We start from the raw sequence: 57,671 nt of genomic DNA on the forward strand, positions 1-57,671 counted from the left end.
GTTTTTTCTATCACCATCGCAGAAAGAATAATCTCTTTGAGACGTTTGAGGGCATCTTCTTTATTCAGTTCTTGGGTGCGGTGAGATTGCGCTTTGAGGACAATAACGCCCTCTTTGGTCATTCTGGAATCTGGTCTTTCGAGTAATTTTTGTTTGTAGATGTCCGGCAATGTTGAGCGCCTGATATCAAAACGTAAGTGAATAGCACTGGAAACTTTATTGACGTTTTGCCCGCCATTACCGGCCGCACGAATCGCAGTCAGTTCGATTTCCCAGTCTGCCAGTTCAATAGTGTTAGATAGTTTGAGCATACAACCAAAGTAAAAATGTGTTCAATCCGCATTCTAGTGGAGGTAGCTCAGGTTATCTACCGCAGATTGTGGCTAGATTGGGGAAAGCGATACAGAATGACGCATTGCGAAATAGCAGCGAAAACTTGCTTGATACGAGCAAGTTTCTACCCGGATGAGCAAGTTCTTGCTCGAAAATTAAGAGGCTTTATCTAATTTATTGAAATATAACTATTTTTGTTTTGGCACTTCATTTGCTATGAGAAAGATACATAACGCGATGCAATTTCCATCGCTTTTTCTTACTAAATAAGGATTAAGTCATGCCAACTCCATGTTATATCTCTATCGAAGGCGAAACTCAGGGTCTGATTACTGCAGGCGCTCTTTCTACTGACTCTATCGGCGATGCGTTCGTTGAAGGTCATGAAGATCAAATGTTGGTTCAAATGTTTGACCACGTTGTGACTGTACCGACTGACCCACAATCTGGTCAGCCTTCTGGTCAACGTGTTCACAAACCATTCAAATTCACCGTCGCGCTCAACAAAGCGGTTCCTCTGCTTTATAACGCGTTGGCGTCTGGCGAGAAGATGAAATCGGTTGAGCTAAAATGGTACCGTACCTCTATCGAAGGTAAGCAAGAGAACTTCTTCACGACCAAACTCGAAAGCGCGTCTATCGTGGACATTCATTGCGAAATGCCACACTGCCAAGATCCAAAAAACGGCGACTTCACACAAAACGTTACGGTTTCTATGTCTTACCGTAAAATCCTGTGGGATCACGTGAACGCGGGTACTTCAGGCTCAGATGACTGGCGCAAACCAGTAGAAGCGTAAGCTTTGATTTGGGTGGCTGGCTGATGTTGCGTAAGCAAAGCCAATCCGGCCAGCCACCTTTTTTAGCCTTAAGCAAAGTACATTCAATGAGTGTGACTTGCTTAAGGCTTTGCTGTTTCTAATGTAAAGAGGATGGAAGATGGCCACGCTGAATTTTACGTTAAAGGTTGACGGGCTCGCCGACGATGCATTTGTGGTGCGAGAATACCAAGGACAAGAATCCTTATCGGAGAGTGCGCTGGCCAATGGCGAGCCTTGTTATGGGTTTCGTTACCACATTGAGCTCGCAAGCCGTCAATCTATTTTGAGTGCAGCCGAGGTCGTCGACAAAACAGCTCAGCTAACGGTTTTCCGGAATGGTAGCGTGGTGCAGCGCGTGCATGGCATCGTGCGCCAGTTCAGTAAAGGCGATATTGGTCATCATCACACCTTCTACTCACTCACTTTGGTGCCTGCATTAGAGCGCTTGTCGCTGCGCCAAAATAGCCGCATCTTCCAGCTTAAAACCGTACCTGAAATTCTTTCCATTGTGCTGCAAGAGATGGGCATTGACGACTATGCCTTCTCGCTCAAACGAGAATCTGTTCAGCGCGAATTCTGCGTACAGTACCGTGAAACCGATATCCACTTTTTACACCGCTTAGCCGCCGAAGAGGGCTTGGTCTATCACCTTATTCATGAAGAAGGTAAACACACTCTCTTTTTCAGTGACGACAGCCAAAGCTTAACGAAGCTTGATACGCCAATCCCTTACAATGTGCTGTCCGGTGGTATCGCTGACACGCCTTACATTTCCAACTTAATCAGCCACACGCAATCGCAAGTGGCGGAAAGCCAATTGGCGGATTACAGCTTTAAAAAACCGACTTACGGTTTTAAGCAAAGTGCACTCGGCACCGCGATGGATTACCAGCAGACCCACTATGAACATTTTGATTTCCCGGGTCGATTTAAAGACGATGAGAGCGGTAAAGCGTTTAACCAAATTCGTTTAGAGTACCTAAGAAGGCAGGCGCGTACTGCACAAGGTCAAAGCAATGAAGCGCGTTTGCAAGCCGGAACCCTGTTTGATTTGGTCGAGCATTTAGATGATAGCGCGAACCGAGATTGGGTTGTGGTGCAAGTAAACCATCAAGGCCGGCAGCCGCAAGCATTAGAAGAGTCTGGTGGTAGTGGTGCAACGACCTACAGTAACCAATTTACCTTGATCCCGGCCGATGTAACGTGGCGCGCAACACCACACACCAAGCCACAAGTGGATGGCCCATGCATCGCCCATGTGGTTGGCCCCGATGGCGAAGAGATCTTCTGCGACGAGTATGGCCGCGTTAAACTGCATTTCCCATGGGACAGATATTCTAACGGCAATGAACACAGTTCATGTTGGGTGAGGGTGTCGCAAGGTTGGGCTGGCAGCCAATACGGTATGATGGCTATCCCAAGAATTGGCCATGAAGTGATTGTCGATTTTTTAAATGGCGATCCGGATCAACCTATCGTCACAGGCCGCGCTTATCACGCCACCAATAAAGCGCCCTACACACTGCCAGATAACAAAACCAAAACCGTACTGCGCAGTGAAACCCATCAAGGTGAAGGCTTTAATGAGCTGAGTTTTGAAGACCAAGCAGGGCAAGAGAAAATCTACCTGCATGCGCAAAAAGACTATGAAGCGCTAGTGCTAAATGATGCCACCACCCACATCAAACACGATAAACACCTGACAGTGGATAACGACCAGTTCAGCCACATTAAAAATAACCAACACCTAACGGTGGAGGGTGAAAGCCGTCAGAAAATAGCGTTAGATCATAGCTTTGAAGTGGGTGGTTCACTGCACCAAAAAATCGGTGAAAAAACGGTTTTTGATTCAGGAAATGAAGTGCACCTTAAAGCAGGCAATAAGTTGGTGTTAGATGCGGGTAATGAGATCACCATTAAAGCTGCGGGCAGTTTTATCAAAGTGGATGGCGGCGGCGTGCACCTAGTCGGGCCTGCGATCAACCTTAACTCCGGCGGCAGCGCAGGCAGCGGCTCGGGTTATGGCGGTGTTGTAGCGGCGTTGCCACAAGGGGTTGATGAAGCCAAAACGCCGCAAGAGATTGAGCTAGCAGCAGTAACTCCCACTCAGCAATCCATGTCACCTTTACTTAAGGCGCGACAAATTGAAGCACTCAAAGGTCCTGCACCTGTGTGTGAAGTGTGTGAAGAGGCAAAGGGAAATTAATGCGTTCAACAAATTCCTTTGTCGTGCATAACTGGGTGAGCTCGGTTCCAGAGATGGAAATGGATACACAAGAAAGGCTTTACCTTTTGGTTGATGGTGCTCAAATCAGCCATCTAGCACAAGCCTTGTACCGTCTATCGGGTGAATTGGTTTTGGAGCCTTTGTACCTTTTTCCGCCTTTTGAGCAGCTTAAAGAGGTGTCTCCTTATCTCGTTTTGGCAACGGATGCAGTTAAAACCTGGTTTCTTGAGCAGAATCAGGGGTTAGCTGGGTTCTTTTTTGCTTCTTTAGACTCCATCGAAGACATTGCTGAACAACTGCGTCGTTTGATCCAAGTGGAATCCCCTTATGGTTCAACGGTGTTTCTTAAAATGGCGAACAGTGAATGCGCGTATGTACTTTTGAGTACCCAATGCCAACCACTGTGGAAAGTGATCAATCGAGCTTGGTTGCCGACACGTCAAGGTTGGCAATATGTGCAACGACCAGAACTGACGGCGACTCAGGACACTCCTGTGCGATTCAAGTTAACCGATGAACAGTGGCAACGGCTTGGCAACATCACATGGATCAATACCTTAGAAACGGTCGAGCGGCATGTGCAGCAGTGGTTTCCGGATTTAGCGCAGCAGTGGCAGTCTGACCCTGAATTATTTCATCGTCATGCTCAATGGGCTTACCAGCAGGGCTTTAGCAGTGAGCGAGATTTAATGCTGTTTTTTAATGTGTTGGGGTTTTTAGGTGTTGATGCTCTTGAAAAAGGGAAGTATCCCGAGATTGATCCTTTGTTGTATCAGGCTTTAAGTCGTACACCTTCGCAACGCATTGAAGCGGCCGCAGAGCTGGCTTATCACTATTCACAATCATCACAGGAGGTTCAAGGATGAGTAATCCCAATCAAGCTGCGAAAACAGGGCAGACCAATGATGCGCAAAATCCAGCCAGTGCATGTCCTTTTAAACAGCCGTTAATAGGGATAATTCCTGTTCGTTACGCCTTTGATGTTTATGATGATCAAGGTCAAGCATTACACCCTTTACCCAAAGCGGATCGACAGTGGAAAGGTCAATTCTCTACCAAGCAGCGTAGCTACACCTTAAGGCAACTGCGTGATGGCTGGCTCTATGTCTATGATGAAACAGCAAAAACACTGCACGAATATGAAGTGGTTGGCTGCAAGTTGACCAAAATTGAGTGGTCTGACGATGAGGCAAGCAAACCCACTCACGAGCGCGGCTCGAAAGGTGAAAGCAAAAGCTGTTTACTCTATCCCGCCCAGCACACTCTCTCTATCGGTTATGCGCATCAACGATGGACGTGGCGAGTGTGTGAGCATATGCGTTCCAATACTAGCAGCCGTCATGCTGTGATGCGAAAAGTGAGCCTTAAACAGTTTGAGTCCAATGGTACTCACCCTCATGCGCATTTTGCTCAGTATCTTGAAGACTATGTGGCGGACATCGGGACGCCAGCTGAGCAGGATATTTTTAAAGCTACGTGCACCCCTTTCTTACCGGTAGAGAAAAGTGAAGAAGCGGTGAAAGGTGCGGAATTCAAATTCGTTGCCGACAAAGCGGTGGTGAGCAGCAGTGGTTATTTGCAAGATTTGCCAGAGCAAAACTGCGGTTTATTTGTGGCGCTGAATGACCCTTTAGCGGACGTGTCAGATTTATTTGTTACTTTTACTACCCAAGTGGAAAAGCGAACTAAAGCGGTTGGTGATGAAACGCAACAGCATAAAATGCAGATGGCAGAGCTGACACGCACATTAGGCCGAATTCGTCTTGAAGAAAAAGAAATTCCCGATTTTGTAAAACAAGATCCGATCCGTATTTTAGAGTTAGAAAGAGCCATTACTGAATATTGGGCTACGGCTGAATTAGCCGAAATGGAATTTAGCCAATTAGCCAGTGAAGGGATCACGCCATCAAAGGCGCTTTCCCCCATGCAGCAGCAAGCGGATCAGCAATTGGCGGAATTGAAAACACTCTATCGTTTTGAACCCACCAGTGCTCAGATGCGCAAGTGGCGCAAAAAAGACAACGGTTTTAACGATGAAGTGCGCTGGGCGGATTTAGATAACTTTTTGGTGGAGCATTACACCCAACTCAAAGGATTGGATGAACAGATTAAACAGCACTATGCGCAGTTTATGTCTGCCTTCAACCAGCTTGGCCTTGACCCGATTCTACTTGGTATAGATAACCAAGATGAGATCCAGCAAGCGTATTTGTTAGCGTTAATTAGCCAATTTCTAGTGGCGGTTACGCAAGTCAATCATGATGAAAAAGCGCTTGAGACCCTCAAAAAAGAGCTCAGTTTTGATTCACCGAAAAACCTCATGGCGCTCGCGTCAACCGGCTTTTCTCTGCAGGCGAATCAAGCCATTAACAGCCACATCCAAGGTTTTAGCACCTCCTTTCTCTCTACAGGTAATCCTAGTGATATGGTGGCGTTTTCGGCCGCGATCGCAAACTGGGATACGTTCACGGGGGATGGCCGCATTCGGGAAAAAGCATGGTTTAAGACATGGATTGAACCCGTTCAATCGAGTTTTGGTGCACTGCAAAAAGCGGTAGCCAATCAAGCGAAAGAGAGTTGGCAAGCGGTGATGGAGTTGCTGTTTCCTTATCAGACTCAGCCCAAAGGAGGAACGCCCAGTTTGCTGGCTAACCTTCGCTTATTATTAGTGGAAAGCCTAGTACGAGAAGAGGCGGTGTTGCAACATAACCCCAAGTATGCGGCTGAGCTTAAGCAATTTGAGACTAAGTTGAATGTCATCTTGCAAGAGATGAATGATGCTCTGGAACTCAAGCCCGGTAATGTGAGCCCCAAAAACCATCAAATTGCGACCGCGCAATCCGCACAACGTAAGCTAGGGCAATTACTCAGTAGTGAACTGCCGATGATGTTCACGCTCAAAAACCAAGCGGCGATGAACACTTTTCAGCAATCGGTAAATGAGAAACTGAGTGCGCTATCGAAAAACGTCAAAACCAGTAGCGCGTCGGTGAGTCAGAAACTGGGTGGATTAGGGGGCTTGCTGTTTGCGCTGAACCTATGGAATACCATGGCGGTTTTGGAGAATATCCGCTATAAGGTCGCACAATACCCCAGTTGGGATCCTTCGAAGAATCCGGCGTTGGGCGAAGCCATTTATGCCACTGGCTATACCATTGTGGCCGCCGGTGCCATCAGTGCTGGGCGCGCTTGGGGGACGATTGTTAAATATGAGCTTTTGGATAAATCTCTAAAAGAAGCATTAGGTGAGGCATCAAGTCTTAAAGCCAAAGATGCCCTAAAAACTTTTTCTAAATCCATCGCCTTGGTGGCTACCGTTGGCATGATTGCCAGCGGGTTAGAGGCATGGGAAAGCTGGGGCAAGTTTAACGACAACAGTAAAACCGATCTTGAGCGCTTAGGCTATTTATTAAAAGGTGGAGCAACTGGAGCACAAATGCTAATTTTTGTTGCTCAAACAATGAGGTTGATACAGAACATCTTAGGTTTCTCATCAATTGCTGCCATTAATGCTGGTTGGATGCTCACCGGTTTTGCTGTGATTGGTATTGTCTATTTGATCGGGGTTATTTTGACCAATGTGTTTAAACGCTCAGAGTTAGAAATCTGGTTATCAAAATCGACGTGGGGGAAAGAGAGTGCTCATTGGTCGGTGGGCCAAGAATTGACCGAGTTAGAGCGCCTTCTCCATCGTCCGAGTCTTCGGTTGAGTAAAGTTACGCAACGTAAACCAGCACAATGGATGGATGCAGGCTCTTTACAATGGCAGTTAGAGCTCACTTTACCAGATTATCTTAAGGGGCAGACTATAGGCTTACAAATCACCCGTTTGCCAGCGCAGCCGGCATATTATCAACGGCAAAGGGAGGCGGTAACGCCAATACTAGTCAATGAACAGCAGGGCAAATGGAGTATTGAAGATCATCAGTCAGTGTATCGTATTACACTGGGTGGAAGTGATAAGGATACCGTTGGGGTTTGCGTTTCACTGCCACTGCGTTGGGTCAACGAACAGAGTTTCAAATTCTGCGCCAGTGGGACTCGCGCGGGTAAATTGGATTTGCAATCTGCAGAGGCGAATGATATTGCCACAAGAAATCTCGTAGTAGGAAAGGGTTAAATGTTAATTGATAAACAAGAGTTAGAGCTGTTTAAGCAAAATTTGCACAGTAGTGAGGTGATCCATCAGTGGGAATGTACAACAGGAGACATCAGTAATATGGCTCTCTGGTTTTGCGCTATCTTTGCTGGTTTTTTGCTTCCTTCACTATTTCTTTTGTTCGGGGATATTGCTTTTAACAGTGCAGAGTTTTGGGGCTTTATCAGCTTTGGTACGGCGGGCATGGCCGCGGTGAGGTATCTTTTGATGCCCGACCACCGCTATTGCTATAGTTTAACGCAAGCGGGGGTTCATTATACCGACCAAGAAGTGATTCCGGATGCGGCCTACACTTTTGTACGTGGTTTTGCTTGGGTGGGGATTGCGGTCTGTTTGCTAGCCTTAGCCGTTGTTGGCCCGTTAGCGTTTGTTGGTGCAGGCGGTTTTGCCCTGCTGGCCTTTGGTTTGACCAACTTCCATCCCACCGTACATCAGAAAGAGGTTTACTTTGCTGACCAATTGATTGTTTTTGACCCGATCAAAGAAAAGATGGTGAAATTGAATTCCGAAAGCAGAAGACATCCTCGATTTAGTAGAACACTTTTTTTTAGTTCCTTTGATGAAAAAACACGTTTTATTGAGCTCGTGAAGAGTGTTCATAATAATGTCGACTATCTTCCGTTACAGCGAGTTAACGATCAGTACAAGCATCCTATCTTTAATCAAGAATTAAAAGAGGAATAGCTTAAAGGTTTTTCACACCAGCGGCACTTTGGTACTCTAATTGTGTCTCCGGCGTACAGCTCACTTTTGGCTGTTTAGCGGTATTGATGGTGTATCACTAGCCGATAAAATCCTAAGCCCTTAGGGTAAACAACATCGCAACAAGCTTAATCAACGAATCTGATAAGGAGCAAATCAATGGCAAATGGTGCATTAGTAGGAGATATCGGATCCGATCATGATGGTTTTCCTCCGACGCCGATCACCGCTGGGTCACCGACGGTAAAAATTGATGGTAAAGCGGTGGCAAGGCAGGGCGACCCGCTAGAGCCTCATGACAAACCGAAAAACCCAAGCCATCCACGTGCAATTAAAGGCGGCTCGGGCAGCGTTATGATTGATGGCAAGCCCGCCGCGCGAGTAGGCGATGCCGTTGACTGTGGTGGCGTAATTATTGGTGGTTCATCGGTCAATATTGGTTAGGGTTGTAGCCCATTTAATCAATAAAGCGGCGCTTCAAATCTTGAGTGCCGCTTTATTGTTTTAAGCACAGCAGCTTTAGCACCAGTGAGCCAGCGTTATCCCTCTTTATGAAAAGAAATTCTACGGCCAGAAACGGAGCGAACAATGATCCGCCATATCTTATTAATCAAATTCAAACCACAAACTCAGCCTGCCGACATCCAACAGCTCAAGTCGCTGTTTGAAGCCATGCCAGAGAAAATTGAGGGGGTCTCCGCTGTTGAGTGGGGCGTGAACGACAGCCCAGAAGGTAAAAACCAAGGTTATACCCACAGCGTTTTAATGACATTTACCGATGAGCAAGGACGCCAAAATTACCTACCTCATCCAGAGCATAACGCGCTAAAAGATGTCTTTCGTCCTTTGCTTGAAGAGATCATCGTTTTCGATTATTCGATTTAGTTACAAGCCAGTAAAATCTAGACGGTGTTTATCTCTACTCCATCGCTAGGATTCAAGCCTGAAAGTTGAGATGCCGTCTATCGAATCTTACTTGTTAATGATCGTCCTTATGTCGTTAAAGTATAGATTTATCAATATCTTGTGAGTTTATATTCACCATTGTATCAATGGTGCTTAGATCAAATTTTCAGCACAAAGCATTCACAATAGTGAGATGGATGTATGGTTTTATTGTTGTTGTGAATGATTTTCATTGTATTGCGTTTTATCTTTTTGGTCGCTTTCTAAGCGCATTAAATAGGATGTAATAAAATGAATAAAGGATACAAATATTCTGCTCTTGCTGCAGCAATACTCGTTTCAGCATCGGTTTCGGCAAACGTCAGTGTGGAACCCACCCCAATGAATTCGCCTTTTATTAAAGACATAAAAGGCAACATCATTGAAGATCATCGTCCAAGGCCCGTCATTCCTCATTGGTTTATGATGCGTACCATGGGTAGCTCCGCAGAACGGCGAGGTGATTGGTTTAATCTCTCGGCTAACTATTCCTCTATCCAAGGGGTTGGATCGGATTATGTGTATGAATCCTTAATGCCCCCTCTTAAACCTCAGCCTGTTATCGTGGCGGTGTTAGATTCGGGCGTGGACATTGAACACGAAGATCTAAAGAACAAGTTATGGGTTAATGCGGGAGAAATCCCAAACAATGGCATTGATGATGATGGTAATGGCTATATTGATGATGTGTATGGTTGGAATTTCTTAGGCAACTCGCTTGGTATCAATGTGGATTACGATACATTAGAGCTGACGCGTGAGTACAAAAAATACCTGGATTTATTAGAAGGCAATGATTGGATACCTGAGCAAAAACGTGCTTACTACCAAGCAATAGAAACGGAATATCTAGCCGAGGTTCAGAGTAACCAAACCCTGCTCGCGCAGGTCACTGATGCTATTGAGCAAGCGAATCAATATAAATCGCAAATCTCAGCCCTGACTCAGCATAAAGATTTTACGGCCGAAGGTTTGCTCATTTTACTGTCACATCCGAACCCTGAAGTTGTCTCCGCTGCTCAAGCGTTGTTGACACTATTCGACGACTGGTATTCGTTTGACTACCTTGCATCCAGACATAGCCGATACAAAAATGCGTTAGATTACTACTACAACCTTGAGTTTGATCCTCGTGCTGATATCGTTTTAGATGACATCAGCAATCCTTGGGAAAAGGGCTATGGAAATAATGATGTAAAAGGGCCTGATGCATCACACGGTACGCATGTGGCGGGAATTATTGCGGCAGAGCGTCGCAATGGTATCGGTATTGACGGCTTATCTGAAGATGTGAAAATCATGTCGTTGCGTATGGTGCCCAATGGTGATGAGCGCGATAAAGACATTGCTAATGCTGTGCGTTATGCGGTGGATAATGGCGCAAAAATCATCAACATGAGTTTTGGTAAAAGCTATTCACCACGTAAATTTGTAGTTGATCACGCGTTTCGTTATGCGGCCAGCAAAGGTGTGTTAATCATCCATTCTGCAGGCAATAGCCAAAGTGATAATGATAGTAAACCAAGCTTCCCTAATCGTTTTGCCGATACTTACGAATCGTCACCTATTTCAACTTGGATAGACGTAGGTGCATCAGCGAAATACGCGAATGAAGATTTTGTCGCCAGTTTTAGTAATTATGGCCAAAAATCGGTTGATATCTTTGCACCCGGTTATCGCATTCTCTCTTCTACGCCAGGCAATAACTACGCATCCTATAGTGGTACGAGTATGGCTGCACCTGTAGTATCAGGCGTTGCCGCTATGGTGTGGTCACGCTATCCAGAGATCTCCGCAGTAGAACTCAAAGCTCTATTACTTGATAGCGCCCGTCGTTATCCTGAGCTGTTAGTGAAAAAACCATCATCACCTGAAACGCTTGTTCCATTCAGTGCGCTATCGATCTCGGGTGGAATGGTTGATGCTGAAGCCGCTTTTGAAACAATCGCGAGTAAGTAGTGTCGCAGTTGGTAATGGATCAACTTTGGCTTGTTGTGCAAGCACAGGCCTATTTACCGATGGCTTAATTTAATAACAGTGAGCGTAATAAAAGGCGTAGCTGATATTATCCAGCTGCGCCTTTTTGTATTCAGAGAAGAGTGCGTGATCGGGGCTTACCTGACCCATTACCTGACCCAAAGTCGTCAGGTACAAAAAAAGGTTAGTAAACACTACGCTTACTAACCTTCTAGAATTTGGTGGCCCCTCCCAGACTTGAACTGGCAGAGAAAAGACATTGAGCGCTGGATAGAAGAACAGAAATAGATGCAACTTGTTACTGCGAGAACAGTGTTCTCGCTTAACCTTCGTAAATATAAAGTAAGTCATTGTTTACATGATTAATAACACGAATAAAAAATGCTCTTGCTAGAACAATGTGCTAGCTGTTTGTTCTCCCACTAAATACATGATTTAACTCTATGTATTAGGTCTGGTAATTGTGCTTTAATGCATTTTGATGCTTATTGGGAGGAGTTATGGCTCGGAAAAATGATGGAATTATTTGGCATTTGATGGATGCGCCGTGGTGGGTGAGTATCTTGTTCTCAGCAGGCATTTATGTTGGTCTATCTTTCCTATTGCCAGGTTTAGCGGCTCGCAGTGATAACTTCATCTTCAATGCCATTGGGCCGAATCTTCCGCAAATGGCACCGTATTTTGCTTTTTTGTTTTTAATTCCAGCTCCAATTGCGTTCTTTAAGCAGTATCAGCGAAAGCATAATTATCTTGCGACGACGTCTCAAATCAGAGCAAACAAAAACACGACTCCGCTTAATTCCCTCAGCTGGATTGAATTTGAAAGCTACATTGGCGAGTACTTTAAGCAGCAAGGCTACGACGTTAAACAATCTTTCTCAAAGCAGGCCGATGGTGGGGTAGATATTTGGTTAACTAAAAACGGTGAGTTGAGTCTTGTACAATGTAAGCACTGGAAAGCTAGAAAAGTCGGAGTTCAAGTCTTAAGAGAAATGTATGGTGTGATGATCGACAATCGTGCTAGCAAAATGATCATCGTAACATCGGGAGATTTTACTTCTGAAGCCATCGCCTTTGCTCAAGAGAAGCGCCTGTGGTTGGTTAATGGTAGCGAGCTAGTCCACATGATTGAAGATGGTCGTAGCTTTATGAATAAGCCAGTCATTGATGAGCCTACACTCGATCCTCATTCCAAGGTTTGCCCAAACTGCCAGTCTAGCCTTGTGATTCGTGTTGCTAGAAAAGGCCGTAATGCGGGTAAAAGTTTCTATGGTTGCTCTGCGTATCCTAAATGTCGCTACACTTGCGACTGTTGAATGTGAGTGAGGATTCAAGCAGTCTAACTGTATAGAAGGGTGTTCTCAGAACATAAAAGTTAACCTTTTGAGCCTAATTTCCAACTTAAAATGCTTTTGCGAGAACAGTGTTCTCGCTCAAATCATTAAAAACTAAAGTTTGCTCATTTAATTAATAGATAAAAAAGCCCTCTTAGTAAGCGCATCATAAACCCCACATTCTAATCAACCTCAGTCCGCCATAAGATCAAATCTCCAACCTCAAGGAGATCTGAAATGGCAAAACGACGCACCAACCAAGAATGGCAAACCTTGTTCGAGCAATACCAATCCAGCCATCTATCCCAGCGTGTCTTCTGTGAGCGTAACGGGTTAAGTCTTTCTACTTTTTATGCCAAGCGCCAGCAGTTACAAACTACGGAGTCAGCCAATATCAGTGGCTTTGTTAAAGCTGAAGTCGTTGAAAAAACGACTCGCTACCAAGTAACTCAAACACCCGTCGCCAACATGACATTATTTATTAATGACGCTGAACTCAGCATTCCACAGGGTACACCTGCCTCGTATCTGGCAGAGTTAATCGGAGCACTGTCATGAAACGAATGTTGAGCGCCCCGAATGTTTACCTGTATCGAGAGTTCGTGGACTTTAGAAAATCCATCAATGGCCTAGCGGCGATTATCGAGTCCGAAACCGATTTGCCGCTCGGCACGGGCGCACTTTTCCTGTTTACCAATAAACAACGCGACAAAGTCAAAGTGTTGTACTGGGATAAAACGGGCTTCGCCCTGTGGTACAAACGGCTCGAAAAAGCCAAATTCAAATGGCCCACTCAAGAGAAAAAACAGGTGTACACTCTGACTCAATTTGACTTAGATAGACTGTTATCTGGCTTCACGATAATCGGCCATAAACCGATAAAAATAGACAATTTTACAATGAGTTAATCTCGATAAAAGTCAGTTATACCAAGCCTTGGCGTGGTGTTTTTAGTATAATCAATGCCATGAAAAAGACGCCCGATATTAACCCAGAAAGCCAAGACATCGCCGAGCTTCAAGCTATGGTGAAAGCGTTGATGTCGGAGAAAAAAGAGTGGCAACAAGAGCGCCAATCCTTAATTGAACAGTTTAAACTGGCCCTTGACCGTCAATTCGCCAAACGCTCGGAAGCGTTAAAGCCTTATAATGAAGCGCAAGGTGACCTCTTTAATGAGGCGGAATGTGAAGCAGCGAAAGTGGAAGATGAGGTTATCACCACCACAACGACGACCATTAAACGTCGTGGTAAACGTCAACCGCTGCCTAAAGACTTACCGCGTGAAACACTCGTACTTGACCTAGATGAGCACGACAAGCAGTGCTCATGCTGCCAACACGCTCTGCATAAAATCGGCGAAGACCGCAGTGAAAAGCTCGAGTTCACGCCCGCCGTCCTAAAAGTATTGGAAGTCGTTCGCCCGAAATACGCCTGTCGTCAGTGTGAACAACAGGCTGAAAAAAGCCACATTCACCAACAACCCGCACCGATAAGTATCATCCCCAAAAGCTTCGCTACCGAAAGTCTGCTTGCCAACATTATTTTAGGTAAATATCAGTATGCGCTTCCGCTGTATCGTCAGGAAACCTTGTTCACCCAATCAGGTATCGAGTTATCGAGAACGACCATGGCCAGGTGGGTAATCCAGGTGAGTGAAAAGTTCAAACCGCTTTATCAGGCACTGAAGGCTCACTTACTCGAACAAGTGGTGGTTCAGGCCGATGAAACGCCGCTCAATGTGCTCAAGGAAGACAAGCAATGTTACATGTGGTTGTACTGCTCGGGAGCCGACTCCCCTGAAGCTAAACTCCCTGACATGAAAAATATCGTCTTGTTCGACTATCAAAACAGTCGCGCGAGAGTGTGCCCCGTGAACTTCTTGGGTGATTACTCAGGCTATCTGCAAAGTGATGGTTACGCGGCTTATGATGGATTAACCAACGTCACCAATGTCGGTTGCTTCGCTCATGCACGTCGTAAGTTCATGGAAGCGAAGAAGCTTCAGGGCAAGGGTAAAACAGGTAAAGCGGATGTGGCGTTAGCCAAAATCCAAAAGTTGTACGCACTTGAATCTCGATTAAAACTGGCTTCGGTCGAAGAGCGTTGGGCAGAAAGACAAGCGCAGGCTAAACCGATGTTGGATGACTTCTATGACTGGTTAACCACGCAGAAAGTCATCGAATCGAGTCCTCTTGGTAAAGCCATCAAGTACACCTTGGGTCAGTGGCCTAAGCTGATACGCTATGTTGAAGATGGGCATTTATCTATCGACAACAACCGAGCGGAACGCGCAATCAAATCGCTGGTCATTGGCAGAAAAAATTGGTTATTCTCGACGAATCCGCTTGGTGCTGATGCGAGTGCTTTGCTGTATAGCATCATCGAGACGGCGAAAGCGAACGGACTGATACTCTACGATTACATGGTCAAATGTATGAAAGAACTGGCAAAGCCAGAGCCTGATATCAACTCACTGCTTCCTTGGAACTTCTCACACTAAAACGCCCCGTGGGATCATGGGGCGCATACACTGTTCTCGCTAAAATCATCAAAAACTAAAGTTTGCTCATTTAATTGATAGATAAAAAAGATCTCTCAGCGCAGAACTCTGTGGTGGAAAATGTGTTACCCATTATCTTTCATAAGTGGGTTTGTCAGAACCAATGGGGTAATGAACGTAAGCTCTGAAACACTTTTGCACATTCTTCTTTAAAGTAGAAAATGGTTCATATCTTGCTCATCTTTTTTGCCATACCGAAAGCTATCTGAGATGAGCTTTGGAAGACTAATGTTGAGTCTTGTTTCTGGGGTAAGCTAATTAACCCAGAAAAGCGCCTCTTACGAGGCTATTTTTAACTTTGTTACACATATCGAATTGGTTTGCTTATCCGAAGTACTCACCAAAGAGAGTATGTTCAGGTTTATCATCGAATAGTTCTAGCACGGTTCCATCTAGTAGGGCTTGCTTATCTTCAATAGTAAGAACGTCATCCTCTTGGGCTGTAGAGATAAGTTTTTCATAGACGTCTTTGTTGATATTCACAAAATACTGAAGCCCATGCTTTTCACACATTTCCAGCGCAATCTTAAACATCATCTTAGTTTGACGTAAGTCTACCCCACCAAATAGTGCGCTATCATGAGCCATGAACCCTAATAATTTTTTGTTTAGTTCAAATAACAGCATGTCATAACAGAATATTTTTACTTCACCTACACCTTGAGATGAATCTTTTTGAATATATGGTTCTATGTCAAAGAGGTACTTTGCATCACCGCTGTTCTTCTGAATTCGTATCGCGCCACCATGATCATCATAGAATCGTCGAACCAATGTACGGAACTTTTTCTCTATCCCTTGAATATGAGCGCTTTGAGCATCAATGTACTCTATAGCTTTGAGGTTTAAAGCCGCTTTTTTACTTTCTAATGCGAGTTTTTGTTTCTCAACCCCAGCAAAAGTATTCTGGTAACTTGATAGCTCTGCGATTTTATTTTCTGTCGTACGGATATGCTCAACGATTGAGTTAAACTCTTCAAGTGCACCTTTCGAATCCAAGTCTTTAAGAATGCTATCTCGGCGCTCTTCTTTTTCTGTTAACAAAGCCTCTAGATGCTCACGCTTATCATTGAGCATTTTTACCTGAGATATCAAGCGTTCTCGACGAGCGCTATGAATACGTACGTGAAAATCTTGTGCTTGCTGAAGCTGTACCTGAACTGAATTTGGGAAGTGGAAAGCAGCTTCAGTGAAAATCTGTTCCACTCTATCTAGATCTACTGATTTTACTTCTTGGCTTTCATCGAGCGCCCGCTCTTTGTTCCTAACGTCACGTTCAATTTTAAATACTTCATTTCGAAACTTATTCATTTCATCGGTCAGTAAATCAGCATCACGCTTCAACTCATTGTAATTTGGGGCAATATCAAAGTTAGCTTTACTTTTAAGTAAACGCTCTAGTTTATCTTCTAGGTCTCGCAGCTCACTTTCATTAGCTGTTAAGTTTGCTTTCTGAAGCGAATCTTTTATTTTCTTGATTTCATCCAACTCTTCACGAACACTTTTAAACTGTTTAGCTAGAGAAACATCTAACCCAAGAAGCGATAGGTTTGTAATTCGTTGGTAAAAGTCTTCAGTAGGCCTTCCTTGCTGCATCAATGCATCAGAGTAATAGTTACGACCAGGGAGGTATCTTCTAGCAAAACAATTTAATGCTTGTTTAAAAGACACATCACTGATTGCTCCCATTAATATTTTCTCAGAGAGCTTGCTCGAAAACGTCTTACACTTTCCAATTTTTTCATCATTTAAATAGTAGATACCACTCTTAAAGTTGACGGTGGAGGTGTAAGGTACTGAGCCAACTTTAAAGTCCAATGAAAATGTGCCGTATTCAGACAAATAGCTCTGTAGCGTTCTATCACTTGGGTATTTTGAATCTAATTGCCCACCAAGTAACAAGTGGACTAATTGAAGAGAAGTACTCTTCCCGATTCCATTACAGGTACGAGTTGACAGTGAGCTAGTTTGTAGACCTGCGACAATATTCATCCCTTCATTAAAATTGATGGTTTTAAAGTTAGGATTACTTGAATACAGCTTTAAGAGTTTCATTTTCTAGCTCCAGCTTTCCCAAAATGAATAGGAAGTCTAAACAATATTGTAGTTTTTCAATGGAAATTTCGATTGGATACGCATGGTTTAGCTCATCCAAGAGGACATCAAAATCAACTCCATCTGTCCCCTGTAAAATCTCGACCACATAGGCTGAGATACAATACAAAGAGTCAACTGGTTTTAAGACTTTGGTTGGCAAAATCATTGTTTCATTCCAATATCACATTCTTCAAAAAAGTAAGCGATGATAACCCAAGCCATGGACGTTTCTTGGTAGCTAACCTTGTACGTTTTATCTTCAATCTTGTGGCAAAGTTCTCCAAGTATCGTAGAAAAGTCTAACTTATAATCTTTACTCGCTAGGTGGTGAAGCTCGTCGGTTTTCTTTTTAGCTAACTCTCTAGGAGCTGCACCAGCATTAGAAAGATATTGTTTAATAATACTAGTGTATAAACCGTCAACAATCAGTACTCGCAACTCCGTTAAGACTGCACCTTCAATGTGTTCATATATAGGCAGAGAAGCCTCACTGCCTATAAATAACTGATTAGAAACTCGGCGATTTAAATTGTTTATCCCAATTTTCTTTTCTAGGCCTACATTGTTGAAGTCAACAGAGTAATCCACGTTCTTAGAGTTACTGTCCTTAACTAGTAGGTCGAATACGATTTGCAACGTCATTTCATCAGTGTACTTTTCACTGATGTCCTTGAAGAACTCTTCATAGATGACTCGTAACCTATCATCTTTTAAGTTCTTAATATCATTGAGCAAATCTGTATGATCTTTCAGATGTTCTCTAATGTCTTCAATACCATACTTGTTCTTGTATGACTCAATTGTTGCTTTCTGGAGGTTTTTAGGCTTGTCCAGTAAGAAAAAGATATCAAACTCATACTGCTTGTAATGTGAGTTATGTGACTCCAATATCTTGAGGCTGTTATCTATTTTTTCTTTACCCGTTGATGTCGTCACTTGAATCATGTGTTTCGATTTGTGATCAACAAGGTCTATGTATGCCTCGTTTGAACTAGCCGAATTCGCATTATTGAAGTTTTTACCTAGGTAAAGAAAGTTGAACACATTACAGTAAAAATCTTCCGCATGAATGTTTAATGCATAGATGTTCATTGACTGCTGCAACTTCATGTCACACATCAATATTGATAGTGTTCGGGATATCTTATTGATAATTTCAATGCGCTCGTCTTGAGTCATAACCTGCTACTTAACCAACATATAATTTATATGAGCTTTGCCATATTCTTTCACTCCATTCTATGAAAACCAACGATTTGGCACAACATAGTGAGAGGATTATTGAGAGAAGTATTCTGTTCTGAATCACTCAGACTGGATGCTTAGCAAAGCGACTTTCCATGCCTGACTTGATTTAGAGGTTGCTAAATTAGCAATGTAGCTAGCATGGTTTAGCCCAAAAATAATTTATAAATTGTTTGCTATAGCCCCTGTATTAGCCATTAAAGAAGCCCACTCATTTCTGGCACACTGTCGGCTTGCGCTAGCAAGTATTCACATTCTGTTTGTATGAGTGACACACATAGCTCTATGTGTTCACGTTCCCCATCCTCGATTCCTTGAGCTTCGGTAAGGTCAATCGCTTCCTTCAGGGCATTTTTTATAGCACCAACGGTTTCTGCCATTATGGAAGCCATTTTGGTGCCTGAATAACCCAGCAGAGCGCCGAATTCAGCTAAATCATAGCTGGTGATAGGGCGTTTGAAGTTACCTTTCGGCGGATTTTGAAAGTCTTCACTTTCCCAATCTCCAATCGACATTGCAAAATATTGAGGGATACTGGCGGCACGCCTCTCATCAGCAGACAACTTACCGCTTCGTGAGTTGCGTTTTGTTCCCTCTTGAGCGATGGCTTCTATGTTGACTAAATCATAAAAAGGGGTTAGTTCCAGCCCTTTAGGGGTGACGAAGAAGCTAATATTTTTACCATGGGCATCGTAGTTTAGCGTTGCTAGATTAAAGAGCATCCATTGGGTGAGCTTTAGGTTAGTGATGACCGTGTCTATGGTTTTGACGCTCAGTAGGCGTGGGAAAGAAGCGCCATCACGCATATATACGCCATCGCCTTCATCCCCATTCTGACGCTCGTATTTGTAACCTGGAGGTAAGTCAGTCGCCTGACAGCCATCAATCACATGTTTTCGTTGAACGACATCACGAGCCTCGATATAGGCACGATCGAACCGCTCTATGATCAGTGTCCTAGTCTTCCCAATGCGAGTTAACTCAACATTAGCGACGTCCAAACCCGCTAGCTTGGCTAATGTCATGCAAAAGAACTCATTAACAGCAATACACGGTGCTTTACCGCTTTCAAACTTCAGAATGTAGTTCGAACTTAATTTGCCTTCACCAAACCCCCATTCATCATCGCGCTTAAGTAAGTTTAACTTATTTTGAACACCAGCAACCGAAAGGCGAACCTTACCGTCCCAATACACTAATGGCGCTAGATTTCGCTCTAGTCGTTCTATTAGTTCATCATCAGGTACAGATCTAAAGCTGGTTTCCCCAGGTTCTGAGTCTGGAACTTGAAAAGACAATGCGCCAGATGTTTCCGCACCAAGCTTACGAATCAGCCCGAACGTGTTGCTTTTGGAGATAGTGGTGTTTTGTATCATTTCCTCAAAGGCTTCTCCTTCAGGAAGGAGATTTCTGAGGTAGTTCTCAATACTACGTGGCGAAGCCTGATCATCGAAAGGGATGTGTGGCGAAATCGGGAAACCAGTGTGTTTCCATTCTTCTTCATAGATGAATGAGAACTCTGTTTCTGTTCCGACAGGAAGAATCAAACGACCAATTTTGGTATTCGTACCGATAAACACGTCTAACTGTTGTAACTTACTCATACCAACCGTCCCCATTGCTTCTCACGCTGTTTTCAGCTTGGGAGGTTATTTGGCTATGTGGACGAACAAATAGGTTTAAGTCGATAAGGCGTAACGACAGCCCTAAGATATCCATGAGGACGAGTACATTGGCAAAGGTGACACTGGTATCGCCTTTTTCAATCTTCATGATTGTCCTACGAGATAAATTGGCTTTTGAAGCGAGATCATCAATACGCCAGCCTCTATCGGTGCGCTTTGAACGAATGGCACTCCCCAGAGTTTCCATACTGAACTCGGTATTCAAATCAGGCATAGGTTGTGCCTTTACCATCTTACCTTTCTTCATAAGTGCCTTTTAATGTACTTTTGTCACTATTGGGTTCGTATTGATATATAGGTTCACTATAACTCACTTTTGTCGTGACTGTATAAGAAATTATCTATAAGTGCAATTTAAGCTACTTATGTCTGGTTTGCGAATTCAATCTCTCTTTGCTCTCTATGAGAGAGTTTTATCAGCCAGAGCGACACATTTAGCAATAGCGTAGTATTCAGATTCGTATTGGAAGAAGACAGAGAAGAGTGCGTGATCGGGGCTTACCTGACCCATTACCTGAACCAAAATCGTCAGGTACAAAAAAAGGTTAGTAAACACTACGCTTACTAACCTTCTAGAATTTGGTGGCCCCTCCCAGACTTGAACTGGGGACCAATCGATTATGAGTCGACTGCTCTAACCACTGAGCTAAGGGGCCAAATTAGGTGTGTGATTATAGGGGATGGAGTTATGAGTGTCTACCCGCAAAATAGGGTAAATGCGCTTAGTTTTTATCCACTTAAACTATGAGATACAAAAAAGGTGAGCTTGTGCTCACCTTTTAGATTGGATAGGTTGCGATTACTCGTCTAGGAAGCTGCGCAATGTTTCAGAGCGGCTTGGGTGACGCAGTTTACGCAGTGCTTTCGCTTCAATTTGGCGGATACGCTCACGCGTTACGTCAAACTGCTTACCAACTTCTTCTAGCGTGTGGTCGGTATTCATGTCAATACCGAAACGCATACGCAGTACTTTCGCTTCGCGAGGAGTTAGGCCAGCAAGAACGTCACGAGTCGCTGCTCTTAGGCTGGTGGCCGTAGCAGAATCAAGTGGTAGTTCAAGGGTTGTATCCTCGATAAAGTCACCAAGATGCGAATCTTCGTCGTCACCGATAGGTGTCTCCATAGAGATTGGCTCTTTAGCAATTTTCAGTACTTTACGAATTTTATCTTCTGGCATTTGCATGCGTTCTGCCAATTCTTCTGGCAGAGGCTCGCGGCCCATCTCTTGCAGCATCTGACGTGAGATTCGATTCAGTTTGTTGATCGTTTCGATCATGTGCACTGGAATACGAATCGTACGTGCTTGGTCTGCAATTGAACGTGTGATAGCTTGGCGAATCCACCAAGTGGCGTAAGTTGAGAACTTATAACCACGGCGGTATTCAAACTTATCTACCGCTTTCATCAGGCCGATATTACCTTCTTGGATAAGATCCAAGAACTGCAGGCCACGGTTGGTGTATTTCTTCGCGATAGAAATAACCAGACGCAAGTTTGCTTCAACCATCTCTTTTTTCGCTCGACGAGCTTTCGCTTCACCGATAGACATGCGACGGCTGATGTCTTTAATGTTTTGTACATTCAAAGACGTTTCTTCTTCGATCATTTTCAATTTATGAATTGAACGACGAATGTCTTCTTCTTGCTGTCTGATTTTTTCTGCATAAGGCTTTTCTGAAGCGAGTACTTCATCTAACCATGCATCGCTTGATTCATTGCCAGTGAATAGGGCAATGAATGACTTTTTAGGCATTTTACCGTATTCGACCGCAGCTCTCATGATCAGACGTTCTTGAGTACGAACGCGATCCATTGAGGTGCGAAGCTTGTTGACTAGGTAGTCAAATTGCTTTGGCGTGAGTCGGAATTCACGGAAAATATCCAACATCAACTCGGTGGCTTGGGCGGCTTTATTACTGTCATAGCCATGCTCATTTTTCGCGAGTTGAAGATTTTGATACTTGTTGCGTAGTTCGGTGAATTTTTCTAGCGCAAGCTCAGGGTCGATTCCTGCATCTTCTTCAGAGTCAGTATCTTCGCTATCGCCATCTTCATCATCATCGAGATCGTCTTCATCAGCAAGGTCAGCGCTAGCAAGTTCTGAACCGATATGGGTTGCTGTTGGAGCGTTCGTTGCATCTGAGTCAGGATCAACAAAACCTGAGATCAGGTCTGTTAAACGAAGTTCTTCAGCAAGAACTTTGTCAAATTGCTCTAAGATGTATGGAATGGTGCCTGGATATTCAGCCACTGCGCGTTGAACTTGGTTAATACCATCTTCAATACGCTTAGCGATATCAATTTCACCTTCGCGAGTCAGCAGTTCTACGGTACCCATTTCGCGCATATACATACGCACAGGGTCGGTAGTACGACCAATTTCGCTTTCTACACTGGATAATGCAGCGGCTGCGGCTTCAGCAGCATCCTCATCGGTGATTGCGTTATCATCATTTAGAGCAAGATCATCGGCATCAGGGGCAGTTTCTACCACCTTAATACCCATGTCATTGATCATCTGAATGATATCTTCTACCTGCTCGGAATCTACGATTTCGGCTGGTAGGTGGTCATTTACTTCGGCGTAGGTCAGATAGCCTTGCTCTTTGCCTTTAATGACAAGTAGTTTTAGCTGTGACTGCGGATTTTGATCCATAGACGGTATCCAACTTCATATCTGGTGAAGGAATTAGTATGCGAAATGCAAACCACATATACTAACAAATTTATTCATTGCTGACTATTTAAACTAGGTTACGCTTTCAAGTCTTTCATTAAGTCTTGAAGCTCCCGTCTCTCTTCGGCTGATAAACCGACGCTTCTTTCTTTTGCCTGCAGGTTTTCAATTTGCTTTTCGATGCATTGAGCCAATATTTTGTCCAATGAATCTAAAAATAGTTCTTCTTGATTGTCTTCAACAAGTGGAATCTCCCAACTTGCGAGACGAGACAGAAGGGGCTCGTTTTTATTACCGCGCCAGTGTTCAAGTAATTGGCCTGTAGTAATATTGGGGTACGCTTGACAATTCTCAAGTACCTCAATTAATAAACTTAAACCGGGTATGGGCAAGGATTGAACGCTGGAAATATCAGGCACCATTTCAGCATAGCTTGGATTTTGAATAAGCAAAGCGATCACTTCACGCATCGGTGTGCGTTTGAGCTCTTTGTGTGGCTGTGAGCGGTGTTTGTCTGATTCTGGCAGTGATGGCTTTTTATAAATCCCAGTTTTTTGCCCTAATATTTTGAGCAATTGTGCTTGTAGAGATGTGTCTGGCACTTTATTAATCAGTGGTAATGCCAGCGCCTCAAGCGCCGCTTTCCCTTCGTTATTACCGACATCAACTTGTGACAGTAGGTTGGTAAATAGGTATTTGGATAAGGGTTCAGCATCTTGCACTAACTGTTCAAAGGCTGCTTTTCCATGGGTTCTGATGTAGCTATCAGGGTCTTCACCGTCAGGTAAAAACAGGAATTTAAGAATATTGCCACTTTTGAGATAACTCAACGCATTTTCCAGTGCGCGCCACGCCGCTTCTCGCCCTGCTCGGTCACCATCATAGCAGCAGACCACCGTATTGGTTTGGCGAAAAAGCAGTTGTAGGTGATCGCCAGTGGTTGAGGTTCCTAGCGAAGCAACCGAGTAGTCCACCCCATATTGCGCCAGTGCAACCACATCCATATAACCTTCAACCACCAATACTTGTGGGGGTTCACGATAGGCTTGCATGACATCGTATAGGCCATACAGCTCTTTACCTTTATGGAAAATGGGGGTTTCTGGTGAGTTTAGGTATTTTGGCGTTCCATCACCGGTAACGCGTCCACCAAAGCCGATCACTCGTCCGCGACGGTCGCGGATGGGAAACATAATACGCCCACGAAAACGATCGTAGCGATTGCCTTTGTCATTTTCGATCAACATGCCGCCGGTGACGAGCATCTCTTGGCTTTCTTGTTGCTGGCCGAAGTTTTTGCGCACTAAATCCCATTCGTCAGCAATATAGCCAATACCAAATTTCTGCACGATTTCGCCAGAAAGACCGCGATCTTTTAGGTACTCGATGGCATGACGATTACCCGGAACTTTGAGTTGGTTACGGTAAAACTGCGCAATGCTGCCCATTAAGTCATAAAGGGTGCGTTTTTCTTCACTATTGGCTTTAGGGGCTGATGAGAAATGGCCACTAGAGCGTTGCTCTCGGGGAACTTCTAGCCCAACAAAAGAAGCCAATTCTTCGATAGCTTCTACGAATTCAAGGCGTTCATATTCCATCATGAAGTCGATGGCGTTGCCATGCACGCCACAACCAAAGCAGTGATAGAACTGTTTTTCTTGGCTTACACTAAATGAGGGCGTTTTTTCATTATGGAATGGGCAGCAAGCACCGTAGTTCTTACCTTTTTTCTTAAGTTTCACACGTGCGTCTATGATGTCGACAATATCAAGTCGAGCAAGGAGATCATCAATAAAACTGCGAGGGATGTGTCCTGCCATAAAACCTAAAAGAAAAGACCAAAACGAATGATTAGATACAAACAAGCCGTGCGCTCCAGAGGATAGCACGGCTTGATGCAATTTGATGCGGGCATTTAAGCGAGTTTAGTTCGAACTAATCCGCTGACTTTACCCATATCTGCACGCCCTTGAATTTGCGGTTTCAAGACAGCCATCACTTTCCCCATGTCTTGCATGCCAGCAGCAGCGGACTGTGTGATTGCATCATCAATTAATGCGCTCACTTCATCATCGCTCAACGGCTGAGGCATAAATGCCTCAAGGATAGTGATTTCTGCTTGCTCTGCATCTGCGAGATCTTGACGATTGGCAGCTTCATATTGAGCGACAGAGTCGCGACGTTGTTTAACCATTTTTACCATCACAGCAAGAATATCGTCGTCGTTCAGAGTGATCTGCTCGTCGACTTCTCGTTGTTTTATCGCGGATAAGGCTAAACGAATAGTGCCAAGGCGTACTTTATCCTTGGCTTTCATCGCTAATTTTTGCTCTTCTTTGAGGATATCAATTAGAGCCATAACGCTCGTTCCTTAATGGAAAAAGGTTATTAGTACAGGCGAACGCGACGTGCGTTTTCGCGAGCTAGCTTCTTAGCGTGACGCTTTTGAGCCGCTGCTTTAGCGCGTTTGCGAACGGTAGTTGGTTTTTCATAGTGCTCACGACGACGCACTTCAGAAAGGATACCTGCTTTTTCGCAAGAGCGCTTGAAACGACGTAATGCAACATCGAACGGTTCGTTTTCACGTACTTTAACTATTGGCATATGCCTTTCACCTCAGGGGTTATTCGTTAACGCTGATATTTTGAGGCTTAAACCACAAGATTTCTTGTCTGTTTGCTCGGTTATCAGCTTGATCAAAAATGGTGCGGAATTTTAATCCGATCGCAATAGCTTTGTAAAGCACTTTGTCGATTATAGTCTGTACAAAATTTGTTTACGGAGCCAAGGCGGGGTAACATGGCGGCCATTTCCAATTGTTGATGAAAGCGTGCTGAGAAAATTATGCGCATTATTGGTATTGAAACCTCGTGTGACGAGACTGGCATCGCCATTTATGACGAAGAGAAAGGCTTACTTTCTCATCAATTGTACAGCCAAGTAAAACTGCACGCCGATTACGGCGGTGTGGTGCCGGAGCTTGCTTCTAGAGACCATGTTAAAAAGACCATTCCACTGATAAAAGCAGCGATGGCTGAAGCGAATTTGACGCCTGCGGATATTGATGGCGTGGCTTACACCGCAGGTCCTGGTTTAGTGGGTGCGCTGCTTGTTGGCGCGACGATTGGCCGTAGTTTGGCTTATGCGTGGAATGTGCCAGCGGTGCCTGTTCACCATATGGAAGGGCACCTTTTAGCTCCGATGCTTGAAGATAATCCGCCTCCGTTTCCGTTTGTGGCCGTACTGGTTTCCGGTGGTCATTCCATGATGGTAGAGGTGAAAGGGATTGGTGAATATAAGATCCTCGGAGAGTCTATTGATGACGCGGCCGGTGAGGCGTTTGATAAAACCGCGAAGCTGATGGGGCTTGATTATCCTGGGGGTCCATTGTTGGCTCGTTTGGCTGAAAAAGGAACGCCAGGGCGTTTTAAGTTTCCGCGTCCGATGACGGATCGACCAGGGTTAGACATGAGTTTCTCTGGTTTAAAAACATTTACAGCCAATACGATTGCGGCCAATGATAATGATGAGCAAACCCGAGCGGATATTGCGTACGCCTTTCAAGAGGCGGTGTGTGGCACTTTAGTGATTAAGTGCAAACGCGCCCTTCAGCAAACTGGCATGAAACGCATTGTTATTGCCGGTGGCGTGAGTGCCAATAAACAGTTACGCGCTGAGCTTGGCGCACTGGCGAAAAAAATTGGTGGTGAAGTGTATTACCCGCGTACTGAGTTTTGTACCGACAACGGTGCAATGATTGCTTATGCGGGTATGCAGCGTTTAAAAAATGGTGAAACAGTCGATTTAGCGGTGCAGGCAACACCTCGCTGGCCGATTGATCAACTTAAACCCATTATTTAGCGGGTGTCGCAACGGTCTCTTTTTAGAGGCCGTTTTGTTCTTTGGTACTTCCGTTTCTGTGGCGTTCTGTATTGATTTTAATTAGCCATTGCTTACATTCTGCTCTGAGCTGTTATCGCTCATATCAATGCTACAATGCCAACCTACTTTACTAATATTGGATTCACAATGAAGACATTTGTTATTGATGATTGCCAGATGCGTTATTTGGATCAAGGGCAAGGTGAAGTGCTTGTTTTCGGTCACAGCTATCTGTGGGATAGCGCAATGTGGGCACCTCAGGTGGAAGCGTTGAGTCAACACTACCGCTGTATCGTGCCTGATTTATGGGCGCATGGTCAGTCAGATTTCGCACCGTCATCCATGAACACACTAAAAGATTATGCTCAGCATATTTTGGCTTTGATGGACCACTTATCGATTGAGCAGTTTTCTATCATTGGTCTTTCTGTAGGTGGAATGTGGGGGGCTGAGTTAGCCGTTCTTGCGCCTGCGCGCGTGAAATCATTAGTGATGATGGATACCTTTGTTGGTCTAGAGCCTGAAGTCAGCCATGCAAAATATTTTGCCATGCTCGATGCGATTGCGGCGATGCAGCAAGTGCCATCACCGATTGTTGATGCAGTTGTACCGATGTTTTTTGCAAAAGATGGCGAGCAGAAATCTCCGGCATTAGTGGCTGGATTCAAGCAACATTTATCGGCGCTTACTGGTCAACAAGCGGTGGAAGTGGCTCGGTTGGGGAAAATGATCTTCGGTCGTCGTGACATGATTGAAGAGGTGGAGCAATTGAGGTTGCCAGTGTTGATTGCAGCTGGCGCTGAAGATATGCCTCGTCCGCCTCTTGAGGCTTACTTAATGAATGATGCCATTCACGGCAGTGAGTTAGAGGTTATTGCTAATGCTGGACATATCAGTAACTTAGAGCAACCTGAATACGTTACCGCCATGTTGACCCGTTTCTTGAAAAAAGCGCTTAGCTAGTCTTCCCTTATTAGCGGGTCATGCTTAATCAAAAAAGGCTTCGTAAGAGGCCTTTTACTTATTCGTCATTGACGTTATTTGCAAGCGGGTTTATCCATCATCCAAGCTAGCTCAAGAACCAAGCGTTTTTTTCTCACCCACTTTCGGCTCTGTGCCAGCCAATAACCGTTTAATATTTTGGTGATGACGAAACACGATAAGGCAGCACAGCATTGCTACCGGTAAGGTATATTGCGGTTTGATCAACCAAGTGTAGAACGGAGCGAGCAGCACGGTAACCAAAGCCGCTAAGGATGAATAGCGAAATAAAAATGCAACGCTGACCCAAGTCAATATGATAAGTGCGGTGAGATCTAAACCGATCGGTGCGATTGCTCCCAGTGCTGTTGCAACACCTTTTCCGCCTTTAAAATGAAAGAAAATAGGGTACATATGGCCAAGGCAAGCGGCGATGGCGACTAGGCCCAATAGAATGGGATCAATCCCCAAATAGTAGCCGCCCCATACTGGAATGGTGCCTTTGAGCATGTCACACAGCAGTACCACGATGGCGGCTTTTTTTCCGCCAATGCGTAATACGTTAGTTGCACCGGGGTTATTTGAGCCCATATCGCGAGGATCGGGCAGGCGTAATAAACGGCAGATCAACACCGCACTTGAGATCGAACCCAGTAAATAGGCAGAAATGATCATTATCAGTGCGAGTGGTGTCATAAGTACCTCTGCAGTGGAAATGCCCTAAAGCAAGTTCACAAGCCATTGTTAACCATGATGAAAAGCAAAAAAATGTTTTGGATTTCGCATCTCGACTCAGTTTGGGTATATGATATCGCGATTAGGCAAAATAGTACGATTTTTTACGCAATTAGGGTATCCGACCTCTAGAGGAAGAGACGCAAAAATGGATAAAGTCTTTATTGAACAGCTGACGGTGATCACCACCATTGGCGTGTATGATTGGGAACAAGAGATCAAGCAGAAATTAGTGCTCGACATCGAAATGGCGCACGACAATCAACCCGCAGCTAAAAGTGATGATGTAAGTGATGCGTTAGACTACGCACAAGTGAGTCAAGCGGTGATCGCACATATTGAAAATGGTCGCTTTTTATTGGTAGAGCGTGTTGCAGAAGAAGTAGCAGAGCTTATCATGCAGCGCTTTTCTGTTCCTTGGGTCAAAATTCGTTTAGCCAAGCCTGGCGCGGTTGCACAGGCATCCAGTGTTGGCGTTATCATTGAACGAGGCCATGCATGACGACGGTCTATGTTGGCGTCGGTTCTAATATTGAAAGACGCAAACATATCGAAGCAGCTATCGAGGAATTGTCGACCATCGGAAATCAACTACAGATCTCGACCATTTACGAATGTGCATCGGTTGGGTTCAATAGTGCAGCCTTTTATAATTTAGTCGTTGCGCTGGAAACAAGGCTTTCGTTGAGTGATTTCGCGGCGCAACTTCGAGCGATTGAATCTCGATGGGGGCGCGACCCGCAGGCGAAAAAATTTCAAGATCGCACCTTAGATCTCGATATCATTTTGTTTGGAGAGCTTGTTTCCGCGCAAGATCCTGAATTGCCACGCAGTGATATCTTTAAATATCCATTTGTCATACAACCACTTTACGATTTGTCACCGGAACGGATCGTTCCCAATGATGGTCGTAGTGTGCGTCAAATATGGCAACAGGCGATCAACTTAGAATCGCTCAACCCTGTCAAACCTTGGTTCGACATTAATTAAGAGTTAATAATGAGTTATTTAGAAGCGTTTTTTTTGGCTTTGATTCAAGGCTTAACCGAATTTTTACCTATCTCCAGCTCCGCCCATTTGATTTTGCCTTCAGCCATTTTAGGCTGGGAAGATCAAGGTCTTGCCTTTGATGTGGCGGTGCATGTCGGCACATTAGCCGCTGTGGTTATCTATTTTAGGCAAGAAGTGGTGACTTTACTGCGCGCTTTTTTTGCCTCGATTTTTAAAGGCGAGCGCAGTAAAGAATCGAAACTGGCATGGATGATCGTACTAGCAACCATTCCTGCCTGTATTTTCGGCTTTTTTATGAAAGATATTGTTGAACTCTACCTACGCAGTGCTTGGGTGATAGCAACCACCACTATTATTTTTGGCCTATTACTGTGGTATGTCGATAAAAACGCGCCATTAGCGGATGATGAATATCAAGCTGATTGGAAAAAGTCGTTGATGATCGGTTTGGCACAAGCGGTTGCGGTGATCCCCGGTACCTCTCGCTCAGGAGCGACCATTACAGCGGCGTTGTACCTTGGTTTTACTCGTGAAGCGGCCGCGCGTTTTTCTTTCTTGATGTCGATTCCTATCATTGTTTTGGCGGGGGGCTATTTAGGGTTAAAGCTGGTGACCAGTGGCGAACCTGTGCATTTCGGTTTCTTAATGACGGGTATCCTGACCTCCTTTATCAGTGCTTATATTTGTATCCATTTCTTCTTAAAACTGATTTCTAAAATGGGTATGACTCCGTTTGTCATTTATCGTTTAATTCTGGGTGGCGGCTTATTTGCGTTCCTAATGATGAGTTAAATAAAGGCTTGTGATATAAATAGCCATCATTTTCGTGCTGTGTTAAAGCGTCACTTTTTTTAAACAGCACGCTTTGTTTATCGTTTACGTTCTCTTTCATAGTGAGCGTTTTGAATGGTTATAGATGTGATGCGACTTTTTGCGGTGACATTGGCGTTATTATTCGGTTTATTACAGTACGATTTGTGGCTCGGTAAAAATGGCATTGCTGATTATCGAACCATTGTCGATGAAATTGACCTGCAGCAACAAGTAAACGAAAACCTAACGCTACGAAATTCGGAAATGTTCGTCGAAATTGATGATTTACGACAAGGACTGGACGCGATTGAAGAGCGAGCGCGTCATGAATTAGGAATGATAAAAGAAGGTGAAACTTTCTATCGATTGGTCGGTGAGGATAGTCAATAAATGCCGCACAGTACGCTTTCTCTTACCGCGATTGTACCGGCTGCTGGTGTTGGCAGCCGAATGCAAGCGGATCGTCCGAAACAGTATTTAACCATACACAACAAAACCGTTCTCGAACACACAATAGCGACGCTGCTCGCGCACCCTAATATTGATCGCGTTGTTGTCGCCGTCAGTGACGATGATCCTTACTATTTTGCTCTGCCATTAGCCACTAATCCCAATGTTATTCGCGTCAGCGGTGGTCAAGAGCGAGCCGACTCGGTGCTCTCGGCGCTGCAATATGTTTTAGCTAATTCCCTAGGTGAATGGGTTCTCGTGCATGATGCAGCGCGGCCTTGTCTTACTTTTGCAGATATTGACCGATTGATTACGACGGCTAAAGAGCATCCGGTAGGTGCGATTTTAGCTGCACCTGTTCGAGACACAATGAAGCGTGCTGATGGCGAAAACAACATTGATCATACCGTTGATCGCGTCGCATTATGGCATGCACTCACCCCCCAGATGTTTAGAGCCAAGCCGCTTTTTGAGGCTTTGTCGGACGCGTTAGATCAGCAAGTCATCATCACCGATGAAGCATCCGCAATGGAGTGGCAAGGGTTACATCCAGCGTTGGTCGCTGGGCGAGCGGATAATCTCAAAATTACGCAACCCGAAGATCTCGCTTTAGCTGAGTTTTATTTAGGTCGTACTTCCTCACTAGCCGCAATAGGAAATAACCATGATTAGAATTGGCCACGGTTTTGATGTTCATAAATTTGGCGGTGAAGGCCCAGTCATCATTGGGGGAATTGCCGTTCCTTATGAGCAAGGCTTAATTGCTCATTCCGATGGTGATGTCGCCTTGCATGCTTTAAGTGATGCGCTGCTTGGCGCGATTGCCGCAGGTGATATTGGCCGCCATTTCCCCGATACCGATGATAAATGGAAAGGGGCAGATAGCCGTGAATTATTGAAAGATGTCTATCGCCGTGTGAAAGCGCAAGGCTACCGTTTAGGCAATGCCGACGTCACCATTATCGCGCAAGCGCCGAAGATGGCGCCGTATATTGAAGCGATGTGCGCTGCCATTGCGCAAGATCTTGAAACGACGCTAGATAATATTAACGTCAAAGCAACCACAACCGAGCGCCTTGGTTTCACTGGGCGCAAAGAAGGTATTGCTTGCGAAGCGGTTGTCTTATTGATCAAATGCACTACAGATTAAATGTACTACAGATTAAATGCACGGTTGATCAAAGCATAATATTGCCTTAATAAAACGACCCAGCAAATTGAAGAGGTAATGGCAATTCACTTGCCTCTCCTTCTATGTAAAAACACGTTATTGATGGACTTCCGCCAACGAATGGCACGCTCAGTAACGCGCAATAGCGGCTCATGCGTCGCTGTTTTTATTATTACCGCCAACTCGCGTCAGCGACGGATGAAAACATGTCAGATATATTATCTTCATTGGCTTACCTTTGTGGTAAACCAGCCGCTAAAGCCAAAATAAAAGCCAAGCCAGAGCACTTTAAAGTGATTGAAGACTTAGGATTCGAACTGGCAGGAAGTGGTGAACACTTAATGGTTCATATTCGTAAAACTGGTGAAAATACCAGTTTTGTGGTCAATGAATTGGCTAAAGCATGTGGTGTGAAATCAAAAGATGTGAGTTGGGCTGGTCTGAAAGATCGTCATGCGGTTACGCAGCAGTGGCTTAGTGTACATTTACCAAAAGGTGAGACGCCAGATTTCACCGAGTTTTTGGCTCAATATCCGAGCATCGAAATTCTGGAAACTACGCGTCACAATAAAAAGTTGCGCCCCGGAGATTTAGTCGGCAATCATTTTGAAATCACGCTTTCTGAAGTCACCGACACCGCCGAAGTCGTGACGCGATTAGAGCACATCGCCACGCACGGTGTGCCTAATTATTTTGGTAGCCAACGTTTTGGCAATCACGGCAATAACCTCAGTGAAGCGCGTCGCTGGGGAAAAGAGAACGTGCGTTCACGTAACCAAAATCAGCGCAGTTTGTATCTCTCGGCGGCCCGTTCGTGGATTTTCAACCAAATTGTCTCTGCCCGTATCGAGCAAGATAAGTTACACCAATTTATCGAAGGAGATATCGCACTTGAGGGAGAGAAAACGACCTTAGTCACCTTGGCGAATCTTACCGATCTCAATAACAAACTGGCATTGAATGAAGTGCAAATAAGTGCTGCTTTGGCGGGCGATAATGCACTACCGACGCAAGGCGAGGCTTTAGATTTAGAACAAGTTCACCTTGATGCTGAACCTGACTTGATGGCACTGATCCGCAGTAATCGTATGCGTCATGAGCGCCGGGCGCTGATGCTTAAGCCGCAGAATCTTTCTTGGACAGTTGAGCAAGACAATGTGACGTTACGTTTTGATTTAGATGCAGGAAGTTTTGCTACCTCAGTCATTCGTGAATTGGTTGAAGAGATAGCGGTTGAACGCGAGTTCTAAGGAAAAAACTCGATGAAGATTTTATTAAGCAATGATGATGGTGTATACGCGCAAGGTTTAAATACCCTAGCACGCGCGCTGGCTGATCTCGCCGAGATCGTGATTGTCGCGCCGGATCGTAATCGGTCAGGAGCCTCCAATTCGCTGACATTAGAGCAGCCGCTTCGTGTGGATCTCATTGCACCCAATACCTATTCAGTGCAAGGCACACCAACCGATTGTGTGCATTTTGCACTCAATGAACTGCTCAAAGATGATCTGCCTGATTTGGTGCTGACAGGCATCAATCATGGTGCGAATTTGGGCGATGACGTGCTCTATTCGGGCACGGTTGCGGCGGCGATGGAAGGGCATTTTCTTGGGGTGCAAGCGATCGCGTTTTCACTGGTCGGGACGGCTAATTTTACTACGGCAGCGCAGATAGCGCGCCAGTTGGTCGAACAGCATCTCAATGCCCCAATCCCAACCAATCGATTATTGAATGTGAACGTACCAGATCGTCCGTTTGAGGAGTTAGCGGGTATTCAAGTGACGCGTTTAGGTGCTCGCCATCACGCAGAAAGTATGATTAAGCAGAAAGATCCTCGTGGGCATGATATTTATTGGTTAGGTCCTCCGGGTAAAGAGCAAGATGCAGGGCAAGGGACTGATTTCTATGCGATTGAGCATGGCTATGTCTCCTTGACGCCGTTGCAGGTTGATCTCACGGCTCATGAGTCACTGCCAAGTATGGATAACTGGTTGAAGGAAAAAGGGTAATGGCCAATCCACATGCCGACAGATTAATTGAATTTCTGATCGCGAATGGTATCCAAGCTCAAACCGTTTTGGATGCCATTCATTGTTTGCCAAGAGAAAGCTTTGTTTCTCAGGCGATGATGCATCAAGCCTATGACAACAATGCCTTGCCGATAGGCCAAGGACAAACGATTTCACAACCTTACATTGTGGCAAAAATGACGCAGCTTTTAGAACTTGAGCCGCAGAGTAAGGTCTTAGAAATTGGCACTGGCTCGGGTTATCAAACCGCTGTGCTTGCCCAGTTGGTTGAGCACGTGTATTCGATTGAACGGATCAAGTCATTGCAGTGGGACGCGAAGCGTCGTTTAAAGCAACTTGATATTTATAACGTCTCGACTAAGCATGGTGATGGCTGGTTGGGCTGGGATGCTAAAGCCCCTTTTGATGCGATCATTGTTACGGCGGCGGCCGAATTTGTCCCAAATGCTCTGCTTGATCAGCTTGCGGAAGGTGGCCGCTTAGTGATCCCGGTTGGCAGTAGTGATCAGCAGTTATTGAAAATAGTTCGCCAAGGCGATGATTTTATTTCCCACATCATTGAGATGGTGCGTTTTGTCCCTTTAGTTGCCGGTGATTTAGCTTAGTGATGATGAGTAACCTAAGAAATAGAGTAATAATGGTGCTAATTAGTAGCGTCCTTATCGGATGTGCTGCTCATACTCCTGCACCCGTTTCTGGGCTCAATAAAGACTATAATGCCATTCCTCGTGGTAGTTATCGCGGCAGTTTTTACGAAGTGCAAAAAGGCGATACGCTCTATTTTATATCTTATGTCACAGATAAAAATGTAAACGACTTGATTCGTTTCAATAATTTAAAAAAACCTTACACCATTCATCCTGGTCAAAAACTCAAATTATGGATCCCCAATTACACGCCTCCTGCTTACGGTGGTACTGGTGTAACAGAAGTCATTGCGGCCGCAACCCCTGCTAGCACAATGGCTGGTCTAGTTCCTCCACCAATGGTTGTAAGCGGAGTGAGTAAAAACTCTAATCAAAATGGTGGATCCAATGCCGCAAGTTCCTCGACCAAAGTTGCAAAAAAAGATCCTCCTAAGGTAGTTGAACAATCGAAACCAAAAGAGTATGTTGATTCAAAAGGTAAACAAAATGTTAATGCTAATGTAACCTTTGCTAAACCAAAAGATGATAAAGTTTCAAAATGGTTATGGCCGACACAAGGGAGAATAATTAAAAATTTTTCAGCAGGCGATCAAGGAAATAAAGGGATCGACATCGCAGGACAGCGTGGTCAATCCATTTTATCAACTGCTGCAGGAACCGTTGTCTATTCGGGAAATGCATTAAGAGGTTATGGCAATCTTGTGATTGTAAAACATAATGATAACTACCTCAGTGCTTATGCTCATAACGATCGGTTACTGGTAAAAGAAGGACAAAGTGTTAAGGCTGGCCAAAAAATAGCAACCATGGGCAGCTCAGGAACCAGCAGTGTTCGTTTACACTTTGAAATTCGTTATCAAGGTAAGTCGGTGAATCCAAAACGCTACTTACCGTAAACATACTTGAAAGAGTCATGTAGCGACATTAGAAAGTAGTAATGTCTTGCTAGCTCGCCAGGGGGAGGCGCTATGAGTATCAGCAATGCAGTAACGAAAGTCGAAGAGTTTGAAGACCAAGAGATCATGGATTCGATTGAGGTTGATGAAGAACTCACCACCACTAAAAGCCAAAGCGATGACGATGTTCAAATCGAAGATGCCAAAGAAGGGTTTGATGCGTCAACAAAAAGCTTAGATGCAACACAGATGTATCTTAGCGAGATTGGTTTTTCTCCATTATTAACAGCTCAAGAAGAAGTACTTTATGCTCGTCGTTCACTGAGAGGCGATGAAGCTGCTCGTAAACGCATGATCGAAAGTAACTTACGTTTGGTCGTTAAAATTTCTCGCCGTTATGGTAATCGTGGCTTGGCTTTACTCGATCTAATTGAAGAGGGTAATTTAGGCTTGATCCGTGCGGTAGAAAAATTTGATCCAGAACGTGGCTTTAGATTCTCAACTTATGCTACTTGGTGGATCCGTCAAACCATTGAACGTGCATTAATGAACCAAACGCGCACTATCCGTTTGCCAATTCACGTCGTTAAAGAGTTGAATATCTACCTTCGCACGGCTCGCGAGCTATCGCAGAAGTTAGATCACGAACCTACCGCAGAAGAAATTGCGTTCCAACTGGATAAGCCAGTCGAAGATGTCAGTAAAATGCTGCGTCTGAACGAGCGTATCAGTTCTGTCGATACGCCGATTGGCGGCGATGGTGACAAAGCGCTACTCGATATCATCCCAGATGCGAACAACTCTGATCCTGAAATTTCTACGCAAGATGATGATATCCGCGAATCACTACTGAATTGGTTAGATGAACTGAACCCAAAACAAAAAGAGGTACTTGCACGCCGTTTTGGACTATTAGGTTATGAGCCGTCCACCTTAGAAGAAGTAGGGCGCGAAATTAACTTAACCCGTGAACGAGTTCGTCAAATTCAAGTGGAAGGCCTACGTCGTTTGAGAGAGATCTTGGTTAAACAAGGCTTGAACATGGAAGCGCTGTTTAATGTTGAATACGACTAAAGGTTGGTTCAACAAGAGCTTGATTGATAACGTTATTGATTAATAAGTCATTGATTTATAAACTATTTCATAAAAGCATAAAAGCATAAAAGCATAAAAGCATAAAAGCATAAAAGCATAAAAGCATAAAAGCATAAAAGCATAAAAGCATAAAAGCATAAAAGGCACCGACTTAAAATCGATGCCTTTTTTATTTTTAATATCAGATTGTTACATTAGCTTCTTCAAGCGATAAAGCGCTTCTAATGCTTGGCGAGGCGTTAGATCGTCAGGGTCAATAGCTGCTAATGCCTGTTCGACTTCGCTTGGGTCTGGGATCAAACTGAGTTGATTAGCAATATCTACGGTTGAGCTTTTGCTGTTATTTGGTTGTTGTTGGCTCAATAACTCGAGCTGCGACAGTTTAGCGCGCGCGTTTTTGATCACCGCTTTAGGCACGCCAGCAAGACCTGCCACTGCTAGGCCGTAAGATTTACTTGCCGCACCTTCTTGAACCGCATGCATAAAGGCAATGCTATCGCCATGTTCCACGGCGTCTAAATGCACGTTGGCTAAGTGAGGTAGCTGGTTTGGCAGCTCGGTCAGCTCAAAATAATGAGTGGCAAATAGCGTTAGCGCGCCAATTTGGCTTGCGAGCCATTGTGCACTTGCCCAAGCCAGTGATAACCCATCATAGGTACTGGTGCCGCGGCCAATTTCATCCATCAATACCAAGCTATTTTGTGTCGCATTATGCAAAATGTTGGCAGTTTCGGTCATTTCAACCATGAAAGTAGAGCGACCAGAGGCGAGATCGTCCGATGCACCAATACGGGTGAAGATGCGGTCAATCGAACCGATGCGTGCCGCTTCCGCTGGCACATAGCAACCGATATGCGCTAATAAAGTAATCAATGCGGTTTGGCGCATGTAGGTCGATTTACCGCCCATGTTAGGCCCGGTAATGATCAACATTTTTCGTTGCGGGTTGAGCTCAATTGGGTTGGCAATGAAGGGTTCACTCATCACCTGCTCAACAACAGGGTGACGACCAGCTTGGATATGGATAGCCGGATCTTTACTCAAGGTCGGGCGACAGTAGTCTAAGCTTTCAGCGCGCTCGGCAAGGTTTTGTAACACATCGAGCTGCGATAGCGAAGATGCAAGGTTTTGCATCTGCTCTAAATGAGGCAACAATAAGTCAAATAACTCTTCCCAAAGCTGCTTTTCCACTGCCAGTGCTTTTGATTTCGAGTTGAGCACTTTATCTTCATGCGCTTTTAGCTCGGCAATAATATAACGCTCGGCATTTTTCAGCGTTTGGCGGCGCACATAGTGGGGAGGAACGAGGTGACTTTGGCCACGGCTGACTTGAATGTAGAAACCGTGAATCGCGTTGTAGCCGACTTTTAGCGTATCAATGCCGTGACGTTCGCGCTCTTCAGCTTCTAATTTATTCAAGTATTCGGTTGCGCCGTTGGCTAAATCACGCCATTCATCCAGTTCGGCGCTGTAGCCATCGGCAATCACACCGCCATCACGAATCACAACTGGTGGGTTGTCTTTGATCGCTCGCTCAAGCCGTGTGCACAACTCATCCAATGGCTGTACATGATGAGTTAACTGAACTAAGTGGGGTTGCGACAAGGGTTGCAGTATTTCACTGAGCTGCGGCAATTGCTGCATCGCATGTCGCAGGCGCGCTAAGTCTCTTGGGCGAGCAGAACGCAATGCCAAACGTGCAAGAATACGTTCAATATCGCCAATCTGTTTCAGCACAGGTTGTAATTCACTAAACAAAGTAAGTTGTTTCAACTCGCCGATCGCATCAAGGCGTTGATTCAGTGTATCGATACAGCGCATCGGTTGGTGTAACCAGCGTTTGAGCATACGGCTGCCCATAGGAGTGGCGCAGTGATCGAGCACTTCCGCTAAGGTGTTATCAAAGCCACCGGACAAGTTCTGCGTGATCTCTAAATTACGGCGCGTGGCGGCATCTAAGATCACCGAGTGATCTTGGCGATCAAACGTCAGTGAACGAATATGAGGCAGTGCAGTGCGCTGCGTATCTTTCACGTATTGAATCAAGCAACCAGCGGCGCATAAACCCAGTTTGGCCTGTTCTACGCCAAAACCGACTAAATCACGCGTACCAAATTGTTGGTTCAACTGCTGTTTTGCTGTCTCTAATTCAAATTCCCAAATAGGGCGGCGACGGTTGCCTTTGCGATTGCCCATTAAAGTGACAGGTGTGAAATCTTCAGGAAAGAGCAGTTCGCGCGGTGCGGTGCGTTGCAGTTCGGCGGCCATCGCCTCTTCGGTTTCAGGCTCACTCAGTTGGAAACGCCCTGAAGTGATGTCTAAGGTCGCGTAGCCAAAGCGACCATCGTGGTGGTAGATGGCGGCAATTAAATTATCGACTCGCTCAGAGAGCAAGGCTTCATCCGTGACCGTGCCGGGCGTGACAATCCGCACCACTTTACGCTCAACGGGGCCTTTGCTGGTGGCAGGATCGCCAATTTGTTCACAAATCGCGACGGATTCGCCCTGCTGTACCAATTTCGCTAAGTAACCTTCCACTGCGTGATAGGGAACGCCCGCCATTGGAATAGGCTCACCCGCAGAAGCACCGCGTTTGGTGAGTGATATTTCCAGTAATTGCGATGCGCGTTTCGCGTCATCGTAAAACAGCTCGTAGAAATCGCCCATCCGATAAAAGAGCAGAATATCGGGGTTTTCAGCTTTCAATTGCAGATATTGCCGCATCATCGGGGTGTGCTGTGGTGAAGACTCGGCGGAAGATGCGCTGGATTTGCTCATGTTATTCGTCACTCGATTATCAATGGCTGACTGTGAAAATGACCACCGTACAGGAATGGCAGCGGTCTTAGCTCTGACATGAGTTAGAAAGAATCGTCAGAACATGCATTTAAAGAGTTGGAGGATAACAAACTTCGCTATTGCTGAGCAATCAAGGGATGCTGATGTGGAAGCAAAGCCAAGGGCTAAAAAGTGATGAGCGCGTTCAGCACTGATTAGCCCATTGGGTTGGAGATTTGATCTAAGAAAAAAGACCGGATGAGAGATAACGATCGCCTCGATCGCAAATGATGGCGACAACCACCGCTCCGGGATTTTGTTGCGCGATTTGTAACGCAGCGAAAACCGCGCCTCCAGAGCTGACGCCAGCGCAAATGCCTTCTTGGGTTGCCAAAGCACGAGCTGTATTGATGGCATCTTGCTCTTCGATATCGAGTACCACATCAACACGTGATGATTCAAAAATGCCGGGTAAATAAGCTTGAGGCCAGCGGCGAATGCCCGGAATTGCACTGCCTTCTGCTGGTTGTAAACCGACAATACTTATCTCTGGATTTTGCGTTTTTAGATAGCGAGAAGTGCCCATGATGGTGCCCGTTGTGCCCATACTTGAGACAAAGTGGGTAATTTCCCCGTGGCTTTGTTGCCAAATTTCTGGGCCAGTTGAATCAAAATGAGCTTGCGGGTTGTCGGGGTTATTGAATTGATCGAGTACTTTTCCTTTGCCTTCACTTTGCATTTTTAATGCTAAATCGCGCGCTCCTTCCATGCCTTGCTCTTTGCTGACTAAAATGAGCTCACAACCATACGCTTTCATCGCGTCTTTACGCTCTTGGGTGGCATTATCCGGCATGATTAAAATCATTTTGTAGCCTTTGATGGCGGCCGCCATTGCCAGCGCAATACCCGTGTTGCCGCTGGTCGCTTCAATGATGGTATCGCCCGGTTGGATCTCTTGGCGACGCTCTGCTTGCACTATCATATTGAGCGCTGGGCGATCTTTGACTGAACCTGCTGGGTTATTGCCTTCTAGCTTGACCAATACGGTGCTTGAGGTGTGAGCCGCCAGTCGCTGCAAGCGAACTAAAGGCGTTTGCCCGACATATGCTTCAATCGTTGGAAAGTCCGCCATCATGTTGTCCTTAATTTTGTACTCGGAAGAGTAAGGTGACGTATCCACCTTACCGAGCACTACTATAAAGTCGTGCTGGTAATTGGCATACAATTTATTGCTAGAGTTTATTCCAAAAAGTTCTAGTTATCCTCTTTGTTATAATTCATTTTCCTCATACTCTAATTGCCAAGGACGCCATTTTGGCCGTAGTGATTAGGGAGTAGCAATATATGAAGTTCATCAAGTCAGCCTTAGCCAGCTTATTAGCCGTAGGATCGTTGAATGTTTCGGCCGCGGATCAAACCATTCTCAACTCATCATACGACATCGCTCGCGAGCTGTTTGCTTCTTATAACCCAGTGTTTGAAAAACACTGGCAACAAAAGACAGGCCAAACAGTGGAGATCAAACAGTCGCACGGTGGGTCATCTGCGCAAGCTCGCTCAATTTTGCAGGGGTTAGCCGCCGATGTAGTGACATTCAATCAGGTAACGGATGTTCAGGTGCTGTACGATCGCGGCAAGCTTATCGATGCTAATTGGCAAGAAAAATTGCCCAATGCAAGCTCACCTTACTACTCCACGACCGCATTTTTAGTGCGCAAGGGAAATCCAAAAAACATTCAAGATTGGGGTGATCTCGCTAAAGCTGATGTGGCTTCTGTATTCCCCAATCCTAAAACTTCAGGCAATGCACGTTATACCTATTTGGCCGCGGTCGGTTATGCACAAAAGACTTTTGGCAAAGAGAACCAAGCCGAACAGGATCAATTCCTCAAACAATTTTTAGCCAATGTTGCGGTATTTGATACTGGTGGCCGTGGTGCGACTACTTCGTTTGTTGAACGCGGCATTGGCGATGTGCTGATTACGTTTGAATCTGAAGTGAACAATATTCGTCAGCAGTATGGCGTGGATGAATATCAAGTAGTGGTGCCTAAGACTTCTATCTTGGCCGAGTTTCCCGTGGCCGTGGTGGAAAAAAATGCCAAGCGTAAAGGCACGCTTGAGGTAGCCAACGAATATCTCGCTTATCTGTACAGTGAAGAAGCGCAACGTTTGCTGGCTGGGTTTAATTACCGCGTTCATGATGAAAAAGTGAACGCAGAATTTGCTGATCGCTTCCCTGAAGTTGAATTGCTAACAGTTGAGAGCATTGCTGGCGGGTGGGAAAATGCCATGAAGCTTCATTTTGCCAATGGCGCGAAGCTTGACCAACTTCAACGTCGTTAATTCGTCATCGCCACCTGCGTTGAGTGTGGGTGGTTTTCTTAGGCATCCGTTTTGTTTCGAGGGTTTATGAGCCATTCCTTCACCGCTTCTTTATCTCGCCCACGCCATAAAAGGGTGCTGCCCGGATTTGGCATTAGCCTCGGTACTTCGCTGTTTTTTGTCAGCTTAGTGCTGCTATTGCCCGCCAGTGGTTTGATTATGCAGACGAGCCAAATGTCGCTCACCGAGTATTGGCAGGTGGTGGCGGACCCTCGTGTACTGGCCAGTTACAAAGTAACGGTGGGCGCGGCACTCATCGCCTCATTGTTTAATGGCTTGCTAGGATTATTACTCGCTTGGGTGCTGGTTCGTTATGATTTTTATGGCAAACGTATTCTTGATGCTTTAGTCGATTTACCGTTTGCTTTGCCTACCGCCGTTGCAGGCATCACGTTGGCGACGCTTTACTCATCCAATGGCTGGGTGGGCAGCGTACTTGGCGAGCTTGGAATTAAAGTGGCTTATACCCCCTTGGGGATTGTTGTCGCGATGGCGTTTACCAGTATTCCGTTTGTGGTGCGCACGGTACAACCCGTCTTGGAAGAGATATCCAAAGAAGAGGAAGAAGCGGGTATGACGTTAGGCGCATCAGACAGCGCCGTATTTTGGAAAGTGATCATGCCTTCGATTCGTCCAGCACTATTGGTTGGTATTGCACTCTCATTTACTCGCAGCTTGGGCGAGTTTGGCGCAGTGATTTTCATTGCGGGCAATATGCCTTACGTCAGTGAAATTACCTCATTAATGATTTTTGTACGCTTACAAGAATTTGATTTTCCGGCGGCGAGTGCCATTGCTTCGGTAGTATTGATGGCATCGTTATCACTGCTACTACTGATCAATCTATGGCAGGGCGCATACCTGCGTCGAATTCATGGACGTTAAGGAACCGATGATGAAAGTACATCAACCGTTACGAGTCGGTGAAGCACCTTGGGTGAAGTGGAGTTTGATTGGCTTTGCGCTGTTTTGGGTTGCATTGTTGCTGATTATCCCGCTAGTGAGCATTTTCAAACAAGCCTTTGCCAGTGGTTTATCGACTTATATTAGTCATTTAATTGAACCCGATACGCGTCATGCCATTGGTTTAACACTGCTAGTTGCGCTACTCACGGTGCCAATTAACTTAGTGTTCGGCGTGTTATTGGCTTGGGCAGTGACTCGTTTTGAATTTCCGGGTAGAAAAATATTAACCACTTTAATTGATATTCCGTTTGCCGTATCACCGGTTGTTGCAGGCCTTCTGTATTTACTGCTTTACGGCAGCAGCGGTTGGTTGGGCGAGTGGTTGTTTGAGCGCGATCTGCAAGTGATGTTTGCTTGGCCGGGAATTTTATTGGTCACGGTTTTTGTGACTTGCCCGTTTGTCGCGCGTGAGCTGATCCCGCTGATGCAGCAGCAAGGCCGCTCGGATGAAGAAGCCGCGGTTATTTTGGGTGCATCTTGGTGGCAACTGTTTCGTCGCGTCACCTTACCGAATATTAAATGGGCGTTGATTTACGGTGTCATCCTAACCAATGCGCGTGCCATTGGTGAATTTGGCGCAGTAGCGGTTGTGTCGGGCAATATTCGTGGTGAAACCAATACCTTACCACTACACGTGCAGCTACTGTATGAAGATTATCAATCGGAAGCGGCGTTTGCTAGCGCCTCGCTATTGGCTTTCATTGCATTATTAACCCTAGTTTTTAAAGCTTATGTTGAATGGCGTCAACACAACAATCAGACAAAAACGAACAGAGAGCAAGAGACGGTATGAGTATACGTTTAGACAACATTTCCAAACAATTTGGTCAATTTCAAGCGCTCTCTCCGCTCTCGTTACAGATTGATGATGGCGAGATGATTGGCTTACTTGGTCCTTCAGGCTCAGGCAAAACCACTTTGTTGCGCATTATTGCCGGCCTTGAAGGTGCTGATAGCGGAACGATTCATTTTCGAGATCGCGATGTGACTCATGTCCACGTCCGCGAGCGCCGAGTTGGCTTTGTGTTCCAAAACTACGCACTTTTTCGTCATATGACGGTGGCCGACAATGTCGCGTTTGGTTTGCAAGTGATGGATCGCCGTCATAGACCAGCGGCGGCGGAAATCACCAAAAGAGTCAAACAGCTATTGGATATTGTACAACTTGGCCATTTAGCTGAGCGCTATCCTGAACAACTGTCCGGCGGGCAAAAGCAGCGCATCGCCTTGGCTCGCGCTCTTGCAACAAAGCCGGAAGTGCTACTGCTGGATGAGCCTTTTGGCGCACTGGATGCCAAAGTGCGTAAAGAATTGCGCCGCTGGTTGCGCAGCTTGCACGAAGAGCTCGGTTTTACGAGCGTATTTGTCACCCACGATCAAGATGAAGCACTTGAACTCTCTGATCGCGTGGTCGTGATGAGCAATGGCCGCATCGAACAGATCGACTCGCCAGTGCAGCTTTATGCTCAACCGAACAGTCGCTTCGTCTTTGATTTTTTTGGCAATGTGAATGTCTTCCAAGCCAACTGGAATAACGAGCAGTGGGTCAATGGTCAATCGTTTATCTTACCGCCGAAAGATCACGCGATTAATCAATCAGGGAAGTTGTATGTGCGCAGCCATGAGTTGAGCCTATCGAACAAACAAAATAGCCAAGCTTCATTGCCTTTTGAAGTGGTCTCTGTCAATCCTGTTGGCGCGGAAGTGCGAGTGGAACTTGCGCCAGTCGGCTGGGAGAGTGAGCAATTATGGGAAGCAAAATTAACCCATAGAGCATTGAGTGAACAACCACTTACACGAGGCGACAAAACCTTTGCTACACCACAAGTGGGATACTTTTTTGGTGGGGAGAGCAGTACTCCGCACACCATTCGTTGGCCATTCTTAGACGCAGATAGTTTGATGTTTGAGATCTAAATACAACGGACGAACGATTGAGAATGGGTACGCTTGCGTGCCCATTCTGTTTTCTGGAGATTCAATCTGCTATAAAGGTTCAAGCGAAAATAACGTGGTTTTGGAGAAGGCGTAATGAAGGCGATTTTTGCATTAAGTGAGCAATTAGGTCAGCAATTGTTAGCACAAAAAGAGATCCTCACCAGTGCTGAATCATGCACTGGCGGTGGTGTGGCATTTGCACTTACCGAGGTTGCTGGAAGTTCGGCTTGGTTTGAACGATCATTTGTGACCTACAGTAACCTCGCTAAACAAGAGATGCTCGGCGTCAAAACACAGACACTGGTGGATTTTGGCGCGGTTTCCGAACCCGTGGTGCGCGAAATGGTGCAAGGGGCACTTTTGCATTCCCAAGCCACTATTGGTGTCGCGATCAGTGGCATTGCTGGTCCTGATGGCGGTAGCGCAGAAAAACCAGTGGGAACCGTGTGCTTTGCATGGGCTTCTAAGCAGGGCTGGGAACGAGCTGAGACGCTTTGTTTTAAAGGCGATCGAGCGCAGGTGCGCAAGCAGGCGATTACTCATGCATTACAAGTGGTGAGTCACTTTTTATCGCAGCCAAATTGAACCTAGTCGAAATTTTTTCGACACAGCTATAGACACTGTATGAATCAACAGTATAATTAACCCCAATTGGCGACTAAAGAGTCGATAAAAAATTTAACGAGCCGCTACCCACAGCGACAGTTTGGAGAAAGTAATGGACGAAAATAAGCAGAAGGCGCTAGCCGCAGCACTGGGTCAAATTGAAAAGCAATTTGGTAAAGGTTCGATCATGCGCCTTGGTGACAACCGTACAATGGATGTTGAAACCATTTCTACCGGTTCACTTTCTTTGGATATTGCATTGGGTGCTGGCGGTTTACCAATGGGACGTATCGTTGAAGTTTACGGCCCTGAATCATCAGGAAAAACAACCTTAACGCTGGAATTGATCGCAGCAGCACAACGAGTGGGTAAAACCTGTGCTTTTATCGATGCAGAACATGCCCTTGACCCAATTTATGCTAAAAAACTGGGTGTCAACATTGATGAGCTGTTGGTTTCACAACCTGATACGGGTGAACAAGCGCTTGAAATTTGTGATGCCTTGGCTCGTTCTGGTGCCATTGATGTTATCGTGATTGACTCTGTGGCTGCACTGACACCAAAAGCTGAAATTGAAGGTGAAATGGGCGATAGCCACATGGGCCTCCAAGCACGTATGCTTTCTCAAGCGATGCGTAAGTTAACGGGTAACTTAAAACAGTCCAACTGCATGTGCATCTTCATTAACCAGATCCGTATGAAAATTGGTGTGATGTTTGGTAACCCTGAAACCACAACAGGTGGTAATGCCCTTAAATTCTACGCTTCAGTTCGTTTAGATATTCGTCGTACAGGCTCTATCAAAGAGGGTGACGAAGTCGTGGGTAACGAAACGCGTATTAAAGTGGTGAAGAACAAAATCGCGGCTCCCTTTAAGCAAGCGGATACTCAAATCCTTTACGGACAAGGTTTTAACCGTGAAGGTGAATTGGTTGATCTTGGCGTGAAACATAAATTGGTTGAGAAAGCGGGCGCTTGGTATAGCTATAACGGTGATAAAATTGGTCAAGGTAAAGCAAACGCCTGTAAATTCTTGAGAGAGAATCCAGCTGCAGCTATGGCTCTTGATACTAAGTTACGTGAAATGCTGCTCAATCCAGCCGAGTTAATTGTTGAAGAACCTATTTTGAGCGAAATGCCTCAAGAAGAAGAGTTGTAATATTCTCCACGTTTATATTTCAACAAAGCCCTGCAATGCAGGGCTTTGTTTTATCCATGACCAATAGGGACAGTATGTATTCCTCTAAATTCAAATCGACGTTATCGTGCAAAGAGTGCGCATTGCAATTACTGAGCCGACGAGATCATAGCGAGCATGAGCTACAGCAAAAGCTCATTAGTAAAGGGTATGATACGGAAATTATCGTCCAAACAATGAGTTACTGCCTTGAGAACCATTATTTGGATGAACTGCGCTATGCCGCAAGTCAAATAAGACAACATGTCACTAAAGGTCATGGTGAGCGGCGTATTCGACAAGAGCTGAGCCAAAAAAGAGTCAGTAGCGATGATATTGAAACCGCTTTACATCAAGAGCCTCAAGATTGGTTTGAATTGGCAAAAGCGGTGGCTGAAAAAAAATTCAGAGAACCAGCAGAAAAAGGTTCAAAAGAACATGCCAAACAAGTGCGTTTTTTGCAGTATCGAGGTTTTAGCTTCGAGCAAATTAGCTACGCTTTATCATCATCGGAAGCTTAACTCTTCGTCTGATCCGCAATTTATTTCCTGCCATGCCTTTTCTATAAGAAAACTAGTCGAACTCTTGTCCATGCTTTACAATAACGCAAAATTCTAACTTGAGTATTTCAGGAAGAGCTGCATGTTTATGAGCACTGATGAGGTTCGCCGCGCGTTCCTCTCGTTCTTTGAAAGTAAAGGACACCAAATTGTTGATAGTTCATCATTAGTCCCCGCTAATGACCCAACCCTGTTGTTCACAAATGCAGGAATGAACCAATTTAAAGATTGTTTTCTTGGTTTAGAAAAGCGTGCTTATACACGTGCAACAACGGCTCAACGTTGTGTGCGAGCTGGTGGTAAGCATAACGATCTGGAAAACGTTGGTTTTACCGCTCGTCACCATACCTTTTTTGAAATGTTGGGTAACTTCAGCTTTGGCGATTACTTCAAAGAAGACGCTATCGCATACGCGTGGGAGTTTCTTACTGTAACACTCAAGTTGCCCGCTGATCGTCTACTGGTTACCGTGTATGAAACCGATGATGAAGCATTTGATATCTGGAACAAAAAAGTAGGCATTCCGGCTGAGCGCATTATTCGCATTGGCGATAAACCGGGTGGTAAAGCTTATGAGTCAGACAACTTCTGGCAAATGGGTGATACGGGTCCGTGTGGTCCTTGTACTGAAATTTTCTACGATCATGGCGATCATATCTGGGGTGGTCCTCCAGGTTCGGCAGAGGAAGATGGCGATCGTTTCATTGAAATTTGGAACAACGTATTCATGCAGTTTAACCGTCATGCCGATGGCACGATGGAGCCACTTCCAAAACCTTCCGTTGATACCGGTATGGGTATTGAACGTATTTCTGCGATCATGCAGGGTGTTCACTCAAACTATGAAATTGATGTGTTTCAAGCCTTGATTAAAGCCGCCGCTGATGTAACGGGTTATGACGATCTTTCCAATCAATCGCTACGCGTTGTTGCTGATCACATCCGTTCTTGTGCTTTCTTGATTGTGGATGGTGTGATGCCATCGAATGAAGGCCGTGGCTATGTACTGCGTCGGATTATTCGTCGAGCGGTACGTCATGGTAATAAATTGGGCGCACAAGGTGCCTTCTTCCACAAACTGGTTGGCCCATTAGCACAAGTGATGGGAACGGCTGGTGAAGAACTGAAAAAGCAGCAAGCGCTTGTAGAAAAAGTGCTGCGCATTGAAGAAGAGAACTTCGGTCGCACTCTTGAACGCGGTATGGCGATCCTCAATGATGCACTCGATAATTTAGAGGGTAGCGTACTGGATGGTGAAACTGTCTTTAAACTTTACGATACCTACGGTTTTCCGGCTGATTTAACTAATGATGTTGCACGTGAACGTGAGCTGACCATTGACGAACTAGGTTTCGAAAAAGCGATGGAAGAGCAGCGTCAACGAGCGCGTGAAGCGGGCCAATTTGGCACTGACTACAATGCAATCATTAAAGTTGATACCAATACCGCTTTCTGTGGCTACAGCGCGACACAAGGCGAGAGCCGCATTGCCGCTATGTTTGTTGACGGCAATGAAGTTGACACTCTATCTGCGGGTGATAAAGCGATTTTGATCTTGGGCGAAACACCTTTCTACGCTGAATCCGGTGGTCAATGTGGTGATGCGGGTGTTATTCAAACGGCCACGGGCCTGTTTAAAGTTGCAGATACACAAAAACTCGGCAACGCCATTGCTCATCACGGTGAACTCATCGAGGGCGTACTCGCCAAAGGCGATGAAGCGAAAGCCATTGTTGATGCTAAGCGCCGCGCTGCAATTTCACTGAACCACTCCGCCACACATTTGTTGCATGCTGCACTTCGCCAAGTATTAGGTTCGCACGTGGCGCAAAAAGGCTCATTGGTAAAAGCGGAAAGCTTGCGTTTTGACTTCTCTCATTTAGAAGCAATGACGCCCGCAGAGCTAAAAGAAGTGGAACGTCTAGTGAACGCGCAAATTCGCCGTAACCACACGATTGAAACCAATATTATGGACATCGAAGCGGCAAAAGCCAAAGGTGCCATGGCGCTGTTTGGTGAAAAGTACGACGATGAAGTTCGTGTATTGTCGATGGGTGATTTCTCAACCGAACTGTGTGGTGGTATTCACGCAAGTAACACCGGTGACATCGGCCTATTCAAAATAGTTTCTGAAGGCGGTATTGCCGCTGGCATTCGTCGTATTGAAGCAGTGACGGGTGAAGGCGCGCTGGATCTATTGGATCAACAGCAGGCTCAATATGAAGTCAAAGTGGCTGAAATGGCGGCTAAAGCGAAATCTTTGGAAAAAGAGTTGCAGCAGTTAAAAGATAAACTTGCAGCGAAAGAAAGTGCCAATCTGATCAGCAATGTAAAAGAAATTGCGGGTGTGAAAGTGCTAGTTGCTCAACTTAATGGCGCCGATAACAAAGCGCTGCGTGGTATGGTTGATGAGCTAAAAAATCAGTTAGGCAGTGGCATTATCATGCTGGGTAATGTGGCTGATGATAAAGTGGCTTTGATTGCGGGTGTGACCAAAGATCTTACCACTAAAGTGAAAGCAGGGGAGCTGGTCAATATGGTTGCCTTGCAAGTGGGTGGTAAAGGTGGCGGCCGCCCGGATATGGCTCAAGCGGGAGGTACGGATGTTAATGCCTTGCCTAGCGCTTTAGCTTCCGTAGATGCTTGGATTGCTGAGCATCTATAAACCGTTGTAATAAGTCACGCTCAATCACTGTTTTTTGATTGGGCGTAATTTTATTTACCAAACCAAGTGATCTAATTGGCGCAATAGGATACGAGCCAGTTATCTGCTTGGTTTTGTTTTGGTAACTACTGAATCGATACTCAACATAGTGATCTGCTTTCGATTTGGTCCTAATGAGACTTTGGTCTTGGGAAGGTGAAGATAGGTGAAAAAGCCCCTTATCGTGCAAAAGTTTGGCGGAACCTCGGTGGGTTCAATAGAACGAATCCATACCGTCGCTGAACACATCATTAAGGCGAAGAATGATGGTAATCAAGTGGTTGTAGTTGTTTCTGCAATGTCAGGAGAAACCAATCGACTGTTGGGCTTAGCACAACAAATCGATAGTGTACCAACTGCAAGGGAACTTGATGTTTTGCTCTCTGCTGGTGAGCAAGTGTCTATGGCGCTATTAGCGATGACACTCAATAAATTAGGCTATTCAGCTCGCTCACTAACCGGAGCTCAAGCGAACATTGTGACCGATAATCAACACAATGACGCGACGATTAAAATGATTGATACTCGAACGATTACCGAGTTGCTGGCACAAGATCATATTGTGGTGGTAGCGGGTTTTCAGGGTGTGAATGAGAATGGGGATATCACCACTTTAGGACGTGGAGGTTCTGATACTAGCGCTGTGACGCTAGCGGGAGCTCTTAAAGCCGATGAGTGTCAAATATTCACTGATGTGGATGGTGTTTACACATGTGATCCACGTGTGGTTGCAACGGCTCAAAAATTAGAGATCGTTGATTTCCCGTCAATGGAAGAAATGGCACGTAAAGGCGCTAAAGTTCTGCATTTACCTTGTGTGCAATATGCGTGGGAAAATGAAGTTCCTTTACGCGTATTGTCTACTTTTGATGTAAACGCAGGCAGTCTAATCAAAGGTGAGCAGTGTCATAAAGCAGTATGTGGCATTGCGATTCAACGCGACATGGCGCTTATTACTGTGCAACATGATCATTTCCCGAGTTTAGCCAAGCAGTGCCAAATGCTCGGTGTGGAAGTGTGGAGTGTGATCGAAGAGGCAGAATGGACAGGTGTCATTATAAAACGAGACGCTTGTGCTAAATTAGCTCTGGTTTTCAATGAAAAAATCCGTAATAGTGAGCCCGTTAGTTTATTGACCACGGTAGGTTTACTGGCTCAGGAATTAGTTGAACGCTCATGTGAATTACTGGCAGAACAAGGGATCGAAGTGAAATCCCTTTCGGTTGATAAACAATCGTTAATGCTAGTTATGCTGCCACAACATGTTGATAAGGCAGCAAATATTTTACATGAGGCCTATATAACGTCAGATGAGCTATTAGCTTCTCACCTAAAACATGTCTCTTTAGGGTGAGAGCGCACTAATAGATAGTTTACGAAAATATAACTTTTAGTGGATAATAGCGTAGTTGCAATATAATACAGAGATTACTCAAGGAGCAAAGAATGCTAATTTTGACTCGCCGCGTTGGCGAAACACTAATGATCGGTGATGAAGTGACAGTAACAGTTCTTGGTGTAAAAGGTAACCAAGTGCGTATTGGTGTGAATGCACCGAAAGAGGTTTCTGTCCACCGTGAAGAAATCTACATGCGCATTCAAGCTGAAAAAGGTAATGGTAGTGTTGCACCTAGCAACTACTAATTATCACAAGGTAGGCTAGCGAATTTTGCTGGCCTTTTTTATGCTTTGAAGTCACTGATATGACAGAAAAGTTTAATTTCACAGCGCTTTGATTAAATAGCCAACGGTTGATTTGATTTTTGTCGCTTTTACCAAGAAAGTGTTTGACATATTTTTGGTAAAAAGTAATATGTGCCTCCGCAAGACGGTGAGGTGGCCGAGAGGCCGAAGGCGCTCCCCTGCTAAGGGAGTATACGGTTTATAGCCGTATCGAGGGTTCGAATCCCTCCCTCACCGCCATTCTTGCTTATTTGGTTTAGCATCCAAATAAAGAACAATGTGCGTCCTTAGCTCAGCTGGATAGAGTACCTGGCTACGAACCAGGCGGTCGGAGGTTCGAATCCTCCAGGACGCGCCATATTCTTTCGTAAGATTGAATGTGAAAATGCGGTGAGGTGGCCGAGAGGCCGAAGGCGCTCCCCTGCTAAGGGAGTATACGGTTTATAGCCGTATCGAGGGTTCGAATCCCTCCCTCACCGCCATTTATTGACCATTGGTCAATTTTTTTGTTCAGAAATAAAATTTTTGTGATGTAATTCACATCTTGCGCGCTCATAGCTCAGCTGGATAGAGTACCTGGCTACGAACCAGGCGGTCGGAGGTTCGAATCCTCCTGAGCGCGCCACTTATTGAAAGTTAGTGATACTGTCATTAACTCCGTGCGTCCTTAGCTCAGCTGGATAGAGTACCTGGCTACGAACCAGGCGGTCGGAGGTTCGAATCCTCCAGGACGCGCCACTTATTTAAAGGGTCATTGATCCTGATACTGTTAGCGATTATCGCTGATTAATATCAAAACTTTGCGCGCTCATAGCTCAGCTGGATAGAGTACCTGGCTACGAACCAGGCGGTCGGAGGTTCGAATCCTCCTGAGCGCGCCACTTATTGAAAGTTAGTGATGCTGTCATTAACTCTGCGCGTCCTTAGCTCAGCTGGATAGAGTACCTGGCTACGAACCAGGCGGTCGGAGGTTCGAATCCTCCAGGACGCGCCACTTATTCAAAGGATCATTGATCCTGATACTGTTAGCGATTATCGCTGATTAATATCAAAACTTTGCGCGCTCATAGCTCAGCTGGATAGAGTACCTGGCTACGAACCAGGCGGTCGGAGGTTCGAATCCTCCTGAGCGCGCCATTTATTAAGAAGCCTCGCATTATGCGGGGCTTTTTTATGTTGGTTTTTTGTTGCTATTTTGTTAAATTGAAAATGGCAACTATTTGTTTTATCTTGTTAATCTGCAATGTTTTAACTCCCTCTCAGTATCTGCATCATTTTTTGATTAACGTAGCCGTATTGGCTAGTTAAATGCCCTTCTTAATAGAGAAAATTCAGAGTTTTGTGATTTGTGTGAGTAATTGTTCGCCGATTTTGTGTGTTATCTACAAGAGTCCCTTAAACAAAATTGACAATTATTAACCAATCGAGATAATCCTAGTCCACTTGCCAAGATCGCATTTGTAAAAATGCGTAGCAATTGTTGTCAGGATGACACAAAAAGGAAGCAACATGACTACTATTGGAAGCCTATTAGTTGACGCCGCCACCCTTATGATGACAGGGATGGCTGTAGTCTTTATTTTTCTAACTATTCTCGTTTATCTCGTTCGGTTAATGTCAACCTTGGTACCGGAAGAAGTACCACAACCGATCGCAGCGCCGATTCAACATCGAAAAGTTCAACCAAACCCTTCAGCTGTGAGCCCGCAAATTGTGGCGGCAATTTCTGCAGCAGTGCATCAGCACCGCGCATTAGCTAAATAGCATAGAAAGGATGAAAAGGAGTTTATGAGCATGTCTAAACCACTAGCTATTACGGATGTGGTCCTTCGTGATGCCCATCAGTCACTATTTGCCACGCGCATGCGTATCGAAGACATGCTGCCTATTGCAGCAGAGCTCGATAAGATCGGTTATTGGTCACTGGAAACTTGGGGAGGAGCAACGTTTGATGCTTGCATCCGTTTTCTCGGTGAAGATCCATGGGAGCGTTTACGTTCGCTTAAGCAAGCGATGCCCAACACCCCAATGCAAATGTTGCTACGCGGCCAGAATTTACTAGGCTATCGCCACTATGCCGATGATGTTGTTGAAAAGTTTGTCGAACGAGCTCACGCGAATGGTATGGATGTTTTCCGTATTTTTGATGCGATGAATGATGTTCGCAATTTTGAAAAAGCGGTCAAAGCGACAATTGATGTTGGCGCACACGCGCAGGGCACACTGTCTTACACCACTAGCCCTGTTCATAATTCAGATACTTGGGTTGATCTTGCCAAGCGGTTGGAAGATCTCGGTTGCCACTCTTTGTGTATTAAAGATATGTCAGGGTTGCTCAAGCCGTATGAAGCTGAAGATCTGATCACCCGTATTAAATCCTCTTGTGCCGTACCTTTAGCGCTGCACAGCCATGCAACGACTGGTCTTTCAGCGGCAACAGCCGTTAAAGCGGTAGAAGCTGGTATCGATATTTTGGATACCGCTATCTCGTCAATGAGCCAAACTTACGGGCACACACCAACCGAGACAGTGGTCGCTATGCTTGAAGGAACCGAGCGTGATACGGGCCTGAGCCTGACACAGCTTGAACCGATTGCCACTTATTTTCGTGAAGTGCGTAAGAAATACGCTAAATGGGAAGGACAGTTAAAAGGTGTCGATTCTCGTATTCTTATTGCGCAGGTTCCTGGTGGTATGTTGACGAATATGGAAGGTCAACTAAAAGAACAAGGAGCGGCCGATCGCCTTGATGAGGTTCTTGAAGAGATCCCTCGTGTGCGAAAAGATTTAGGTTTCATTCCCCTTGTGACTCCAACATCTCAAATCGTAGGAACACAAGCGGTGATCAACGTCCTGACTGGTGAGCGCTATAAGAGCATCACGAAAGAAACTGCAGGGGTATTAAAAGGTGAATACGGTGCCACGCCTGCGCCAGTGAATACTGAGTTGCAAGCCAAGGTGTTGGGTAATCTTACGCCGATCACTTGCCGTCCAGCCGATTTGTTGGATGCAGAAATGGCCGTGTTGACCACTGAATTGCTTGAAAAGGCAAAAGCAGAGGGAATTTCATTAGCGGCAGATACGGTGGATGATGTTCTGACTTATGCATTGTTCCCGCAAGTTGGTTTGAAGTTCTTGAAAAATCGTCACAATCCAGATGCATTTGAGCCTGCGCCAACCGTGGAGTCAGCCAAACCTACACCTGCCACCGTTGTGACAAAAGGTGGTATTGAAACCTACAGTGTTAAAGTGGATGGGCAAATTTACACGGTTGAAGTGGGGCCACAAGGCCAGCTTAGCTCAATTGCTGCCAGCCAGTCTCAAGCAGCACAGTCATCGGCCGTGCCGGCAAGTAACAATGCAGAAGCGGTTCCTTCACCACTCGCTGGCAACATTTTTAAAGTGAATGTTCAAGCCGGTTCTGAGGTGTTAGAAGGGGATGTGTTAGTGATTCTGGAAGCGATGAAGATGGAAACCGAGATCCGTGCGGCACGTGGCGGTATTGTTCAAGATCTTCATGTCAAAGAGGGTGATGCTGTGACTGTTGGTGCACCATTGCTGAGCTTAGCGTAAGGGAGAACCATGGACGGATTATTGACCTTATGGTCTGAAACAGGGATCGCTAATTTTCAGCTAGGCCAAATTTGCATGATTTTGGTCGGTTGTTTACTGCTGTTTTTGGCTATTCGTAAAGGCTTTGAGCCACTGCTGTTATTGCCGATCGGCTTTGGTGCGATTTTAGCGAATATTCCGAATGCGGGTTTTACCGAACCCGGCGGTCTGCTTTATTACGTTTATCATGTTGGTATTGAGACGGGCGTTTTTCCACTGCTGATCTTTATGGGTGTGGGCGCGATGACCGATTTCGGGGCATTGATTGCAAACCCTAAAACGTTATGGCTAGGTGCGGCCGCTCAGTTTGGTATTTTCGCCACCCTGTTTGGTGCGATATTACTCAACTATGTGCCGGGTATGGAATTTACCATGGCCGATGCTGCGTCCATCGCCATTATTGGTGGAGCCGATGGCCCAACCGCTATTTTCCTTGCCAGTAAATTATCGCCGGATTTATTAGGTGCAATCGCTGTGGCGGCTTATAGCTATATGGCATTAGTTCCTATCATTCAGCCACCGATTATGAAGGCACTTACAACACCTGAAGAGCGAAAAATCAAAATGGCTCAGCTACGCCATGTTGGGAAGACAGAAAAAATACTGTTTCCTTTGGCGGTGCTATTGATGACGATTCTATTTTTACCGTCAGCAACGCCATTAGTGGGCATGTTCTGTCTAGGTAATTTAATGCGTGAATCGGGTGTGGTTGAGCGTCTATCCAAGACAGCGCAAAATGAACTGATCAATATCGTGACGATATTTTTAGGGCTAGGTGTTGGTTCAAAGTTGCAAGCCGATCAGTTCCTCAATTTGGAGACTTTAGGCATTTTAGCACTGGGCGCTGTTGCATTTAGTATTGGCACGGCTGGTGGTGTATTGATGGCGAAAGTGCTTAATAAATTTTCGAAAGAGGATATTAACCCTCTCATTGGCGCTGCTGGTGTGTCTGCGGTACCGATGGCCGCGCGAGTTGTGAATAAAGTGGGGCTTGAAGCTAATCCACAGAACTTCTTATTGATGCACGCCATGGGGCCAAATGTAGCAGGTGTGCTGGGCTCTGCTGTTGCGGCGGGCGTTTTGCTTGCTCTTGTTGGCTAAGCCTAGACGAGCCAATGGTTATTTTGCGAGCTAAAGATTAACTAGAAGCAATAAAATGGTATATATTCAAAGGGATGCTGAGGCATCCCTTTCTTTTTATCAATAGGGAAGTTTGACATGGATAATAAACAGATCGCAATGACTGAGTTTGGTGGACCAGAGGTGCTCGTTATTCAAACCAGTGACGTTCCTCAACCTAAAGCTGGCGAAGTGTTAGTAAAAGTGGCGTTTGCTGGTGTAAACCCTATTGATGTAAAAACTCGGGCGGGTCTGGGGTGGGCTGCAGCGCAAAACAAAGATAAACTGCCATGGGTGCCAGGTTACGATATTTCTGGACAAGTTGTTGAGGTGGGGGAAGATAATCGCCGTTTTCAAATTGGAGATAATGTGGCGGGCTTTGTTGGGTTTCCGTTGCGTGGTGGCGGTTACAGCCAATATCTGTGTGTGGCAGAAAGCGAACTCAGCCTTGTTCCTGATGCTGTGACCTTAGAAGCCGCAGCTGTGCTGCCACTGGCAGGGCAAACGGCGGCGCAAGCCCTAAATAAAGCGCAAGTGAAAGAGGGGGATTGCGTATTGATCCTCGCGGGCGCCGGTGGTGTCGGGCACTTAGCGGTACAAATTGCTTTAGCAGCAAAAGCCGAAGTGTATACCACGTGCAGCGAACAAAATTTGGATTATTTAGCGACTCTTGGTGCTCATGCGATTAATTACAATTTTGCTCCTGCTTCACAGCGTTTAGAAGAAGTGGATGTGCTGATTGATTTAGTCGGGGGTGATGCGGCTCTCGATGCTTTGAAATGCTTGAAAGATCATGCGCGTGTCGTTACTGTTCCTACTCTAAGTGCTGAGCTTATTTGTGAAAAAGCAAAATTACTTGGTTTTGAAGCCACAGGCATGTTGGTTGATCCTAATCCTGAACAGCTTGATACCATGCTTTATATGGTCAGCGTTGGCTTATTGAAAACGGAAATTCAAGCTGTTTATCCGATGGCTGAAGTGGCTGCTGCTCATCAACAGATTGAAACAGGCCATACTCGAGGCAAAGTTCTTCTTGATATGAAATGTTAGACATTTTTAGCACCTATTTGGAACCGCTCTCGTATTGGTTTGCTGGTTCTGCGCTGTGGGTGCTTTTTTTTAGTGGTTTTCTCAGTGCTACCTTATTACCGGGAAGCTCAGAAGCGAGTTTATTCGCCACATTAAGCCTGAATCAATTTCCTGCATTTGGGATTATCGCCGTTGCAAGCGCTGGCAATACCCTCGGCGGTCTGACCAACTATTGGCTCGGTATCTGGTTGCCTAATCGAACTGAAAGCGAAAAGCACGGTCATAAAGCGTTAGCTTGGCTCAATAAATATGGTTATTGGGTCCTCTTATTCAGTTGGCTACCTGTGGTGGGCGATGTGCTTTGTTTGGCCGCAGGTTGGCTACGCATGAAATTTTTACCTACTTTTGTCATGATTTTGATCGGCAAAGCACTGCGTTACATCATGCTTGCCGCTGTATTCTATGGTTTTTTCTAAGGAGCTGTTATGAGAAAAATTTGGCTAGGTGCCCTTTCTCTTATTGCCATTTACGGCTGTTCATCAACGGTCGCACCTATCGCTTTTTTTTCATCATTACCGAAAGGGGTTACGCTGATTGAGCAAGTGGATGCTCAACCGGGAAAAGTGATGATCCCTTATGCAA

The 57,671-nt window shown here is 45.3% G+C and carries 55 protein-coding genes and 9 tRNA genes (2 of these 64 only partly in view); 49 read left to right on the forward strand and 15 right to left on the reverse strand.

What is annotated here, in order from left to right:
- Positions 1-311 carry the 5' portion of an alternative ribosome rescue aminoacyl-tRNA hydrolase ArfB gene (arfB, locus tag CCZ37_RS02030; protein WP_010318196.1) on the reverse strand. The gene continues 103 nt to the left of window position 1, outside the view, so the window shows 311 of its 414 coding nt (coding positions 1-311); it begins with the start codon at positions 309-311; its stop codon lies beyond the left edge, outside the window.
- Between the two features lie 302 nt (positions 312-613).
- Here arfB and CCZ37_RS02035 point away from each other — a divergent pair, with 302 nt between their 5' ends.
- From CCZ37_RS02035 to CCZ37_RS02090, 12 genes are all read left to right on the forward strand, one after another.
- Positions 614-1,132 carry an Hcp family type VI secretion system effector gene (locus CCZ37_RS02035; protein WP_010318197.1) on the forward strand — a complete coding sequence of 173 codons (519 nt, stop codon included), beginning with the start codon at positions 614-616 and terminating at the stop codon, positions 1,130-1,132.
- Positions 1,133-1,271: 139 nt separating this feature from the next.
- Positions 1,272-3,359, forward strand: a complete 2,088-nt coding sequence (locus CCZ37_RS02040; RefSeq protein ID WP_094499624.1) for a type VI secretion system Vgr family protein — start codon at positions 1,272-1,274, stop codon at positions 3,357-3,359.
- Positions 3,359-4,246, forward strand: a complete 888-nt coding sequence (vasW, locus tag CCZ37_RS02045) for a type VI secretion system accessory protein VasW (RefSeq protein WP_094499625.1) — start codon at positions 3,359-3,361, stop codon at positions 4,244-4,246. The genes CCZ37_RS02040 and vasW overlap by 1 nt, the downstream gene beginning before the upstream one ends.
- Positions 4,243-7,500, forward strand: a complete 3,258-nt coding sequence (locus tag CCZ37_RS02050; protein ID WP_094499626.1) for a T6SS effector BTH_I2691 family protein — start codon at positions 4,243-4,245, stop codon at positions 7,498-7,500. The genes vasW and CCZ37_RS02050 overlap by 4 nt, the downstream gene beginning before the upstream one ends.
- A complete protein-coding gene (locus CCZ37_RS02055; protein ID WP_094499627.1) occupies positions 7,501-8,223 on the forward strand; it encodes a hypothetical protein in 723 nt (240 codons plus the stop codon).
- 177 nt (positions 8,224-8,400) lie between these two features.
- Positions 8,401-8,685, forward strand: coding sequence for a type VI secretion system PAAR protein (locus tag CCZ37_RS02060; RefSeq protein ID WP_010318209.1), 285 nt, complete (start codon positions 8,401-8,403; stop codon positions 8,683-8,685).
- A 144-nt stretch (positions 8,686-8,829) separates the two neighbouring features.
- A complete protein-coding gene (locus CCZ37_RS02065; RefSeq protein ID WP_094151689.1) occupies positions 8,830-9,126 on the forward strand; it encodes a Dabb family protein in 297 nt (98 codons plus the stop codon).
- A gap of 312 nt (positions 9,127-9,438) precedes the next feature.
- Positions 9,439-11,145, forward strand: a complete 1,707-nt coding sequence (locus tag CCZ37_RS02070) for a S8 family peptidase (protein WP_094499628.1) — start codon at positions 9,439-9,441, stop codon at positions 11,143-11,145.
- A gap of 518 nt (positions 11,146-11,663) precedes the next feature.
- Positions 11,664-12,479 (forward strand): restriction endonuclease, encoded by an 816-nt coding sequence (locus CCZ37_RS02075; RefSeq protein ID WP_094499629.1) that lies wholly within the window; start codon positions 11,664-11,666, stop codon positions 12,477-12,479.
- Positions 12,480-12,734: 255 nt separating this feature from the next.
- Positions 12,735-13,055, forward strand: a complete 321-nt coding sequence (tnpA, locus tag CCZ37_RS02080; RefSeq protein WP_094499630.1) for an IS66 family insertion sequence element accessory protein TnpA — start codon at positions 12,735-12,737, stop codon at positions 13,053-13,055.
- Positions 13,052-13,405 (forward strand): IS66 family insertion sequence element accessory protein TnpB, encoded by a 354-nt coding sequence (tnpB, locus tag CCZ37_RS02085; protein WP_094499614.1) that lies wholly within the window; start codon positions 13,052-13,054, stop codon positions 13,403-13,405. Before tnpA ends, tnpB begins: the two co-directional genes overlap by 4 nt.
- Before the next feature lie 59 nt (positions 13,406-13,464).
- Positions 13,465-14,997, forward strand: coding sequence for an IS66-like element ISVa12 family transposase (locus CCZ37_RS02090; RefSeq protein ID WP_094499631.1), 1,533 nt, complete (start codon positions 13,465-13,467; stop codon positions 14,995-14,997).
- Positions 14,998-15,381: 384 nt separating this feature from the next.
- Here the strand turns inward: CCZ37_RS02090 and CCZ37_RS02095 are convergent, their stop codons facing one another.
- The 11 genes from CCZ37_RS02095 to rpsU all read right to left on the reverse strand — a co-directional run bounded on the left by CCZ37_RS02095 (position 15,382) and on the right by rpsU (position 25,365).
- On the reverse strand, positions 15,382-17,112 hold the full coding sequence (locus tag CCZ37_RS02095; protein WP_080608636.1) for a DUF2326 domain-containing protein: 1,731 nt from the start codon (positions 17,110-17,112) through the stop codon (positions 15,382-15,384).
- A complete protein-coding gene (locus CCZ37_RS19620; protein WP_017042714.1) occupies positions 17,084-17,320 on the reverse strand; it encodes an ABC-three component system middle component 6 in 237 nt (78 codons plus the stop codon). The genes CCZ37_RS02095 and CCZ37_RS19620 overlap by 29 nt, the downstream gene beginning before the upstream one ends.
- Positions 17,317-18,333, reverse strand: a complete 1,017-nt coding sequence (locus CCZ37_RS02105) for an SMEK domain-containing protein (protein WP_080608637.1) — start codon at positions 18,331-18,333, stop codon at positions 17,317-17,319. The genes CCZ37_RS19620 and CCZ37_RS02105 overlap by 4 nt, the downstream gene beginning before the upstream one ends.
- 263 nt (positions 18,334-18,596) lie before the next feature.
- Positions 18,597-20,003, reverse strand: coding sequence for a HipA domain-containing protein (locus CCZ37_RS02110; RefSeq protein WP_167372367.1), 1,407 nt, complete (start codon positions 20,001-20,003; stop codon positions 18,597-18,599).
- Positions 19,996-20,331, reverse strand: coding sequence for a helix-turn-helix domain-containing protein (locus CCZ37_RS02115; RefSeq protein WP_017042710.1), 336 nt, complete (start codon positions 20,329-20,331; stop codon positions 19,996-19,998). The genes CCZ37_RS02110 and CCZ37_RS02115 overlap by 8 nt, the downstream gene beginning before the upstream one ends.
- A gap of 153 nt (positions 20,332-20,484) precedes the next feature.
- Positions 20,485-20,640 carry a hypothetical protein gene (locus CCZ37_RS18825; RefSeq protein WP_157729194.1) on the reverse strand — a complete coding sequence of 52 codons (156 nt, stop codon included), beginning with the start codon at positions 20,638-20,640 and terminating at the stop codon, positions 20,485-20,487.
- 24 nt (positions 20,641-20,664) lie between these two features.
- A tRNA-Ile gene (locus CCZ37_RS02120) sits at positions 20,665-20,740 on the reverse strand.
- A 143-nt stretch (positions 20,741-20,883) separates the two neighbouring features.
- The gene (rpoD, locus tag CCZ37_RS02125; RefSeq protein WP_094499633.1) at positions 20,884-22,740 is read right to left on the reverse strand and encodes an RNA polymerase sigma factor RpoD; all 1,857 of its coding nucleotides are present in this window, start codon (positions 22,738-22,740) and stop codon (positions 20,884-20,886) included.
- Positions 22,741-22,838: 98 nt separating this feature from the next.
- Complete coding sequence (gene dnaG, locus CCZ37_RS02130; protein WP_094499634.1) at positions 22,839-24,581, reverse strand: DNA primase; 1,743 nt, start codon at positions 24,579-24,581, stop codon at positions 22,839-22,841.
- A 95-nt stretch (positions 24,582-24,676) separates the two neighbouring features.
- Entirely contained in the window at positions 24,677-25,120 is a 444-nt protein-coding gene (locus CCZ37_RS02135; RefSeq protein WP_010318215.1) for a GatB/YqeY domain-containing protein, read from the reverse strand.
- Positions 25,121-25,149: 29 nt separating this feature from the next.
- Positions 25,150-25,365: a 30S ribosomal protein S21 gene (gene rpsU, locus CCZ37_RS02140; protein ID WP_004396009.1), complete on the reverse strand. Its 216-nt coding sequence runs from the start codon at positions 25,363-25,365 to the stop codon at positions 25,150-25,152.
- Positions 25,366-25,605: 240 nt separating this feature from the next.
- Here rpsU and tsaD point away from each other — a divergent pair, with 240 nt between their 5' ends.
- Together tsaD and CCZ37_RS02150 are read left to right on the forward strand one after the other, a co-directional pair.
- Positions 25,606-26,622 (forward strand): tRNA (adenosine(37)-N6)-threonylcarbamoyltransferase complex transferase subunit TsaD, encoded by a 1,017-nt coding sequence (gene tsaD / locus CCZ37_RS02145; protein WP_017043754.1) that lies wholly within the window; start codon positions 25,606-25,608, stop codon positions 26,620-26,622.
- 135 nt (positions 26,623-26,757) lie between these two features.
- Positions 26,758-27,606, forward strand: coding sequence for an alpha/beta fold hydrolase (locus tag CCZ37_RS02150; RefSeq protein ID WP_013857724.1), 849 nt, complete (start codon positions 26,758-26,760; stop codon positions 27,604-27,606).
- Positions 27,607-27,717: 111 nt separating this feature from the next.
- Here CCZ37_RS02150 and plsY read toward each other — a convergent pair whose 3' ends face one another.
- Positions 27,718-28,320 (reverse strand): glycerol-3-phosphate 1-O-acyltransferase PlsY, encoded by a 603-nt coding sequence (plsY, locus tag CCZ37_RS02155; protein WP_094499635.1) that lies wholly within the window; start codon positions 28,318-28,320, stop codon positions 27,718-27,720.
- Positions 28,321-28,507: 187 nt separating this feature from the next.
- Here plsY and folB point away from each other — a divergent pair, with 187 nt between their 5' ends.
- From folB to rpoS, 11 genes are all read left to right on the forward strand, one after another.
- Positions 28,508-28,861, forward strand: coding sequence for a bifunctional dihydroneopterin aldolase/7,8-dihydroneopterin epimerase (gene folB, locus CCZ37_RS02160; protein ID WP_017043752.1), 354 nt, complete (start codon positions 28,508-28,510; stop codon positions 28,859-28,861).
- Complete coding sequence (gene folK, locus CCZ37_RS02165) at positions 28,858-29,349, forward strand: 2-amino-4-hydroxy-6-hydroxymethyldihydropteridine diphosphokinase (protein ID WP_094499636.1); 492 nt, start codon at positions 28,858-28,860, stop codon at positions 29,347-29,349. The genes folB and folK overlap by 4 nt, the downstream gene beginning before the upstream one ends.
- A gap of 9 nt (positions 29,350-29,358) precedes the next feature.
- Positions 29,359-30,162: an undecaprenyl-diphosphate phosphatase gene (locus CCZ37_RS02170; protein WP_094499637.1), complete on the forward strand. Its 804-nt coding sequence runs from the start codon at positions 29,359-29,361 to the stop codon at positions 30,160-30,162.
- Between the two features lie 129 nt (positions 30,163-30,291).
- Positions 30,292-30,573 carry a cell division protein FtsB gene (gene ftsB / locus CCZ37_RS02175; RefSeq protein ID WP_064626116.1) on the forward strand — a complete coding sequence of 94 codons (282 nt, stop codon included), beginning with the start codon at positions 30,292-30,294 and terminating at the stop codon, positions 30,571-30,573.
- On the forward strand, positions 30,574-31,305 hold the full coding sequence (gene ispD / locus CCZ37_RS02180; RefSeq protein WP_010320457.1) for a 2-C-methyl-D-erythritol 4-phosphate cytidylyltransferase: 732 nt from the start codon (positions 30,574-30,576) through the stop codon (positions 31,303-31,305). It abuts the gene before it with no gap.
- Complete coding sequence (gene ispF / locus CCZ37_RS02185) at positions 31,298-31,783, forward strand: 2-C-methyl-D-erythritol 2,4-cyclodiphosphate synthase (RefSeq protein ID WP_013857718.1); 486 nt, start codon at positions 31,298-31,300, stop codon at positions 31,781-31,783. Before ispD ends, ispF begins: the two co-directional genes overlap by 8 nt.
- Positions 31,784-31,956: 173 nt before the next feature.
- Positions 31,957-33,054 (forward strand): tRNA pseudouridine(13) synthase TruD, encoded by a 1,098-nt coding sequence (truD, locus tag CCZ37_RS02190; RefSeq protein ID WP_017048938.1) that lies wholly within the window; start codon positions 31,957-31,959, stop codon positions 33,052-33,054.
- Between the two features lie 12 nt (positions 33,055-33,066).
- The gene (gene surE, locus CCZ37_RS02195; protein ID WP_010320454.1) at positions 33,067-33,813 is read left to right on the forward strand and encodes a 5'/3'-nucleotidase SurE; all 747 of its coding nucleotides are present in this window, start codon (positions 33,067-33,069) and stop codon (positions 33,811-33,813) included.
- The gene (locus CCZ37_RS02200) at positions 33,813-34,439 is read left to right on the forward strand and encodes a protein-L-isoaspartate(D-aspartate) O-methyltransferase (RefSeq protein ID WP_094499638.1); all 627 of its coding nucleotides are present in this window, start codon (positions 33,813-33,815) and stop codon (positions 34,437-34,439) included. Before surE ends, CCZ37_RS02200 begins: the two co-directional genes overlap by 1 nt.
- Before the next feature lie 5 nt (positions 34,440-34,444).
- Entirely contained in the window at positions 34,445-35,377 is a 933-nt protein-coding gene (nlpD, locus tag CCZ37_RS02205) for a murein hydrolase activator NlpD (protein WP_167372419.1), read from the forward strand.
- 72 nt (positions 35,378-35,449) lie between these two features.
- On the forward strand, positions 35,450-36,451 hold the full coding sequence (rpoS, locus tag CCZ37_RS02210; protein WP_017047531.1) for an RNA polymerase sigma factor RpoS: 1,002 nt from the start codon (positions 35,450-35,452) through the stop codon (positions 36,449-36,451).
- Positions 36,452-36,661: 210 nt separating this feature from the next.
- Here the strand turns inward: rpoS and mutS are convergent, their stop codons facing one another.
- Positions 36,662-39,250: a DNA mismatch repair protein MutS gene (gene mutS / locus CCZ37_RS02215; protein ID WP_094499640.1), complete on the reverse strand. Its 2,589-nt coding sequence runs from the start codon at positions 39,248-39,250 to the stop codon at positions 36,662-36,664.
- Between the two features lie 241 nt (positions 39,251-39,491).
- Positions 39,492-40,382, reverse strand: a complete 891-nt coding sequence (cysM, locus tag CCZ37_RS02220) for a cysteine synthase CysM (protein WP_047688250.1) — start codon at positions 40,380-40,382, stop codon at positions 39,492-39,494.
- A gap of 212 nt (positions 40,383-40,594) precedes the next feature.
- On the opposite strand from cysM, the gene cysP reads away from it, so the two are divergent.
- The 24 genes from cysP to CCZ37_RS02340 all read left to right on the forward strand — a co-directional run.
- Positions 40,595-41,596 carry a thiosulfate ABC transporter substrate-binding protein CysP gene (gene cysP, locus CCZ37_RS02225; RefSeq protein ID WP_094499641.1) on the forward strand — a complete coding sequence of 334 codons (1,002 nt, stop codon included), beginning with the start codon at positions 40,595-40,597 and terminating at the stop codon, positions 41,594-41,596.
- Positions 41,597-41,662: 66 nt separating this feature from the next.
- A complete protein-coding gene (gene cysT, locus CCZ37_RS02230; protein WP_017046719.1) occupies positions 41,663-42,520 on the forward strand; it encodes a sulfate/thiosulfate ABC transporter permease CysT in 858 nt (285 codons plus the stop codon).
- A gap of 10 nt (positions 42,521-42,530) precedes the next feature.
- Positions 42,531-43,394 (forward strand): sulfate ABC transporter permease subunit CysW, encoded by an 864-nt coding sequence (gene cysW / locus CCZ37_RS02235; RefSeq protein ID WP_010320447.1) that lies wholly within the window; start codon positions 42,531-42,533, stop codon positions 43,392-43,394.
- Positions 43,391-44,518, forward strand: coding sequence for a sulfate/molybdate ABC transporter ATP-binding protein (locus CCZ37_RS02240; RefSeq protein WP_017043744.1), 1,128 nt, complete (start codon positions 43,391-43,393; stop codon positions 44,516-44,518). Before cysW ends, CCZ37_RS02240 begins: the two co-directional genes overlap by 4 nt.
- A 114-nt stretch (positions 44,519-44,632) precedes the next feature.
- Positions 44,633-45,124: a nicotinamide-nucleotide amidase gene (gene pncC, locus CCZ37_RS02245; RefSeq protein ID WP_094499642.1), complete on the forward strand. Its 492-nt coding sequence runs from the start codon at positions 44,633-44,635 to the stop codon at positions 45,122-45,124.
- Between the two features lie 133 nt (positions 45,125-45,257).
- Positions 45,258-46,304, forward strand: coding sequence for a recombinase RecA (gene recA / locus CCZ37_RS02250; protein WP_010320444.1), 1,047 nt, complete (start codon positions 45,258-45,260; stop codon positions 46,302-46,304).
- A 35-nt stretch (positions 46,305-46,339) separates the two neighbouring features.
- Entirely contained in the window at positions 46,340-46,843 is a 504-nt protein-coding gene (gene recX, locus CCZ37_RS02255; protein ID WP_017046721.1) for a recombination regulator RecX, read from the forward strand.
- Positions 46,844-46,964: 121 nt separating this feature from the next.
- Positions 46,965-49,547: an alanine--tRNA ligase gene (gene alaS, locus CCZ37_RS02260; protein ID WP_094499643.1), complete on the forward strand. Its 2,583-nt coding sequence runs from the start codon at positions 46,965-46,967 to the stop codon at positions 49,545-49,547.
- 205 nt (positions 49,548-49,752) lie between these two features.
- The gene (locus CCZ37_RS02265) at positions 49,753-50,940 is read left to right on the forward strand and encodes an aspartate kinase (RefSeq protein WP_094499644.1); all 1,188 of its coding nucleotides are present in this window, start codon (positions 49,753-49,755) and stop codon (positions 50,938-50,940) included.
- A gap of 92 nt (positions 50,941-51,032) precedes the next feature.
- A complete protein-coding gene (gene csrA, locus CCZ37_RS02270; RefSeq protein ID WP_010320440.1) occupies positions 51,033-51,230 on the forward strand; it encodes a carbon storage regulator CsrA in 198 nt (65 codons plus the stop codon).
- Positions 51,231-51,416: 186 nt separating this feature from the next.
- Positions 51,417-51,509, forward strand: a tRNA-Ser gene (locus CCZ37_RS02275).
- Between the two features lie 41 nt (positions 51,510-51,550).
- Positions 51,551-51,627 (forward strand) — tRNA-Arg (locus CCZ37_RS02280).
- A 31-nt stretch (positions 51,628-51,658) separates the two neighbouring features.
- Positions 51,659-51,751 (forward strand) — tRNA-Ser (locus CCZ37_RS02285).
- 66 nt (positions 51,752-51,817) lie between these two features.
- Positions 51,818-51,894, forward strand: a tRNA-Arg gene (locus tag CCZ37_RS02290).
- A 36-nt stretch (positions 51,895-51,930) separates the two neighbouring features.
- A tRNA-Arg gene (locus tag CCZ37_RS02295) sits at positions 51,931-52,007 on the forward strand.
- A 66-nt stretch (positions 52,008-52,073) separates the two neighbouring features.
- Positions 52,074-52,150: transfer RNA gene (locus CCZ37_RS02300), tRNA-Arg, on the forward strand.
- A 36-nt stretch (positions 52,151-52,186) separates the two neighbouring features.
- A tRNA-Arg gene (locus tag CCZ37_RS02305) sits at positions 52,187-52,263 on the forward strand.
- Between the two features lie 66 nt (positions 52,264-52,329).
- Positions 52,330-52,406, forward strand: a tRNA-Arg gene (locus CCZ37_RS02310).
- A 372-nt stretch (positions 52,407-52,778) separates the two neighbouring features.
- Complete coding sequence (locus tag CCZ37_RS02315; RefSeq protein ID WP_094499645.1) at positions 52,779-53,033, forward strand: oxaloacetate decarboxylase subunit gamma; 255 nt, start codon at positions 52,779-52,781, stop codon at positions 53,031-53,033.
- Positions 53,034-53,057: 24 nt separating this feature from the next.
- Complete coding sequence (oadA, locus tag CCZ37_RS02320) at positions 53,058-54,842, forward strand: sodium-extruding oxaloacetate decarboxylase subunit alpha (protein ID WP_167372369.1); 1,785 nt, start codon at positions 53,058-53,060, stop codon at positions 54,840-54,842.
- Between the two features lie 9 nt (positions 54,843-54,851).
- Complete coding sequence (locus tag CCZ37_RS02325; RefSeq protein ID WP_010319513.1) at positions 54,852-55,982, forward strand: sodium ion-translocating decarboxylase subunit beta; 1,131 nt, start codon at positions 54,852-54,854, stop codon at positions 55,980-55,982.
- A 117-nt stretch (positions 55,983-56,099) separates the two neighbouring features.
- Positions 56,100-57,050: an NADP-dependent oxidoreductase gene (locus CCZ37_RS02330; RefSeq protein WP_094499647.1), complete on the forward strand. Its 951-nt coding sequence runs from the start codon at positions 56,100-56,102 to the stop codon at positions 57,048-57,050.
- Positions 57,044-57,505, forward strand: coding sequence for a YqaA family protein (locus tag CCZ37_RS02335; RefSeq protein WP_094499648.1), 462 nt, complete (start codon positions 57,044-57,046; stop codon positions 57,503-57,505). The genes CCZ37_RS02330 and CCZ37_RS02335 overlap by 7 nt, the downstream gene beginning before the upstream one ends.
- Before the next feature lie 9 nt (positions 57,506-57,514).
- A protein-coding gene (locus tag CCZ37_RS02340; protein WP_094499649.1) for a M16 family metallopeptidase crosses the window boundary here: on the forward strand, positions 57,515-57,671 show its 5' portion. The gene runs 2,699 nt beyond the window's last position; the window shows 157 of its 2,856 coding nt (coding positions 1-157); it begins with the start codon at positions 57,515-57,517; the stop codon falls past the right edge of the window.

Origin of the sequence: Vibrio qinghaiensis, assembly GCF_002257545.1 — a bacterium.
In the GTDB taxonomy this organism is placed as follows: domain Bacteria; phylum Pseudomonadota; class Gammaproteobacteria; order Enterobacterales; family Vibrionaceae; genus Vibrio; species Vibrio ordalii.

Coding starts and splice junctions, on each gene's coding strand:
- CCZ37_RS02330 (WP_094499647.1), top strand. CDS start 56,100: ATGGATAATAAACAGATCGCAATGACTGAGTTTGGTGGACCAGAGGTG.
- CCZ37_RS02200 (WP_094499638.1), top strand. CDS start 33,813: ATGGCCAATCCACATGCCGACAGATTAATTGAATTTCTGATCGCGAAT.
- alaS (WP_094499643.1), top strand. CDS start 46,965: ATGTTTATGAGCACTGATGAGGTTCGCCGCGCGTTCCTCTCGTTCTTT.
- tnpB (WP_094499614.1), top strand. CDS start 13,052: ATGAAACGAATGTTGAGCGCCCCGAATGTTTACCTGTATCGAGAGTTC.
- rpsU (WP_004396009.1), bottom strand. CDS start 25,365: ATGCCAATAGTTAAAGTACGTGAAAACGAACCGTTCGATGTTGCATTA.
- CCZ37_RS02055 (WP_094499627.1), top strand. CDS start 7,501: ATGTTAATTGATAAACAAGAGTTAGAGCTGTTTAAGCAAAATTTGCAC.
- ftsB (WP_064626116.1), top strand. CDS start 30,292: ATGCGACTTTTTGCGGTGACATTGGCGTTATTATTCGGTTTATTACAG.
- CCZ37_RS02040 (WP_094499624.1), top strand. CDS start 1,272: ATGGCCACGCTGAATTTTACGTTAAAGGTTGACGGGCTCGCCGACGAT.
- CCZ37_RS19620 (WP_017042714.1), bottom strand. CDS start 17,320: ATGATTTTGCCAACCAAAGTCTTAAAACCAGTTGACTCTTTGTATTGT.
- plsY (WP_094499635.1), bottom strand. CDS start 28,320: ATGACACCACTCGCACTGATAATGATCATTTCTGCCTATTTACTGGGT.
- CCZ37_RS02105 (WP_080608637.1), bottom strand. CDS start 18,333: ATGACTCAAGACGAGCGCATTGAAATTATCAATAAGATATCCCGAACA.
- mutS (WP_094499640.1), bottom strand. CDS start 39,250: ATGAGCAAATCCAGCGCATCTTCCGCCGAGTCTTCACCACAGCACACC.
- dnaG (WP_094499634.1), bottom strand. CDS start 24,581: ATGGCAGGACACATCCCTCGCAGTTTTATTGATGATCTCCTTGCTCGA.
- truD (WP_017048938.1), top strand. CDS start 31,957: ATGCGTCGCTGTTTTTATTATTACCGCCAACTCGCGTCAGCGACGGAT.
- cysW (WP_010320447.1), top strand. CDS start 42,531: ATGAAAGTACATCAACCGTTACGAGTCGGTGAAGCACCTTGGGTGAAG.
- csrA (WP_010320440.1), top strand. CDS start 51,033: ATGCTAATTTTGACTCGCCGCGTTGGCGAAACACTAATGATCGGTGAT.
- recX (WP_017046721.1), top strand. CDS start 46,340: ATGCAGGGCTTTGTTTTATCCATGACCAATAGGGACAGTATGTATTCC.
- CCZ37_RS02170 (WP_094499637.1), top strand. CDS start 29,359: ATGAGTTATTTAGAAGCGTTTTTTTTGGCTTTGATTCAAGGCTTAACC.
- CCZ37_RS02110 (WP_167372367.1), bottom strand. CDS start 20,003: ATGAGTAAGTTACAACAGTTAGACGTGTTTATCGGTACGAATACCAAA.
- cysT (WP_017046719.1), top strand. CDS start 41,663: ATGAGCCATTCCTTCACCGCTTCTTTATCTCGCCCACGCCATAAAAGG.
- nlpD (WP_167372419.1), top strand. CDS start 34,445: ATGAGTAACCTAAGAAATAGAGTAATAATGGTGCTAATTAGTAGCGTC.
- surE (WP_010320454.1), top strand. CDS start 33,067: ATGAAGATTTTATTAAGCAATGATGATGGTGTATACGCGCAAGGTTTA.
- CCZ37_RS02115 (WP_017042710.1), bottom strand. CDS start 20,331: ATGAAGAAAGGTAAGATGGTAAAGGCACAACCTATGCCTGATTTGAAT.
- cysM (WP_047688250.1), bottom strand. CDS start 40,382: ATGGCGGACTTTCCAACGATTGAAGCATATGTCGGGCAAACGCCTTTA.
- folB (WP_017043752.1), top strand. CDS start 28,508: ATGGATAAAGTCTTTATTGAACAGCTGACGGTGATCACCACCATTGGC.
- CCZ37_RS02090 (WP_094499631.1), top strand. CDS start 13,465: ATGAAAAAGACGCCCGATATTAACCCAGAAAGCCAAGACATCGCCGAG.
- CCZ37_RS02070 (WP_094499628.1), top strand. CDS start 9,439: ATGAATAAAGGATACAAATATTCTGCTCTTGCTGCAGCAATACTCGTT.
- tnpA (WP_094499630.1), top strand. CDS start 12,735: ATGGCAAAACGACGCACCAACCAAGAATGGCAAACCTTGTTCGAGCAA.
- cysP (WP_094499641.1), top strand. CDS start 40,595: ATGAAGTTCATCAAGTCAGCCTTAGCCAGCTTATTAGCCGTAGGATCG.
- CCZ37_RS02035 (WP_010318197.1), top strand. CDS start 614: ATGCCAACTCCATGTTATATCTCTATCGAAGGCGAAACTCAGGGTCTG.
- CCZ37_RS02135 (WP_010318215.1), bottom strand. CDS start 25,120: ATGGCTCTAATTGATATCCTCAAAGAAGAGCAAAAATTAGCGATGAAA.
- CCZ37_RS02095 (WP_080608636.1), bottom strand. CDS start 17,112: ATGAAACTCTTAAAGCTGTATTCAAGTAATCCTAACTTTAAAACCATC.
- ispD (WP_010320457.1), top strand. CDS start 30,574: ATGCCGCACAGTACGCTTTCTCTTACCGCGATTGTACCGGCTGCTGGT.
- CCZ37_RS02150 (WP_013857724.1), top strand. CDS start 26,758: ATGCCAACCTACTTTACTAATATTGGATTCACAATGAAGACATTTGTT.
- ispF (WP_013857718.1), top strand. CDS start 31,298: ATGATTAGAATTGGCCACGGTTTTGATGTTCATAAATTTGGCGGTGAA.
- CCZ37_RS02060 (WP_010318209.1), top strand. CDS start 8,401: ATGGCAAATGGTGCATTAGTAGGAGATATCGGATCCGATCATGATGGT.
- CCZ37_RS02065 (WP_094151689.1), top strand. CDS start 8,830: ATGATCCGCCATATCTTATTAATCAAATTCAAACCACAAACTCAGCCT.
- CCZ37_RS02050 (WP_094499626.1), top strand. CDS start 4,243: ATGAGTAATCCCAATCAAGCTGCGAAAACAGGGCAGACCAATGATGCG.
- vasW (WP_094499625.1), top strand. CDS start 3,359: ATGCGTTCAACAAATTCCTTTGTCGTGCATAACTGGGTGAGCTCGGTT.
- folK (WP_094499636.1), top strand. CDS start 28,858: ATGACGACGGTCTATGTTGGCGTCGGTTCTAATATTGAAAGACGCAAA.
- CCZ37_RS02315 (WP_094499645.1), top strand. CDS start 52,779: ATGACTACTATTGGAAGCCTATTAGTTGACGCCGCCACCCTTATGATG.
- CCZ37_RS02335 (WP_094499648.1), top strand. CDS start 57,044: ATGTTAGACATTTTTAGCACCTATTTGGAACCGCTCTCGTATTGGTTT.
- oadA (WP_167372369.1), top strand. CDS start 53,058: ATGAGCATGTCTAAACCACTAGCTATTACGGATGTGGTCCTTCGTGAT.
- CCZ37_RS02240 (WP_017043744.1), top strand. CDS start 43,391: ATGAGTATACGTTTAGACAACATTTCCAAACAATTTGGTCAATTTCAA.
- CCZ37_RS02325 (WP_010319513.1), top strand. CDS start 54,852: ATGGACGGATTATTGACCTTATGGTCTGAAACAGGGATCGCTAATTTT.
- CCZ37_RS02075 (WP_094499629.1), top strand. CDS start 11,664: ATGGCTCGGAAAAATGATGGAATTATTTGGCATTTGATGGATGCGCCG.
- rpoS (WP_017047531.1), top strand. CDS start 35,450: ATGAGTATCAGCAATGCAGTAACGAAAGTCGAAGAGTTTGAAGACCAA.
- tsaD (WP_017043754.1), top strand. CDS start 25,606: ATGCGCATTATTGGTATTGAAACCTCGTGTGACGAGACTGGCATCGCC.
- recA (WP_010320444.1), top strand. CDS start 45,258: ATGGACGAAAATAAGCAGAAGGCGCTAGCCGCAGCACTGGGTCAAATT.
- rpoD (WP_094499633.1), bottom strand. CDS start 22,740: ATGGATCAAAATCCGCAGTCACAGCTAAAACTACTTGTCATTAAAGGC.
- pncC (WP_094499642.1), top strand. CDS start 44,633: ATGAAGGCGATTTTTGCATTAAGTGAGCAATTAGGTCAGCAATTGTTA.